Raw genomic sequence first — 57,671 nt, 5'->3', positions numbered from 1 at the left:
GAAGGTAAAATAAGAGAAGAAGGAAAAGTTGTGAACCACTATAAATACGGCGAATGGAAATATTATAATGAAAATGGAAAAATAGATAGCATTAAAGCATACCAATTAAGCGATTCCATAGATGTTCGATTTCCTCATTGTTTATTTAATAAAAATGAACCTTGCTATTGAGAGAATATGGTTATCCAGTTCAAAGTCAAGCGGATAGCCTTTTTTGTTTATTCTCCCTCCTTCTCCACCAAATGCCTTAGCTCAGGGTCGTTGGTGATGCGTTCTTTTTCGCGTTCAATAATTTCAATGATATCTAACTTTATTTGGCGGTAATTGGCTTCTACCTGTTCTTTGGTGGTGTCGTTGCCGTTGGCATCGGTGAAGGAGAGGATTTGAGGTATATATTCTTGGGTTTCAGAGTTTAATATAGACCGCTATTTAGCTAAGTATAGTTTTAGAATTAATCGCTCACAGAGCAAAGAGACTATCTTTAACAATCTAATAAAAAGAATTGTAGAGCGTTCTCCCGTTTCCCAAAGTCAATTAGTATGTAGCTAAATAGATACCTCAAAAAATAAAAATTCTAACATAAAAAATTTTTTTCTAAGAATTATTTGTTTTTTTAATAAATAGTTGTACATTTGCACACGGAATTGGTAATTAAAGAGGTAGAGGGCAGTTAAGTCCTCTTTTTTTATAATAATATGAACTTAAAAGAAAAAGTAAAAGAGCTGATTGATAAGCACTTAGAAGAAAATCCTTCCTTATTTCTTATCGAATATAGCATTGGAAAAGACAACCTTATTAAAGTGATTGTGGATGGAGATCATGGGGTAAATATTGACGATTGTGTCGCTCTAAGTCGCGCTATTGAGCATAATTTAGACCGAGAAGAGGAGGATTTTTCCCTTGAAGTAAGTTCCTCTGGCATATTCGCTCCACTGACCCAAGAGAGACAATATACCAAAAATATAGGTCGCGAAGTAGAGGTAAAGACAGCTACAGCTACCCATATAGGTGTGATCCAAGAGGTAAGTGATGGAAAGGTCACCCTACAGGTCACCTCTCGCCAACCCAAACCTCAAGGAAAAGGAAAAATAACTGTAACCGAACAATTTTCTCTCCCTATAGAAGAGATAAAAGAAGCAACATTAAAAATAAAATTTTAGATACTCTATGGAAAATAATCTTGACTTAATTGAATCCTTTTCAGAATTTAGAGACGACAAGCTCATAGACCGTGAAGCCCTTATGTCTATTTTGGACGAGGTGTTCAAAACAGCCTTAAAGAAAAAATATGGTTCTGATGAGAATTTTGATATCATCATCAACCCTGACAAGGGAGATATAGAAATATGGCGCAACCGTATCATCGTGGACGATGGAATGGTAGAGAACCCCAATGCTGAAATCCCCCTAAGTGAAGCCCTCAAGATAGAATCCGATTTCGAGGTTGGAGAAGAAGTCTCTGAAGAAGTAAAGATAAGTCAGCTCGGCCGCCGTGCTATATTAGCCCTGCGCCAAAACCTTATTTCCAAAGTACATGAGTATGACAACAATACTGTTTACAAAAAGTTCAAAGAACTTATAGGAACTATATACACCGCTGAGATACACCATATCAAAGGAAAAACTGTAATTCTTTTGGACGACGAAGGCAATGAGATTCTCCTTCCCAGAGACAAACAGATTCCTTCTGACTTTTTCAAAAAAGGAGAAACAACCAAGGGTATCATAGAATCGGTTGATTTCAAAGGAAATAAACCCTCTATCATTCTCTCAAGAACCTCTCCTGTATTCTTGGAACGCCTTTTCGAACAAGAGATACCCGAGATTGCCGATGGACTTATCACCATCCAGAAAGTGGCTCGTATCCCTGGAGAAAAAGCCAAAATAGCTGTAGATACTTATGATGACCGTATAGACCCTGTAGGGGCTTGCGTGGGAGTCAATGGAGCGCGTATCCGAAGCATCGTTCGCGAATTGGGCAATGAAAATATCGATGTTATCAGCTATTCAAGCAATACCAACCTCTTTATCAGCAAAGCTCTTGCCCCTGCCAAAATTACCTCTATCACTGTCAATGAGGAAACCAAGCGTGCCGAGGTATTATTAGCTTCTGAAGAGGTATCCAAAGCTATTGGTAAGGGCGGAAGCAATATACGCTTAGCTAGCCTCCTTACTGGTTATGAGATAGATGTATTCAGGGAAGGGGCTGAAGAGGATGTAGAACTCTCCGAATTCGAGGACGATATAGAACCTTGGGTTATCGAAGAATTCCGCCGTATAGGACTTGATACTGCCAAGAGTGTATTAGAATACAGCGCGGAAGAACTCGAAAAACGTATAGACTTAGAGCGAGAAACTATCGAAGAAGTATTGCGTGTTCTTAGAGAAGAATTCGAAAACTAATATATTTACCATAGAACAATATATACAAATATACACAAACCAACACACATTTTAAAAACAAAACGAGCTTAGAAAAATTTATGGCCGAGGATAAAAGATTAAATAAAGCAGCAAAAGAATACAACATCTCTACCGACAGAGTGGTTGAATTTCTCAAATCGAAAGGACACACCATAGAAGATGTCAATCCAAATACAAAAATCCCAGCAGACCTGATTGTGCTGTTGGACAAAGAATTTGGCTCTGACAAGAAAAGTCGAGAAACCTCCAAAGAGATTACTGAGGAACAACGCAAAGAAAAAGAAGCTATCAAACAGGAACTCTTAGAAAAAGAGCGCAAGGAAAAAGAAAGACTTCAGAAGGAACAGGAGATTATTCGTGCAAAAGCAAGTGTACCAGGAGCTAAAATCGTAGGTAAGATCGACTTAGACCAACCTAAGAAAGAAGCCCCTGAGGAAACTCTTGCCCCATCTGCAGAGGAACCAGCTCCTATAGCCTCTACCAAAGAGAAAAACTCCCAGGTGAAGGTAGAGCAATCTGCACATGAGGAACATCCTGACAAGCACGAAAAAAACAAAGACAAACACAACCATAAGGATAAGAAGGACTCTAAAGAACCTATCTCAAAACAAGAAAAGGATTTCAAGAAAAAAAGTCAAGAACTCCTCTCTGGTAAGCCCGTCCCCTCTTCCAAAGATGCTGCTAAAAAAGAAGAGAAAAAGCCCCAGACTGAGCCTGAACCAGGTGTTATAGAAACTAAGTACACCAAGCTGACAGGCCCTAAGCTCGTAGGTGAAAAAATAGACTTGTCTCAGTTCGAACGGCCTAAAAAGAAAAAGAACGGCAAGGATAAAAACAAGGATGGCGCCGCCTTGGACAAACAAGCTAAGCGCAAGCGCAAACGTATTTCTTCTGAAAAAGAAAATCCGGCCAATCCTAATGCTCAAAAGAATGGCAATAACAACGCCGTCAATAACAACAAGGATAAAAACAAAAAGAAAAAAGAAAATAAGATTTTCGTAAAAGCTGAACCTACTGAGGAAGAAGTACAAAAACAAGTACGTGAAACCTTAGAAAAGCTACAAGGGAAATCTATCAAATCCAAAGGGGCTAAGTATCGTAAGGAAAAACGCGATAGCCACCGCCATAAGACTGAGGAGGAACAAGCTCTACAAGAGAAAGAAAGCACTATCCTAAGAGTAACTGAATTTGTTACGGTAAATGAGCTTTCTACAATGATGGATGTCCCTGTGAACAAAGTCATCGGAGCTTGTATGTCCTTGGGTATCTTTGTAACCATGAACCAACGCTTGGATGCAGAGACGCTTTCCATCGTAGCCGATGAGTTCGGCTATCAAATAGAGTTCTCCACTGCCGATATAGATGAGGCTATTCCTGTAGAGGAAGATCGCCCTGAGGACTTGGTACCACGTGCTCCTATTGTAACTGTAATGGGTCACGTAGACCATGGTAAAACCTCTCTACTTGACCATATCCGCAATGAAAATGTTATTGCCGGAGAGAGTGGGGGTATCACCCAGCACATAGGCGCCTACTCTGTAACTCTTAAACGAAGTAAACAGCGTATTACCTTCCTGGATACCCCTGGACACGAAGCCTTTACCGCGATGCGTGCCCGTGGGGCTCAGGTTACCGATATTGCTATTATCGTAATCGCTGCCGATGACGATATCATGCCTCAAACCAAGGAAGCCATTAGCCACGCTCAGGCTGCTAATGTACCTATTATATTTGCTATCAATAAGATAGACAAACCCACCGCTAACCCTGAAAAAATAAAAGAACACTTAGCCAATATGAACCTTTTGGTAGAAGATTGGGGAGGTAAGATCCAGTCTCAAGACATTTCTGCCAAACAAGGAATAGGAGTCAGTGACCTATTGGACAAAGTCCTTTTGGAAGCTGAAATTTTGGAACTAAAAGCCAATCCTAAAAAACATGCCTTGGGTACCGTCGTGGAAGCTGCGCTGGACAAAGGACGCGGATATGTCTCCACTGTACTGGTACAGGAGGGAACTCTTCGAGTAGGTGATTACCTATTGGCGGGTACTCATTCTGGTAAGATTCGTGCTATGCATGACGAACGTGGAAGGAGTGTCAAAGAAGCCATCCCTTCGACCCCTGTAACCATCTTAGGATTAGACGGAGCACCACAGGCAGGAGATAAGTTCTATGTATTCGAGGACGAAAAAGAAGCTAAACAAATTGCTGCCAAGCGTACCCAACTCCTCAGAGAGCAGTCCGTACGTACTCAGCGACATATCACTTTGGACGAAATTGGTCGCCGTATAGCCCTTGGAGACTTCAAGGAACTCAATATTATCCTCAAAGGGGACGTGGATGGATCCGTAGAAGCTCTTACCGATTCCTTCCAAAAACTCTCCACTGAAGAGATCCAAGTATCTATTATTCACAAGGGAGTGGGTGCCATCACCGAGTCCGATGTACTCTTGGCTTCAGCGTCCAATGCAATCATCGTTGGGTTCAATGTTCGACCTATGTCCAATGCTCGTGCCTTGGCCGAGAAGGAGGAAATCGATATCCGTACCTACTCTATCATCTATGATGCTATCAATGACCTAAAATCTGCTATGGAGGGTATGCTTTCTCCTGAAATGAGAGAAGAAGTTACCGGTACAGTAGAGATTCGTGAACTTTTCAAGATTTCTAAGGTAGGTACTATCGCTGGTTGTATGGTTACTGATGGAAAAATATACCGTAACTCCAAGATACGCCTCTTGCGTGAGAATGTAGTAATCTACACCGGAGAACTCTCCTCGCTCAAGCGATTCAAAGATGATGTAAAAGAGGTCAGCAAAGGGTATGATTGTGGTCTCCAGATCAAGAACTATAACGATATCAAGGAAGGCGATGTCATAGAAGCCTTCCAAGAGGTAGCTGTCAAGAAAAAATTATAATTGTTATGAAAATATCCGCTACTATAGCCAAGGATATAGCAGGAACGCTGCTTGATATTCATGCCATTAAGCTCAGCCCTAAGGCTCCCTTTACGTGGGCTTCAGGGTGGAAGTCTCCCATCTATTGTGACAATCGCATGCTCCTATCCTATCCTGAGGCTCGAAACAAAGTAGCTCTTGCTATGAGCGAATTTATCAAGGAGAAATACCCTCAGGTACAGCTCATTGCCGGAGTAGCCACAGGAGCTATAGGTATAGGAATGCTCGTAGCCGATAGGCTTGGATTGCCCTTTGTATATGTACGCCCAGAACCTAAAAAGCATGGGCGCGGCAACCAAATAGAAGGCAGCTTCAACCCTGAGGATAAAGTAGTAGTCATAGAAGATCTCATCAGTACTGGTATGAGTAGTATAGGAGCAGTAAGAGCTCTAAAAGCTCACCAAGTGGAAGTATTGGGGATGGTAGCTATTTTCTCCTACCTATTCGATATCGCTCAAGAGAATTTCTCTCAAGAGAATATAACCTTAGATACCCTCAGCCAATACGATGCCCTCTTGGAAGAGGCCAAAGACAGAGATTATATATCCCAACAAGAGATAGAAACCCTGGCTAAGTGGCGCTTAGCCCCTGATAAATGGAATTAGTATGAAAATCACCTCCCCTACTGTATCGGTAGCCCTTCCTATAGCGACTGTCTATGAGAAATTAGAGAATGTATCCCTCTTCCAGAGGCTCATGCCTGAGAACTTGGCTCAATTCTCGTCCTCCGAGGACAACACCTCTTTTTCCTTTAGCCTGAAGGGGATGCCCGAGATTTTCTTGGAGAAAAAGAAACTTACTCCTACCTCTGAACTCGTATATGGAGCGCCTGAGGGAAAGCTCCCCTTTACTCTTAGTATAGCCCTAACTTCTACTTCTGCACAACACTCTGAAGTAGTCTATACCTTCGAAGGTGAGTTCAATCCTATGCTGGCTTTGGTGGTAAAAAGCCCTATCACCAAGCTGCTACAAACCATGGCCGAGAAAACAAAAACACTATGAAGAAACACCGAAACCTCATGCTCAAGTATGGAAGTATGATGGGTGGTGTATCCATAGCCCTCACCCTACTTCAGCATCAACTACAAGCCTACAATGGAGCCTCTTTGACTATATTTGCTTTCGGCATCTTACCTATTTTATTCCTTACCTTTTTTATTTTTTTAGGTATTTACCTAAGCAAAGAACGTAGTTTCCGCCAAATGATAAAAATAGGACTGGGTATCTCTATTCTCTTTGCTATTATTGCTGGAGTATTTTGGGTTATTTTTATCCAATACATAGACCCTAACCACTTGGATATGGTCAATCACTTACAATTGGAAGCCTACCAAAAACAATTCCCCTCAGCCGACCCTCAGTCTATAGCTCAGATGCAACAAGATATGGAGCGAAACAAATTACCTTGGATACAATTCAACCTATCGGTAGTCTCCAATATGTTTTTTGGCTTAGTTATTTCCCTATTGGGAAGTTCATTTTTCAAAATTTTAAATAGAACTTAAAAACAAATCCATGCAGATATCGGTTGTCATTCCGCTATTCAACGAAGAAGAATCCTTACCCGAGCTACACCAGTGGATACAGAAGGTGATGGCCAAGGAGCAATTCTCCTATGAAATCATTTTTGTAGATGATGGCTCTACCGATCATTCGTGGGAAGTGATCCAGAATATATGTGCTTCTGATAGGCATGTGAAAGCCCTACGCTTTTTAAGGAACTATGGGAAGTCCCAAGCTCTCAATGCGGGTTTTGCAAGAGCCGAAGGAAAGGTAGTCATCACCATGGATGCCGACCTGCAGGATAGCCCCGATGAGATACCCGCCCTCTATCAGATGATTGAAAAGGAACACTATGACCTGGTCTCTGGCTGGAAAAAGAAGCGCTATGACCACAAGCTCACCAAGAATCTCCCGTCCAAGCTCTTCAATTGGGCTGCTCGCAAGGTCTCTGGCCTTACCCTACACGACTTCAACTGTGGGCTGAAAGCCTACCGCAAGGAGGTCATCAAGACAGTCGATGTCCGTGGGGAGATGCACCGATACATCCCTGTACTGGCCAAATCAGCAGGATTCGATCGCATTACCGAAAAAGTAGTTCAGCACCAAGCTCGCAAATATGGTAGTACCAAATTCGGAATAGAACGGTTTATCAACGGCTTTTTAGACCTATTGACTATCGGATTCCTTTCTAAGTTTGGCAAGCGACCTATGCACCTCTTTGGTGCCTTAGGGGTACTGATGTTCTTCATTGGTTTTTGCTTGGCCTTTTACTTGGGGGTTGACAAACTTTTTATAGACCCTACAGGAAGGCTCATCACTAACAGGCCTCAATTTTTCCTTTCTCTTACAGCCATGATTATAGGAACTCAGTTCTTTTTGGCTGGCTTCTTAGCCGAATTGGTACTAAGAAGTAGAGAGAGCGAACCAAGATATCATATCAAAGAAACTATTAACTAAAAAAACAATCACTTTATGTACAGAATTTGTATTCTTTCCCTGCTATTGTTCGCCTGCAAGGGCAATAATACCCCAGAGAACACTCCTACAGAAGAACCAGTTACAGAACAGAGAGAACAAACCGCACAAGCTCCAAAGGAGCAAGACAGCCGCCAAGGTATCCTATACAATGGCATTCTCCCCACCTCCAATGGAAAAAATGTAGATACCACAGTTATCTTGGGGGAAAATAATACCTATACCAAGACCGAACGTTATATAGAAGATGGGCATAGCCAAAGTGAGAAAGGGCGTTTTCAATGGAATGGAGAAGACAAAACCATTGTCCTTATAGGTGAGAATGGTTCTAAAGCTACCTACAGAGTAGATGCTCAAGTGCTCATCCTTCTTCCTGACCCCAACAAAAAGATGAGCCCAGCGGAAGAAGAGCGCTACACCCTACACCAAAAATAAGAAAAAATGGCTATCCCTGTCTATTGTATGCCTGGTATGGCCGCCAGTTCGCGTATTTTCGAACACCTTGAGTGGCCTGAAGGGTATCAAGTACATCTGTTGGAATGGGACGAACCCCGTCCTAAGGAAGGTCTCTTGGACTATGCCGCCCGTATAGCCCAACAAATCACTGCTCATAACCCTATCCTTATAGGAGTATCCTTAGGTGGGGTACTGATGCAAGAAGTCGCCAGACTGCTGCCAAGCTATCGGTGTGTCGTTTTAATCTCCTCTGTCGCCTCCCCCAAGGAACTCCCCTCATGGATGCGCCGTTGTAAAAAACTAAAACTACACCATATTCTTCCCTTAGCCCGAATGATACGTTTTGACTTTTGGAAACACACCAAGCGCTACAAAAAACTATATATTCACTATATAGGCCTCTCAAGTCCTACCTACTTGGCATGGTGCGCGCGTGAGTTGCTCGATTGGGAAGGAAAACCCCTTGATAAGGATAAAATCATTCATATACATGGCGATAAGGATTTGGTATTCCCTATCCGATACATCGGCGATTGTATCCGAGTGAAGGGGGGTACCCATATCATGATCGTCAATCGTTTTCGTTGGTTTAGAGAACATTTTCTTCCAATAATTAATTCAAAAATCTCCCCTACAGAAGAGCCCACCCATACTCCTATGTAGAGGGTGCCAAAGCACAATACTATCATAAAACAATTTAAGAGAAAAACCTCTGAAAAATCAAAAAAAGAAAGTTATTGCCAAACGTGAAAAAAAAGTAAAATATATTTTTGTGATCTAACAAAAAAAACTTATTTTTGCACCAAATTTTATATATAAAATGAGTGTTATCTACATGCTCATATCCATTAGTACTATAGTAGTCGGTCTATTCTTATTCTTATACCTTCGTGCCATCCATAAGGGGCAGTATGATGATGTAGAGAGTCCTGCTATACGTATGCTCTTTGAAGATGAATTAGTAGAGTCCTCACCTAAAGAAAACACTTTAGAAAAAACACATACCTCTTACCACAAGAAGGATACAGAAAAGCAAACAACAACTTAAAATTTGCTAAATCATTTTTTATGGAAATGGAACAATTTTATTACGACAACAAAATTGTTAAGAACTTCCTTTATGCAACCCTCTTTTGGGGTGTTATAGGAATGAGTGTGGGGCTACTATTGGCCTACTATTTTCTATTTCCTACACTTACCGAAGGAATCTCTTGGCTAAGTTTTGGTCGATTGCGACCACTACACACCAATGCAGTGATCTTTGCTTTTGTAGGAAATGCTATTTTTGCGGGGAGCTACTACTCCATGCAGCGCCTACTGAAGGCTCGTATGTATAGTGACTTCCTAAGCAAGCTCAACTTCTGGGGATGGCAGTTGATCATCTTGGGAGCAGCTATTACTTTCCCTATGGGGATAAGCACCTCCAAGGAGTATGCTGAGCTTGAATGGCCTTTTGATATTGCCATAGCTATTGTATGGGTGGCTTGGGGGGCCAATATGATTGGAACCCTTATCAAGAGAAGACAGCGCCACATCTATGTAGCGATTTGGTTCTACTTGGCTACCTTTGTAGCTGTAGCTTTGCTACACATTTTTAACAACTTAGAGTTCCCTATTGCCCTTACCTCTATGAAGAGCTACTCCGTATATGCTGGAGTACAAGATGCTCTGGTACAATGGTGGTATGGACACAATGCGGTAGCCTTCTTCCTGACAACTCCTTTCTTAGGACTTATGTACTACTTTGTTCCTAAAGCGGCTAACAGACCGGTATATTCCTACCGCCTGTCTATTATCCACTTCTGGAGCTTGATATTCATCTATATGTGGGCGGGGCCTCACCACTTGCTCTACACCGCTCTTCCTGAATGGGCTCAGAACCTTGGGGTAGTATTCTCTGTAATGCTCATAGCACCTTCTTGGGGAGGTATGATCAATGGGCTACTTACCCTACGTGGTGCTTGGGATAAGGTGCGTACCGAACCGGTACTTAAGTTCTTGGTTGTAGCCATTACCGGATATGGGATGGCAACCTTTGAGGGGCCTACCTTGGCGCTAAAGAATGTAAATGCCATAGCCCACTTTACTGACTGGATTATTGCTCACGTACACGTAGGGGCCTTGGCTTGGAACGGGTTCCTTACCTTTGGTATGATCTACTATCTTGTTCCTAAGATGTGGAAAACCAACCTATACTCTATCCGCCTTGCCAATGCACACTTCTGGATAGGTACCTTAGGAATTGTATTCTATACCATTCCTCTCTATATAGCAGGATTTACACAAGCCTCCATGTGGAAACAGTTCTACCCAGATGGAAACTTGGTATATGGTAACTTCCTTGATACTGTCAATGCCATTATGCCTATGTATGCTATGCGTGCCATTGGAGGATCGCTTTATATCACTGGGGCTATCATGGCTATTATCAACGTAATTCAGACCATCCGCCAAGGACAGAAAGTAACGGACGAACTTGCCGAAGCTCCCGCCTTAGCTCCTATTAGTAAAAAACGTGTGGCTGGTGAAACCCTTCACCACTGGCTCGAAAGAAAACCTGTACAAATGACCATCTGGGCTACTATTGCCGTAGCTATAGGAGGGGCTGTACAGATCATCCCTACTCTCTTAGTAAAAGAAAATATTCCTACCATAGCTGAAGTAAAACCTTATACGCCTCTCGAATTGGAAGGCCGTGACCTCTATATCCGTGAAGGTTGTGTGGGTTGCCATACTCAGATGGTTCGTCCGTTCCGTAGTGAGGTAGAGCGTTATGGGGAATACTCCAAGGCTGGAGAATTTGTATACGATCGTCCATTCTTATGGGGAAGTAAGCGTACAGGCCCTGATTTGCATCGCTTAGGGGGCAAATACAACAACAACTGGCACTTCAACCATATGTTAGACCCAAGAGAAACCTCCCCAGGTAGTATCATGCCTTCTTATCCATGGCTTATCAAAAATGAATTGAACACCGATAGGCTCTTACAGAAGATGCGTACCTTATCTAAATTGGGGGTTCCTTACAACGAAGATGATTTCAAGTTTGCCCAAGAAAACTTAGCCGTACAAGCCAGAGCTATTGCCAATAGCCTACTGAACGACCCTAACTTCGTGGCCAATTATGAAGCCTCTAAGAAAAACGCCGAAGTTCGTGGGGAGAAATTTATCCCTATCGAAAAACGTGAAATCGTGGCTATGATAGCCTATTTACAACGATTGGGGGTAGATATCAAAGCAAAGAAAGAAAACGCTGAAAAATAATTCGTTATGATGAAGTTTATCAAACACCACATGGCTTCCATCGAAGGTGTTTCACTTTACCCGATTATTTCTTTAATTATTTGCTTTACTTTTTTCATCGTCCTATTCTGGTGGGTACTCTCCTACAAGAAAAAGGATCTGAATGAGATTAGTAACCTCCCTTTTAACGACGACGATCAAAACAACAACATTTTATGAGAAATTTATTAGCATTAATACGTATTCTTATCATTGTAGGTTTTGCTGCCTTATTGTTAGAATATATATATGGAACAGAAGAAGCATCTGCTATTGTTTCTATGGTTCCTATCCAAGCATTTTTAGGGTTCCTTACCTTGATACTCATTGCTATTGAGATGATCCGCTACCGCTCTGAGGATATTCTTGACCGCCTGCTCACCGACTCTCAAAAACAACAAAGAGAGCTTGCGGAGCAAAACAGCTGGTGGGGGCGCTTTGTAGCCAAGATGCTTGACCAAAAACCTTTAGAAAAAGAATCTGAAATTATCCTCGATCATAACTATGACGGGATCCAAGAGCTGGATAACAACCTCCCTCCTTGGTGGACATATCTTTTCTATGCTTGTATCATCTTTGCTGTAGTATACCTATTCAAGTATGAAGTATTTGGAGGGCTTAGTCAGAAAGCTGAATATGAGCAAGAGATTACCGATGCCCAACATGCGATTGAGGCTTTCAAAAAGGCTAACCCTGGTATGATTGATGCCGATAGCGTTACAGAACTTACCGATGCAGCCAGCCTACAGGAAGGAAAAAGTATCTTCCAAGCCAACTGTATCATGTGCCACGCTCCTGACGGCGGTGGAGGTATAGGTCCTAACCTTACCGATGATCACTGGATCCTTGGGGGAGATATCAAGAATGTATTCCACACCATCTCCGAAGGAGGACGTGAAGGTAAAGGTATGGTTGCCTGGAAGGCTACCCTCACTGCCAAACAACGCCAACAGGTAGCCAGCTATGTACTCTCCCTACAGGGAAGTAGCCCTGCCAGCCCTAAGGCTCCTGAAGGAGACATTATTTGGAAAAAATAACAATCAGTGATTTTATAGAAAAGTGCTTGTAGAACCTTAGAACTACAAGCACTTTTTTTGTAACATATTAAGTCTCTATTGTGCAATCTGTGACAAAGCAAACAGCGGACATACCCTCACTGTGCGCTCTGCTCCTTCTTCAGTATCGGTATAGGTGAACGTTCCAAAGTTCTCTAATGAGGCTCTTATGGCGTTCTTTAGCTTCTTTTCGCGCATAAACTGCCACAAACTCTTCATTCCTCCTTGTGTGCCTGCTTTTACTTCTATAGGCAATACTGCCGACTCGTAGGGTATGAGATAATCTACCTCTGCCTGTGCATTTTTGGCTCTGCGCACCCAGTAAAATAACTCGTGTCGCATATTGGGGGTGCGGTATCGCAATAGTTCAAGCCCCGCAATCATCTCAGTAAGCGCCCCTTTGTTTACTAAGTCGGTAGGGTTTTGGGTGAGTATTTGGGTTGTAAGCTCTGTGATGTCGCCTGTCATATCAAGCCAACGGAGTAGCAACCCACTGTCGAGCAGTAGCATTTTCCTATAAGTAGGGTTGGCTTCACTTCCTAACGGAAGCCCGTTAGCATCGGTGTGCGTTACAGGTGTGATTATACCCGCTAAAATAAGCAATTCCAACGCTTTTTTCACCTCATTACTATGGTATCCCCCTCCTCCTACTTGCGAGTATACAAACTTACTGCCTATTTGTAAGGCGACGCTTTGCAGGGTAAATCTAAGCAAGGTAGGGTCTACTCTCTTTCGGTATTTAGGAAAATCGTCCTGATAGGTGAGTACAATATCGTCTTGCACCTCTTGGCAAGCCAAATAATCGCGTGTGGCTACCCATTTGGCTACTACCTCTGGCATCCCTCCTACCAACATATAAGAGCGAAATAACCCTACTAACTTCTCGTATAAAGGTAATGGTAAAGGCGCTTCGGCAGTAGCACTATTGCGCGCTTCCAATAGCAAAGTTTCGCCACAAGCCCTTAAAAACTCATCAAAAGTCATTGGGTAGACAAACATAGAGTGGATACGCCCTACTCCAAAGGTTGGCAATGTTTCGAGGGCAAACTCTAAGAGAGAACCTGCGGCTATCACGTGCAAATCGGGCATATCTTCTTTAAAAAAACGCAATGCCATAATTGCCTCGCCTGCCGCTTGTATCTCGTCTATAAAAAGCAGTGTTTGTCCAGCAACAATAGGCTTACCTACCATAGCCGAAAGCTGAGGTACTATACGCTTTACATCGAGGTCTCCCTGAAAGAGTTGTATAAATGAAGGTTGCTTTTCTAAGTTTATTTCTACGAAATTCTCAAATTGTTTGCCCAACTCTCTTACTGCTGTCGATTTACCCACCTGACGGGCACCCCTTAACAATAAAGGTTTGCGAGCAGGGCGTAAAGCCCATTCTTTTAGATAGCTATCTATTAATCTTGGGTAATACATCTTATAAAATATAAAGAGTTATATATCAGGCGACAAAGATACAAAATTAAAATTATCCAAAGAAATAAATTGCTGTTTTTTGCAAAAATCCAAAGAAATAATGATTTTGCAAGTTATTTTTTACTCAACACGGGGAGGTCTTCAAATATTCATATTCTTCTTCCCTCTTCCTATTTCCAGCAATCGCTCAAGAGTAGTTTGTAGCACCTTATTTAGCTTGAGGTGCCACTGATATTGATAATCTACAACAGGGTCATTTTCATCTTTCAAATTCTTCCCTATAGTTTATATATAGATAATACCATTCTCTACATAATAATCTCCCATTGTATAACGTTTTGTTGGTTCTGGAAAACGTTCTGTAAATTGATTCCTATATTTATTATAGTCTATCAATATCATTCTATTGAAATCACCAATACTAAAACTAAGGTTTTTTTCTTCTAAAGTAATTTCGAAATATTCATCAATAGAATTTTCTATTATTTTGGTTTCATTTTTTAGCTTTTCCACCAGCAGAGCCAAATCTATAGCTCCTTCCATAGTGGAGCAGTCCATTTTATATAAGGTTTTCCCTACTTGATAGGAGAAAATATCACCTTCTATGGTTGGATTTTCAATAGGTACTAAAGTTTCATCGCTATAAGGGGTTTTGTCGAGCATTACCTCCCCTTTTAGCAAACGAAAAATTTCTTCACCAAAATTGATGTTTAACCAAATTTTGGGGTATATTCTAATTCTATGACACTTGTTTTTTTTTCTTATGGTTCTCATTGTAGTTTTATTTAAAAGGGGAATACAGCTTTAAGTTTATCTAATAGATTCATAGCATATCCCTCTTGAGGCAAAGTTTTTATTCCATTTATCTTTTTTGGGTTCTCGTGTAGCATTCTTTTAACAACACATCTGAAACATTAACCAAGTGCTTTATTAATCCCATTCATCATCAATTGAAAGTCGCTCCCAAAAATTTTCAAAGTTAGAACCTATAAGCCAAAATTTTTGATATTTAACTTCTTCAGGCATTATCTTGCCTGTTTCTTCTAAATAATCTTCACTATCCCATTCGGCATCCCTATACCAAAAATATACTTTTCCATAGTCTTTTAAATTTAATGAGATAACAATTAGGTTCCACTCCGCTATCAGCTATTGGTAGGAATTTAGCAGGCATTCTATTCTTAAATTCTTTCAATGTTTTAACAAGGTCATAGTCAGTTCCTTTTCCGAAGAAAACATTAATACTTGTTTCTAAAAAAGTATAATTAGGAATACCTACACTTTCTGGGTGTTGGTATTCAGCTTCTTCTGTAAAGGGCACTGCTTTTAATAAGTTATTAGGTGTTGATACTCCGTATTTAGTAGCAAAATTCTTATAAACAATAGGTATTTGCTCTCCAACTAATTTTTCTACTTTTGCCCAATAATCTTCGTTAGGACAAGTTTGTTTTTTAGGGTAAAGAGGAACTATTCCTCCTAATTTTTCAATTATTTTATCTATATTCATTTTTAATGATGTTTTGTTTTTCTAATTTCATTTGCAGCTCCAGAGTGTTTAAAGGCATTGTGCAAACTTGTTAATGGAAATTGCATAACATTATATCAAATAAATTATAAAGAGTTATATATCAGGTGGTAAAAGTACAAAATTAAAATTATCCAAAGAAATAAATCGCTGTTTTTTGAAAAAATCCAAAGAAATAATGATTATAGGTTAAGTTCTTAATTATAATTGCAATATAGCTTTAAGTTTGTCTAATAGATTCATAGCATATCCTCCTTGGGGCAAAACTTCTCTTATTTTAGAATGGCATAAAGCCCTTTTAAACTCCCAATCGAAAATAATAAGTGGGTGTGAAAACAAGAGTATAGAGAATTTTATATATTGCTGAAAATTATGTGTTTTTAAAAAGCCCAAAAAAGCTATGAACTCATTAGGAGTTTTAGCATACTTAAAAAGATAACTATCTATCAAGCATTCACTTTTATATTTAGTTTTAGCACTCCTGCTAACTTTGTTTTCTATAGTAGGAATTTCCTCTCCCATATAATCTCTCATATAATAATGAGAGGCGCTATTATCTTCATTATCAAAGCTAACTAACTTGTATAAATCAATAGCTTTTGAAAGAGATAAGTATAGCTTTTCTCTATCCTCATCTATCTCAAAAAACGTTTTTACAGCCTGCGAAAGCGTAAGTGTTTGCGCTCCAAAAATAGTGTATACCATTTCTTTTAACAGAGAATACAAGCATTCTATATCCTTTTTAGCTATTTGGTGATAACATTCTTTCTTGTTTTTTAACTCAAAGACAGCAGAAAACAGCTTTTCAAAAACCTCTTTTATATCAGTAGCTATGTTATCCATAAAATATCCCTGCTTTGTGAGTTGGTTTCTTTCTATAAAAGTTTCCCCACAAGGGTTAAAGAACAATAAATACTTAAAGGCGTGTTCAGTATTCTCTTTTTTTAGTAACTGAATCAATGAAAAGAACTGTAATCTATCATTGATATAATAGTTGTCGTAGTAATAAAAGGCTCTTAAACAGACTTCTAAAAGAGAAAAAATGTCCTCAAAACAAGAATGAGAAATCTCTGTTTGGAGTTTATCATACAAAGCGTCATTTTTCAGTGCATATAGCAGTTCATCGAGTTCTCTCTTTTTAGGCAGTGTAGCCAACAGAAAATCACCTTCCTCATTTTGGTAGTTTGTAATTTTCAAAAGTTCCTCTTTTTCTTCCTGCTGCTCCCCGCAAAACCTCAACAGGGAGAAATACAACATCTTATTTAAGTCCATTTTTCTGAAAATTAGTGATGTTTTTTTTTCCCCATTTACTTTTTTAGATCCTTGGTGTAGTTCGAGTAGCGTTCTTTTAACAACACTGCTGAAACATTAGGCACCCCTTTACACTATTTAGAGCGTATTATAAGATTAAAAAACACTTATCTCTATGGTGTATAAAGGAAAATAGCGGGGTAGATCTTTTGTATTATGTTGGTGTAAGTCGTTGAAATTTTGACAACACTTTTGAAACACTACCCAATCTAATAATTATCGACATACAAAAAAACTCCCCTCTCCTCAAAAGGGGAGTTTAAATTCGTTTAAAAGGCTAAATTTGTTAGTCAATATGAAAAATATTTACTTCCATAACTTATTGAATTTCCAACAGTTACTAATTTCCCCTTTGGAGGAAGTCGCGAGAGCGAGTATGTGAAGAGGGGGAGGTTTTGAAAATCAGCAACTTATAGAACTTACAAAACTTGAGTCATTAATCATTAATCATTGCTCATTAATCATTGTTCATTGCTCATTGTGTATCACTGGATAGTTATGAGTAGTATACTCCTTATAGGAGGCGCCTTTGAGCATACAGTCCATAATTCTATGCATATAGTCCGCTATGGAGGGGTTAGTCGTATTGAACAAGAAGGTAAAGACCACTTCTTCCTCAGGATATACATAGAACCAAGCATATCCCCCTATACCATTGCCTATATGCCCGTAATAGGTACGCCCTTGCCAGTCGGTGGTTGTCTGCCAGCCAATGCCATAGCCCGTATCTTTTCCGGTATTGAGCTGTTGGGAGGTGAGCATTTGCTCTTGGTATTCTGGTTTTAGGAAAGCCTTGCCCAATATCGCTTGTCCCATTAGGTTTACATCATAGGCAGTAGAGAGGAATCCTCCTCCTCCGAGCTTAAAGAAGTTGTTCACCTCGGTAGATCTTTTGAATTGTTTCTTCTTATCAGGAGAATACGGAATGGACTGGTTCGGGGACAGCCCTCCCATATCGGGAAAGGTATGCTTCATCCCTATAGGCTCCAATACATTGTGGGTTACATACCATTCGAAAGGTTCCTTACGTGCCTCCTGCATAGCCAAAGAAACAAGGTTGATATCATAACTATTGTAATAATATTGTGTCCCAGGTTCGAAAAGCAAAGGGTCTTCTGCGAATACGCTTATTCCTTCCTTGATGCTCATAAAGCGGTTAAGAAAGACTTCTTTCCCTTTGTAGGCACGTATCCCTGCCAAGTGCCCCGCCAATTGTTTTACAGTAAAGTCATATTGTTTTTTAGGAAAATAAGGGACATAGTCATAGAGCGAACAGTTCCAGTCTATCCAGCCCTGTTCCTGCATCTTGGTTAGTGCCATTCCTGTCAAGGGCTTGGAAACACTGGCGATACGGTACAGGGTCTCGCGGGGGTTCACCCCTACTTTGTTCTCTATATCGGCATAGCCATACCCCTGTTCCCAGATCGGAAAACCGCGCTTGGTCACACATATGGACATACTCGGAGTATAGTGTTCTTGTAGAAGGTAATTGACTACCAGCTCCGATTGTTGGATTGCTTTTTCCAGAGAGTTTATCTTGGAAATATCTTCTGCAAAAATTTGTTTTTGAGTAATGGGTTGCGCAAATAATTGCTGAAAAAATGTAAAAATAGACATTAGTGCTACTATTTTTGTTCTCATATTGCTCTATTAGGTGCTTTATTTTCTTGAAAAAACGCTCTAAAGATAGGATCTTCAAAGCGTTAAAATATTTTTTAATATGTTCTTATTTTACTAAATCATTGAGTACCTCTACAGCCTCTTCTACATAGATATCCTTTTGAAGATTTTCATGCCAACGATCACGACGTATCTTTACATCTTCATTCTCTTTAGCTTTCTCTTCTTCGGAAGGCAGAGAGGAGAATTGTAAGGATGATTTGTATTCGGTCAGTTGCTTGAACTTCTTGATCATGGCCTCACTTTCATCTATTTGTTTCTTATAGGCATTGTACTCAAGCGAATAGGTATTCTCATCTCGTTGTTTCTGTACCCAGCGGGCATTCTCATCTATGAGCTTGAAGAGGGCTCCCTCTTCTATACGCTTCTTGCTATTGGCAATAGCGGTAGCAAAGTTCTGGTTTTCGCTCCAGCGGGTATAGTTGGCCTTAGGTATCTCATCCCATGGCATAGGGTTTTCCATTTCTCTCTCTCCTACTTTTATGTATTGGTAACGATCTGGAATCACCACATCGCTATTGACTCCCTTCAGTTGGGTAGATCCTCCATTGATACGGTAGAACTTCTGGCGAGTGAGCTTGATAGCTCCCAAATCTCCCAAGGAGCTATTGCGTATCTCGCGGTTTAGGTCTATCAGCTCCTGTACTGTGCCTTTGCCGTAGGATTGTTTGCTGCCTATGATGATTGCTCGTCCGTAGTCTTGCATAGCAGCTGCCAAGATTTCTGATGCTGAAGCGGACAATTCATTGATAAGAATTACCAAGGGTTTATCCCATTGGGTACTACTGTCGGTATCGCTGAGTACTTGTATATTTCTCTCGGCATCTCTCACTTGTACTACCGGACCTTCTTTGATAAAGAGACCTGCTATTTCGACTACTTTGGATAGGGAGCCCCCACCATTGTTGCGCAAGTCTACGATAAGTCCATCTACATTCTGCTTCTTGAGCTTGGCTATCTCCAAGGCCATATCCGAAGCGGAGTTACGCTCACGGGTATTGTTGAAATTCACATAGAAGGAGGGTAGGTTAATGATTCCATAAGTATGGTTTCCTTGCTTGATTATAGCCGATTTGGCAAAGGTTTCTTCTATCTCTACCACATCACGCTTTATGGAGACTACTTGTATACTTCCATCTAAACGCTTTACGGTAAGGCGAACTTCAGTACCTTTTTTCCCTTTGATAAGCTTCACTGCATCTTCCAAGCGCATGCCTATCACATCCACAGGATCTTTACTTCCTTGTCCTACCTTGAGGATCATATCTCCTACTTCTAAGAGCTTGCCTTTCCACACAGGACCTCCCATGATAATATCGGAAATACGGATTCCATCGGATTTCTTCTGTAGTACAGCACCTATCCCTTCGAACTTTCCGGATATATCTCGATCGAATCGCTCTTTGATATCTGGTGCCATATAGCTCGAATGCGGGTCTGTAGCCTCTACATAGCTATTGAGGTAGATGCCAAACCAATCATCTGAAGTTAGGTCTTTGTAGGAAACAAACATCTCTTCAAAGGCTTTCTGAGTAGCCTCTACAGCTTCTGTTGTAAGTTCCTTGTCTCCCTTAGGGGTATAGTTGGCATCTTTCTCTTTCTTATCTTGCTCTTCTTTTTGCTTGATAATCAAGTTCGAAAGTATAGAATATTTGATAAGCTTTCTCCAGCGCTCCCTCAGCTGCTTTTTGTTCTTAGTATAGGGAATCTTCTCATAATCCAAGTCGATAGTTTCATTTTTGGTAAACTCGTACTTTTCTTTGAGAAGTTCCTGTGATAGTTTGTTTGCCTCTTCTATACGTTGGCGCAAGCGGTTATAGGTCAGGGTAAAGAAAGAAATATCCATCTTCTTGAGATCATCATCAAGCTTTGTTTCACTCTTCTTGAACTCATCTATATCCTCTTGGATAAAATAACGCTTCTGAGGGTCTAAGTATTGGATATAGCCCTTGAATACACGCTTGGAGTAAGCATCATCCAAAGGTTGTGGATCATAGTGGCCTCGAGAGACCATATACTGAATGATCTCCATCAGGAGCTTTTCCTTATCTCCTGTATACTCAAATTTTTTATCTGTAAAACTACAAGATGCAAAGGAAATTATTCCTAAGAAAAATAGAATAAAGATATTTTTTTTCATGGATTTGTTTAATAATCGGCAAAGATACTACTTTATTATGAGAATAGAATGTATTTTTATAGTTTTATTTTTTTTAACACCTTAGGCCCCAACACTGCCCACTGCTCACACCAGCATAGGACGATTTGCTAATCGCCCCTACCACAGAACACAACAACCCTCATGCCAATATGGACAATCTCTACTCACTCTTCACTTTTCACTTTTCACTCTTCTCTCTTCACTCTTCTCTCTTCACTCTTCTCTCTTCACTCTACAAACGGGTATCGGTATCATTTTGTGTTGGTTTGCCCTATTCAGCCGCTTAAAAATAGCCAATACTTGGCTTTGCCTTGGGGTAAGGTGAGTCTCCTCTGCCCCACTCTCTACCAATCGCATTGCCCATTCCAATTCGTCATAGGTAGCACCAAGCTGGTCTTCGTCGGTACGATCATCTCCGAAAAGCCCATCGGTAGGGGCTGCCTGAAGAATCTCTGGCAATACACCCAAGTAGCGCCCTACTTCATATACTTCGCTCTTATATAGGTCGCCTATAGGGCTTACATCTACCCCACCATCACCATATTTGGTGAAAAAGCCAACCCCAAAATCCTCTATCTTGTTGCCTGTCCCTACTACCATATAGCCTTGTAGACCCGCAAAGTAGTACAGAGTGGTCATCCTAAGGCGGGCTCGGGTATTGGCAAGCGCCAAAGCATTGTTCTCTGCGGGAGGAACTTGAGCGACAAAGGTATCAAATACAGGGGTCAAATCCATCTCCAGACTACTGACATTCGGATATTTATTCTTTAGAAAGGCTATGTGATTGCGTCCTCTACTTACTTGATTCGCAGCCTGATGGATCGGCATTTCCAAGCACAGTACGGGCTTACCTGTCTCAGCACATAGGGTGGAGACTACAGCTGAGTCTATCCCTCCTGAGATTCCTACAACCATCCCTTTTATCCCTGTCTGGAGAAGGTAATCCTTAAGCCATTCTACAATCTGTTGCGTTACTTTTGGGGTATTCATTCTCGTTCGTTTAGGGCACAAAAGTAGCGATTATTCTCCAACATTCCAAGAAGATTTTTCTTTATTTCCGAGTGATAACAACCGCTTGGGTTGGGGTCTCTCCATTGATACGATCTCCTATCCCACAGTAAGTTACCTCAAGGGAAGTATCACCTACACAGTGGCGGATAAAGTCTTGAAACTCTTGGGGTGTCCATTCGAAATGGTGATCTTCATGCCTTAGGCTTTCTGGATCTTCGTCAAAGTAATATTTGTTGAACAAGCTATTGGGGGTGGTGATAATCATCTTGTGGAAATTCAAGCTCAGACAATGCTTTACCAAGGCCTCGGCTGCCTCGGGGGTGTTGTGCTCTATCACTTCGGTAAGGATGATGTTCACTGGGTTTTTATACTCATAATCAGTCCAATCGGAAAAGAAATAGAGGTTATCGGCTTCCATTCGTTCTTTCAATAGTGCAGCATAATCACCTACTGACTTGTCCGTATCGGTAGCAAAATAGGGGTGACTATAGTTGTAGTTTCTCCTCATAAAGCGGCGATAGTACTTGAGCTCTCCACACCCTATGTCCAAGATCGGATACTCCATCCCCAGCTCTTTGACTATGAAGTCCATACGACTACCATGGGTATCGGTAAACTGAAAATCTATATCCAAGCCTTCCTCCTTGAAATACGCCTCGAACATAGGCTTGATTTCAGCAAATTGGCGTTCGCTCTTGATGGCTCGCTTGATAAATAGGTAGAAAACAAAGTAAGGAACCTGTGGGATATTGGTCAGAATTCGGGCATACTTTTGGGCGAAATGGTCATCTATATAGGTGTATTCTCCATAGGTATTGGTAATATGGGTGGTTACAGCTATGAAGCTCAAAAGGTTCATGGCTTCAAAGACACTCTTCCCCTCTACTCTTAGGCTCAGATTGTTACCCACTATCGGGGTTATGTGTATGTTTTTGAAATAGCGCTCCATCATAAAGTGCCCCTTGCTATACCAAGTGGAATTGGCATATAGGTTCTTTACTTCTATGGTACAGGGATAGGTGTCTACCTCAGCTCGGGTGCGCTCTAACCATTTGATCTGTTGTGACCAATAGGTTTGTTTCTCCTGCAAAAGTTCTTTGAAAAACTCATTGCAGATATGTAAAATCACCAAGGGGGAACAATAGCTTTGGAAGTCTATCTGATTGCTTTCCTCTGGAAGATAGCTATAGCGTGTATCCTGAAAGACTACATCATACTGATACGCACTGACCGCATTGCCTATAAGCTGCCCATTGCGTAAGCTCTTCGCGTAGATTCCCAAGTCGGTATGTGGATTCTTATTGAGCAAATCCAACAAATGTGGGTTCTGGGAGTGTATTTGTAAAATCATAAGTATATATATTCTTGTTTGACAGGGCAAAGGTAATTATTAATTGCGCAATGTTCTTACGTAGAAGAATTTTTTTCTTCAAAGAAAAGAAAAAATATATTTGCCAGAACAAAAAATAGTTGTATCTTTGCGCCCGTAAATGAAAGGAGGTGTTATACTATGCTAATCATACCAGTAAAAGAAGGAGAAAACATTGATAGAGCTCTAAAGCGCTACAAGAGAAAGTTCGACCGAGTAGGAATCGTTCGTGAACTTCGTGCACGTCAGCACTTTACTAAGCCCTCCGTACTTCGCCGTAGCGTAATCCAAAGAGCGGAGTTCATCCAACAACTAAGAGATGCTGAAGAAATATAAATTTCTTTATAATAGAAAATCCCTGTCTCACAGGGATTTTTTTGTATAAAACAAAAATGAATCCATGAAAAAATTTGCTTTGCTATGCTCCTTTTTGGCGCTTGCCAGTTGTGAAAATGATGATATCTGTGATGACTCTGTAGTAACTCCTCGCCTTATTGTACGTGTGTATGATAAGGATACCCCTACCCGTACCAAAACGGTCAATAGTCTCCTTGTCGTGGGGAATAATCAAAATACCCCTACTCAACCCATCGCCACCACGGATTCCTTAGTCCTCCCTCTAAAACTCTCCTCTGGTGAGTCTTCTTTTATCTTGGTAAAGGATGCCGCTGTGGATAGCTTAGGACGCATCACTCGTGGAAGTCAAGTAGCACTGAAAATACAGGCCAATGCTTCCCAGTTGTTTGCTAATAAGGGCTGTGGATACAAGGTGGTATATGACCAAGTCTCGGCCTCTATCGACTCTATTGCAGGAAATACACGCTGGATTGATCGGGTACAAGTAATGTTTAGAAAAGTTGAAGATGAAAAAAAAGCTACTATTCGTATTTATTATTAGCCTCTTATCTGTATCTTATGGATTTGCTCAGGAGAACAAACTAAAACCGGTGGATTCTCTTACTAAAAAGGATAAAATCAAAGAAATTCCTTCTGAAAAGCTCGAAGGCATAAGCCCTGACAAGATATACTATCAGCATTATGGCTTGCGTATAGGCGCGGATATTTCCCGACCTATCCGCTCTCTCTTGGACAAAAGTTACCAAGGGCTGGAACTCGTAGGCGATTACCGCCTGAACTATCGCTATTACTTGGCTGGAGAAATAGGCAAAGAACGCAAGGTCAGCGAAAACAACTATTTCGACTTCACTACCAATGGACAATATATCAAGTTTGGTATCGATTATAATTCGTATACCAACTGGTATGGTATGGAGAATATGATCTATTTCGGGGCGCGCTATGGCTTTTCTATCTTCAATCAGGAAGTGACCCGCTACAGCGTACATACCCTTCGCAATTATTGGAATGAATCACTCATAGGTACCCAATCGGATATACTAACCTCTTACCAAGGGCGCACCGCTCATTGGCTGGAAGGTATCTTAGGTATCAAAGTAGAACTCTTCAAGCACTTCTATGCAGGAGCCTCCCTAAGATTCAGCTTCTTGCTCTACCAGAATAAGGACAACTTCCCCAACTTTTGGATCCCTGGGGTACAGCGTGTATGGGAAGGAAGCAATATTGGTATCAACTACAACTATACCCTATCCTATATGATTCCTCTCTACAAAAAAGCTAAGGAAAAAACCTACAAAAATGACAAATGATTAATCAGCAATGATTAGTGGGACATTCTCTGCTCCTATTACCTATTTTTACACTTTATTTTTCATTCTTCATTTATCCAAACAACCGCTCCCAAAAGTCCTTCTTATCCTTGATTTAGCTTGGTACTTTTCCCATGGGTCTTGCTCTAATTAATAATCCCTTTGTCTTGTCTACCCCTTCCTTCTCGTTCTACTCATTTGCCCCCATCCATCTAACCTCCCCTCCCCCAAGCGATCTCTTCTACTCTCATATTTTACATCTCTAGTAAGTTGGTGCGGGTCTTCTATACTTAATTTCCTTTTATAGTCAATCAAAAATAGTTTGCGAAAAATAGGCATAAGCAGGCGTAGGGGCACTATCCACAAACGAGCAGAGTATATGATGCAAGTCCTATTTTACCTTTCAAACTTTTGAGATAAAAAATCTTTACTTTTTCAAATTCAGTTAATAATTGCTTGTTATTGCGTGTGTAAATAAAGTCTCGTTGATTTTTATTATTGAGGTGTCAAAATATTTTTATATATTTGCATTCTGAAAATTAATGTATTATGGAATTATTTAAGGGACAAAGCCTCTTAGAGTTTACTGAACGCTTTAAAACTGACTTAGATTGCGAAGAATATCTAGCTTCTTTAAAAGTGGGAAGATGGATATTGCTGTCGCAAATGTGGTCATAAAAAATACCAAGTCAGAAAAGATTTTTCACGTACTTGTAATATCTTCAGACTGCACATTATTTTATGCAAAAAGTCCGAGAAGCTATGAAATCCAGTGAATCGCACAAAATGAATGATCTTGGGTATCAGAATTTAATATAGACCGCTATTTAGCTGAGTATAGTTTTAGAATCAATCGCTCACAAAATAAAGATACTATCTTTAACAAATTAATGAAAAGAATTGTAGAGCGTTCTCCCGTTTCCCAAAGTCAATTAGTATGTAGCTAAATAGACACCTCAAATTTTTTAATTTAGAAATATGATTTTAATTGAAGGACAAAAAATATACTGCAAAGGTTGTGGTAAGATAATCGAAAATATTTATGATTCTTGTATACTTTTAAATATTGAAGCAAATGAAAAATCACCTCTTTATTGTCTTAATGAAGCCATTTTTCACCGAGATTGCTACAATAACTATCCATTAAGAAATATGTATGAAAAAAGAGTTGCTGAATTAGAAAAACTTTCTTCTTTAAATAATTTTGATTATATTTCTAAAGAAGAACTCTCTTTGGAGAAAATAGGGCATCCCGATAATTTAATAAGAGTTCCTTTTTTAACAGAAGATTATAACTCACCTTTATATGAGTATAATTGTATATTTTTAAATAAAAAGAATTTAGATAAATGGAGGAATTACAAAATATTTCTAAAACTCATAGATAATTTAAATAAAAGTGATGAATGGAGGGGAAAAGCATTGTCTTTTTTAATGTCTCAGTTAAACTCTCCTGTTAAACCTGATATTTTAAGATAGTTTTTTATCACCGACCACTTAGGCACGCCCATAGAAGCCTACAACCAAGAAGGCGAACTGATATGGGAACGCGAACAAGACCTCTATGGCAACTCCCGACAGGGCTTTGCTAAAGAGAATTTTAGGTGTCCATTCAAGTACCAAGGACAGTACTATGATAGCGAGGTCGAACTCTGCTACAATAGGTTTAGGTATTATCACCCTGAGACGGGGAGGTATATAAGTGAAGACCCAATAGGATTCTTATCTGGTGAGCCTAACTTTTTTGCGTATGTGAGTGATACGAATGCTTGGGTGGATTTGTTGGGGTTGAGTTATGATAAACCTATTCATCATATTGCAAGCAATAAACATAAAACCTATTCAAGTTTATTTAGGTTCCTCTTTAAAAGATATGGTTTGGGTAGATTTAAAAATGGAAGAGAAAGAAAAGATGTTTTAAATGATCCAAAAAACAAAGTAGCAGTAGAAGGGCATAAGGGACCTCATGGGGAAGATTATCATAAAGAAATATATAATCGATTAGAAGCGGCAGGAGCAAGAGGTGAAGAAAAAGCCAGAAAGGAAGGCATAACAGAAGAAAGTAAGATCATAGAACAAGGAGCAAAAGAATTTATTAAAGAATTACAGAAATTATCTAAAGAATGTAGTACGGAAGGAAAAAGACTTAACAAAATTATAACTAAAAAAATATGAAATATTTTAGAGTAAGGGTATCAATTAATAATAGATTATGGAAGAATTTCTTCACTTATATGTATCATTTTTTTTGCAAAGAGAGTACGACTACTTTTGTTAAAAACTATGCAAATAGACAAACTATTTTAGAACTTATTGCTCTCAACGATAAGAGAGAGTTTATACTTTCGGAGAAGTCTTTTGAGAAAGAAGAAATGCCATTTTATCTTACAAAAGAATCAATCTTATTAATTAGAGATGATTTTTTTCATGAAGAATTATTTACAGATTTGATAGGTATTGATTTTAGAAATGTAATCGTACAAGGTGAGTTTTCTCATTTTTATGTGATGCTTTCCTTTATAAATATTTTAGATTGTATACATAAAGAAAAAAATAAAAAAAATGAAGTTGACCCATTTAATGGCTTAGTTCTTGATAAAAAAAAAATCCCATTAAATATTGATGGTTTTTTCTTAGATAAATGGGATAGATGGGGAGAATACACCCCTTTTGTAAGTGAAATATTAAAAAATAGGCTGCTAATGCTTGATAAAGCTCAAAAATATTTGCTTTTTGATGAAGTAATCATAATCTAATTTTAAAAATTGAAACTCAAGACAAACTTCTATCTCGCCTGTTTGGCTTGCACCAAAAGAGAACTTTAGATGTCCTTTTAAATACCAAGGACAGTATTATGATCCTGAAATAGAACTCTGCTACAATAGGTTTAGGTATTACCACCCCGAGACAGGAAGGTATATCTCAGAAGACCCTATTAAACTCTTAGGCGGATTTAATGTGTTTGCTTATGTTAGTGATACCAATGCGTGGGTGGATTTATTGGGGTTGAATACAAATCCCGAAACTGCCGCAGAATGGGAAGCTCGTCTTGCAAAAATAGCTCCTAACGAAAAATATGTGGCAGCATCAGGAAAATTAAAGAAAGTGGCAGAGAAAAATGGCTGGGAAAAAGACAATAAACTAACTAAAAAGAATAATAGAACAGTTTATAGAGATCCAGAGACAGGAAAAATTTATGCCTTTGATACCCAACATGGACGATTTGAAGTACTTGATAAAAATGGAAATCATATTGACGAAGTAGATATTGATGGAAAAGCAATGGGAAAAAAGACAAAAGTGGAGGACATAATATTTACACTAAATAATAAGAGTAATAAAATTCAAGATAAAATGGTAAAATTAATTGATTTTAAAGAAAATAATATTTGTAGAGGTATGGTATTACGTTGTAAAGGGAAATATCCTTATGAAGCAATTGTTGATTTTTTAGTTTGTGAAACGCCAGATTCGGGAGCTAAAACGTTTCAACTAATAGTTATTTCTGGTTTTAAAGCAGGAGCTAAATATTATCAATTTCCTGAAGAATCACTTCCTAAAGATAGGAGTCGATATGGATTAAGTACTCATTGGCTTAGAGATAATTGGTATAAATATGGATATATTGATTGCCCATTAGAAGATGTATACATTTATGAAAGTCAAGTGCCTACTAAATTTGAACTATAAAATTAATACCATACCTAACATCCTCGTATAGAATGTTATTAATTAGATAACAGCACCACTTAGGTACGCCCATAGAAGCCTACAACCAAGAAGGCGAGCTGATATGGGAACGCGAACAAGACCTCTATGGCAACTCCCGTCAGGGCTTTGCTAAAGAGAATTTTAGGTGTCCATTCAAGTATCAAGGACAGTATTACGATCCTGAGATAGAACTTTGCTACAACCGATTTAGGTATTATCACCCCGAGACAGGATGCTATATAAGTGAAGACCCTATTAAACTCTTGGGTGGGTTTAATATATTTGCTTATGTTAGTGATACGAATTGGTGGTTGGATGTATTGGGACTTGTTTCTTTATCTTATAGTCCTGCTAAATATAAGCAAGAATGGGATAAAGCAAGGAAATCATATTGGTTAGAACAACTAGAAAGAAATCCTAATAGATTTTCTTAGAAAAAATCTTTACTTTTTCAAATTCAGTTAATAATTGCTTGTTATTGCGTGTGTAAATAAAGTCTCGTTGATTTTTATTATTTACTTCAATAATAAGTTTTCTACTTCTTAGTTTAACATATCCAAAAGTACATAGAACCAATATAGGAAAATATAAACGAATAACTATACCCCAGAACTTCTGAAGTTCAGATGTATAGAACATCGGTATAAGGAACAAAATAATAAATACTATAAAAACAATAATCCCCTCCCATAAGGATATTGACCAAAACTCGAATGTTTTTGATTTGGCAGATACACTCATAATAAGGATTTTAAAAAGTCAAACCAATGAGTATTATCTGTAAAGATAGCAATTAAATAAAGAATTGCTAATGGTATGATAATAAATGGTACGACATCAATTAATAAATTGATACTCAGAGGCACTAAATCAATTTTTTCTTTTTTAGTATTACTGCCAATAACATCTTGCAACTCTTCTATTTTTGATTTATACTGTTTTGCGACCTCTTTGCTAAAAGGATTTTTCGAGTAAATAAAATATAATGTACCTTCAATACGCAATATGCGCCCTATTTTACCTTTGGAACTTTTGAGATAAAAAATCTTTACTTTTTCAAATTCAGTTAATAATTGCTTGTTATTGCGTGTGTAAATAAACTCTCGTTGATTTTTATTATTTACTTCAATAATAAGTTTTCTACTTCTTAGTTTAACATATCCTAAAGTACATAAAACCACCATAGGAAGATATAAACGAATAACTATACCCCACCATTTCTGAAGTTCAGATGTATAGAACATCGGTAGAAGGAACAAAATAATAAATACTATAAAAACTATAATCCCCTCCCATAAGGATATTGACCAAAACTCGAATGTTTTTGATTTGGCAGATACACTCATAATAAGGATTTTTAAAAGTCAAACCAATGCAAATTATCTGTAAAAAGAGCTATAAAGAAAATAAGTGCAAAAGGAAGGCATATAAGTAGTGTGCCATAAATAGTCCAGAGCATTAGAAATGGTATCCAATCGATAGGTTTGCGGTTAGGATTATTACCTATTACACTTTGTAACTCTTTAATATTCAAATCGTATTCCTTTATCTTTTCTTTACCAAAATCTTCCGTATAAATATAAAACAGTTCGTTTTTAATTCGTATCATAGACGCTGTTCTACGCTTATACAACCTTATATAAAAAATTTTGTTTTCGTTACAAGGAACTACCAATGATTTATTATTGATTCTGCAATTAAGTTTTTCATTATCAATTACTTCAATAGAAAGTTTTTTAGACCTTATACGACAATATCCCAAAGCACAAAAGCACAGCAAAGGAACATATATACGGATAATGATGCCTGCCCATTTTTGAAAATAAAGAGAGGGGAAAATAAACAAAAAAGCAAATGCCCCAAAAATTATAAAACTCTCCCACAAAGGCAGCACAGAAAACTCGAATGTTTTTGATTTGGCAGATACACTCATAATAAAGATTTTAGAAAGTCAAACCAATGTGTATTGAAGCCGTCTCGACTTTTAAATGATTTGTAAAAAACATAGGGATTCCTTATCTTTGTATTTACAAACCCAAAAGACAAGTCATCCCTATATTAGAAATTTTAGACAAAGATACGATAATAAATGAAATAATACCTCATCTTCCTATAGGAAAAAGAGTGTTGATGGAAGTCATACACCTGCTATTTGTGAAGGAGAACAAACAGCAAAGTAATGCTTGGTGTGATTCTTATCGCTCTATATTGAATCATTTTGATACAGCTATTAGTAGCTGGAAAGGATTTAATTACTTATCCTTTATAATTATGGACTCAAAAGTTTAATACAAAAAAGTCAAGATGAACTTCATAGTCAAGTAGAAATAATCCCAAAAATTGACTTAAGAAAAGACAATATCCCCCCATTCACTCTTCACTTTTCATTCTTCACTCTTCACTCTTCATTCTTCACTCTTCACTCTTCACTCTTCATTCTTCACTCTTCACTGTGGTAAATAGTCTAAAGCATGGTTACCTTCATGAAAGAGCAAGTCCAAGATACTAAGGTTAGGGATAAAACCATGTTTGTCAGAGAAAATCTGGTAATAAGGTGTCTGTGTACCTTCATAAGGACGCTTGGCATCAGTAAGATAGCGAAAATCCTCATACTCTGGGTAGCTTTCCTTATAGGAAGTTGTCTTCTCCCACTCCACAGAAGCATGTAAGCAATCCAAGAGCACCTCTATCGTCTTGAGATTCAAGTCCAATAGAAAAGTATGCTTTTGAGTAAATATAGGTACAATCTTATCCTCGTAGTACTCAAAATAAGGAGAAGTACGATAAGCTGTCTGTAGTGTTTTCCAATGTTGTTTCTGCCAAGCTACATTGTTATCTACCCGCACCTCTTTATAAAGCTGTCGCCCTGTCTCCCCTCCAGTGTGTAGGATAGGTACTGTGAGGATTTGCCTACCATTCGCCCCATAGATATATGTACGATTGCGATAGGTCTGCTTTTGGTAATTATCCGATACTTCCAAAACACAAGGGGTTGTTACCAATAGTGAAAAAGAGGCTATCGTAGGGAAATAAGTAGGGTGTAATAATGCCTTCATGTGCTGTTATTTCTTTACTTTTCCTTTTTTGTATTTCTTCTTATATACCTCATAACCAATATAGCTAAGCACTCCTAAGCCCAATACCCAATAGAGGTAAGAGACAGGTTCTCCCTCGCCATTGACAGTGGTAAAAAGGCGGTTCCAGCGAATTTTATTCAAGCCTGAGGCATTGCTATCCCAGCTCATCCAGATAAGTACTGGCTTACCTACCACATGGTCAAAGGGCACAAATCCCCAATAGCGGCTATCTTCGGAGTTATGACGGTTGTCCCCCATCATCCAATAGTAATCCTGTCGGAAGGTATAAGAGGTCACCTTCTGCCCATTGAGCAGAATATCCTCTCCTTGTACCTGTAGGGTATTCCCTTCATACTCAGTGATAATACGCTTATACAGTGGCAGATTCTCTGTGGTGAGCTGTATGGTTTTGCCTTCAGCAGGAATCTCCACAGGACCAAAGTTATCTTCACTCCAAGCATAGTGCTTACTATGAGGGAATATAGCAGGATTGTACTCCTTAGGACTTATCATCTTGGTCACACTCTCTACATGAGGGGTTTTCTGCAATTTCTGGGCTACTTCTTCGGTGGCGGATTGTACGACAAACTCGGTATTGCTCCTAAATCCAGAAGCATCCGTTACTCCAAAGTTCTGGAACAGATAAGCAGGAAGCAACTGCTCAGCTGTATACTGCCCTCCATAGAGGCTTACAAGATAATTCTGAAACTCAGGAGATACACGTACTATATAGGATGTCTGCAACTTAGCTCTCACTGGATAGATTTCTTTCTGCCCATTGATATACACATTCCCCTCACGTATCTCGAAGGTATCTCCCGCTATGGCCACGGCTCTTTTTACATAGTGAGATTTTTTATCTACCGGCTTATATGCGTGATAACCAGAAGGATCGCGGAAGAAACGCACCGTATCAGTAGGCCAGTTGAATACTACTATATCATTACGCTTGATCTTCTGTAAAGCAGGCAAGCGCAAGTAAGGCAACTGAGGCTTAGGCAGATACGACTTCACCCCTACCAAAGGTAAGGTATCATGTACCATAGGGGTAGCAAGAGGGGTCATAGGCAGGCGTGCCCCGTAATGGAACTTACTGACAAAGAGAAAGTCCCCTACCAAAAGGGTCTTTTCCAAAGAAGAGGTAGGAATTGTATAAGGCTGGATAAAATAGGTATGTATAGTAGAAGCTGCCACTACAGCATAGAGAATCCCATTGAGCCAAGAGGGTACATTCTCAGCGATTACTGCCTCACTTTTCCCTATATATTGAGTCTTAGGCTGATACATCACATAAGCAATAAAAAGCCCTAAGGTCACTACTGCCAAGAGAGTATAGCGCTTCTGGCGGTAGCCAAATACATGCAACCACTCATAGGCCAATACCACAGCCATAATATTGCCTATTACAGGCAAATATACCAAAAATACCCACCACCAAGGGCGCTCAATAATCTTCAGAAGAATAAGCATATTCCATACAGGTACAAAGGCTTGCCACCCTTTGTAGCCTGCCTTCTGGTAGCCTTTCCACAAGAAAAGCCCTTGTAGGAGCTGAACTCCTAAAAAAATAGTTAGATAGGTCAACATGAATATTTCTTTTAGCGCACAAAGATAGCATTATTTATGCTTTTACGCAAAAAAACTACTTAGAAAATTTCCAAGTAGTTTCCTCTTAAATTAAATTGCTATGAGTTATGAAGCTGTTTGTATCTTTTTTTCCAATTCAATAGCCTTAGGAAATAGGATATTATTCTCCAAGTGGATATGACGATGTAGGTCATTTTCGAATTCTTCCAACATTGCATAAGTAACTTTATAGGTGTTACAAGCATCGGCAGGAGGAGTATATCCTTGGGTAATTTCAGCTATTTTAGCAAAACGATCCCCCTCAATAGTATGATCGTGCTTCATCATTTCGATAGGGTTTTCCACTGTACCAAAGTGAGAAGGCTCCAAAGGGGTGCCACTCTGGGCTGCTTGAGCCAATTTCTCAATAAAAGGGAAAAGTACACGCTCTTCTTTTTGGAAGTGTTCCCCTAAGTCATGAGCACTTTCGGTAAAGAGTGCATTTACCTCAAAGAGTTCTGGGTGTCTGTCTCCATGCACTTTGCAAAGCTTATCCAAGAATTGCAATAACATAGGAGTTTTTTCCCTTACATATTCGTGGTGTATCTTTACAATATAGTTAGCCAATAGATCTAAAGGCCAGCTACTTACATCTACATTATCTCCTTTTCCAGAAGGCAAAGCAGAGAGCTCATCTATGAGTTGTTGTTCCATAACTTTTTTCTTCTCACAAGCCTCTTCTATAGTTCTTCCTCCACGACAGCAGAAATCTATTCCGTGTTTTTTGAAAATAGCAGCTGTACGAAAATCTTCCGCTACTATCTCCCCAATTGTTTTATTTGTAAAATCCATTATTTTTTATTTTTTTGCAAAGGTATAAATTATTTTCCAATTACCTATTATAAAAATATCTTAAAGTCCTTTTTTAACTTTTTATATAATGAAAAAATATTCTCAACCATTTTACAATCAATGAATTTAAATAGAATTTTAAACAATAATTAACGTTCTTATTTTTCGCTAAAAACAAAATAAATCAAAAATAAAAACTATAGTGATATAGATAAAAACTATAGTTGATTACTTCTCTATCAAATTGTAAAAAAACAGATAGAGGTTATCTGAAGAATAACCTCTATCGAACTATTGTAAAAAGCTAATTACTATATAGCTAAAAACACCTTATCTATAGCTTCCTGATGGCGTGCTTTGTGGCGCATAGGGCTTCCTGGAGCTGGCGCAGAATATGCATTGGCCGCGGCCAATCTCCATTTTACTATATCAAAATTCATCAGCATATAGCCATAAGCCCCCATGTTCTTAGGTTCTTCCTGAGCCCATACATAATCGGTCACATTTGGATAACGTGCAATTATAAGCTTAAGCTCTTCTATAGGGAGAGGGAAAAGCTGTTCTATACGTACCAAGGCTACATCCTTACGTCCCAATTTTTCTCTTTCAGCCAAGAGGTCATAGTAAAACCTTCCTGAACAGAAAGTAAGAGTACGTACTTCTTCTGGATTCACCTGAGAATCATCCAATACTTCTTGGAAATATCCTTGAGTAAGTTCTTCAACAGAAGAAATCACCAATGGATGTCTCAGTAAGCTCTTAGGAGACATCGCTACAAGCGGCTTTCTGAAAGGAGCCTTGAGCTGACGGCGAAGCAAGTGGAATAGGTTGGCTGGAGTGGTACAGTTGGTCACATACATATTCTGGGTAGCACATAGCTGTAAGTAACGCTCCAAGCGAGCCGAAGAGTGCTCTGCTCCTTGTCCTTCATAACCGTGAGGCAAGAGCATTACCAAACCACTTTGGTTTTTCCATTTGTCCTCACCACAACATATGTATTGGTCTATCATAATCTGAGCACCATTGGCAAAATCACCAAACTGAGCTTCCCAAATAGTCAAGGTCTGTGGAGCAGTAAGGGCATACCCATACTCGAATCCTAACACCCCATATTCGGAGAGCAAAGAGTTATATACATGGAAAGTTCCTCCGCCTTGTTCTTTTATACGGGATAGAGGAATGATACTTTCTTCCGACTCTTCCTCTTTGACTACAGCATGACGGTGAGAGAAGGTACCACGACCTACATCCTCACCAGAGAGGCGTACATCATGCCCTTCGGATAAGAGAGTCGCAAAAGCCAAGTGCTCAGCCATCCCCCAGTCTACCTTATTTTGTTCAAAATAAAGATTATGACGCTCTTTGATAATCTTAGTTATCTTATTGATAAACTTCTTATCCTCAGGAAGTGTAGTGATAAGCTGGGCTAAAGCATCCAATTTTTCTCTCTCATAGGCAGTACTTATCTTAAGTAGCATATCCTGCTGAGAAGCAATATGCTCCAATCCCTTCCACTCATTCTGCATGATAGGTGTGATGATCGTAAATTCCTTCAGGCGAGAAGCCTCCAATTCTGTATCCAGATGATTGCGAAAAGTCTCCTGATAGGCTTGTATCTCCTGAGGAGTGATCACTCCTTGTCTTACCAAAGATTCTGTATAGATCACTGTCGGATTGTTGTGTCCACCTATAATCTTATACAAGGCAGGTTGTGTGAATCGAGGTTCGTCCCCCTCATTATGTCCATATTTTCTATAACCAATTACATCGATAAAGACATCATGCCCAAAAGCCATACGATACTCCATAGCCAAAAGCATAGCACGTACTACCGCTTCGGTATCATCGGAATTGACATGCAGCACAGGAGCTTGGAATCCTTTAGCTACATCTGTACAATAGGTAGTAGAGCGAGAATCCGAAGGATTCGTAGTAAACCCTATTTGGTTATTAATCACTATATGAACTGTTCCTGAAGTAGTATAACCACGAAGGCGCTCCATCTGCATTACCTCATATACGATTCCCTGTCCAGATACAGCCGCATCGCCGTGCATAACGATGGGCAATACCTGAGAAGGATTATCGGCATAGTGAAGATCTTGTTTAGCACGTGTAATTCCTTGTAGGACAGCACTTACTGTTTCTAAGTGAGAAGGGTTGGGCGCAAGGTTCAACAACACTTCGTTACCCTTGGCTGTAGTACGATGAGTAGTAAGCCCCAAGTGGTATTTTACATCCCCATCAAATTCAGGATCTAAATAATCCTTACCATCGAATTCAGAGAACACATCTTGAAGGTTTTTCCCTAAGATATTGATAAGAACATTCAGACGACCACGGTGCGCCATTCCTATGACTACCTCTTTTACCCCTCTTTGGTCAGCAGCTGCCTCAATAAGAGCATCCAAGGCAGGGATTACAGCCTCATTTCCTTCCAAAGAAAAGCGCTTTTGACCTACATATTTGTTATGAAAAAAGTTTTCTAAAGTAGTAGATTCGGCTAATTTCTCCAAGATACGTTTCTTTTGCTCTTTGGAGAACTCAGTAGTATAATCTCCTGAATATATTTTTTCTTGGAACCATTTCTTTTCTTCCTCATTATCCAAGTGCTCAAACTCTATGGCGATACTCTTAGTGAAAGTATCTTCTAACTTTTTCAAGATTACAGAAAGAGGAGACGGTGCCAAATGGATTTCCTTAGCGGCATCGAACACTGTAGAGAGATCAGCCTGAGAAAGGCCAAATTTTTCTAAGGATAGGGATACCTGTGGCGCTTTACGCTCCTTGAGTGGATCTATCTGAGCAAGCAGATGTCCTTGGCGCTGGTAAGCCTTGATCAAATTAAGTACTTGCAATTCTTTCTCTACCTTGCCAAAGACTGGCACGGGGGCGGCTTGAGGGGTAGAAGCTACTGAGGAAGCTGCAGGAGCAGTTACAGTAGAAACTTCTTGAGGAACTGATTCCTGAAAGAAATCATATCCATAGCTCTCGCGAGCAAAATCAAACCCCTGGAAGAATGCTCTCCAACTGGCCTCCACCGAGTCGGGATTCTCCAAATATTGGTCGTACAAATCTGCAAAGAACTGTGTATTTGCAGCATTAAGAAAAGAATATTTGTCCATAAGGAATCAAGATTTTATAATAAAAATTCTATATGTGATATTTATGGGCAAATATACGAAAAAATAATGATAAAAAGCCTTTTACTTTTAGTTTTTTTTCGCTGAAGATTTTCTCACCAAATCAAGGGTTCTACTATCCTTTTCAGAGGGCATATCATCAGAAGACTTCTCACCACTCCGCCTTAAAATGCAAGACTTCTTCTTTAGGTTTCAGTACCTTTATTTCTATAGAGTCATAACTTTTTAGAAAACATTCTGTTATCACAGGATACTCCTTTTTCAGCTTATCATAATCAATCTCTACCTTTTTAATATTCTCAACTTTGATTACACTATCTTTTGGCACATATTTTTCCAAGAGAGGGACTAATTCTTGTCGTCTATCATTCACAAAATCAGTAGGAATAGACAAAAGGAGATACACTTCCTTTTCTTGATAAGGGTATAGTTTTATAATATGCTTTTTAAAAGGAATATATTTTTTTTCTTTTTCATCCAACTGCATAGCCTTATTGGACAGATGGATGTCCGCTCCTTTTATATATTTTGCCCTCAATGACACAAAATAAAAAGAATCATTTTTAATGGTTATCTTTTTATAAAAAGAGAAACTTCCATCTTTTGAGGTATAAGAGATTAATCCAGTAGGTAAATTTTTTTGTTGGGTGATCCTTATATGATTTTCTGAAGAACAACTCACAAACAACACGAATAAAAAAATCACATACTTACTCATAAAACTATTTTATTTATGTAACAAAAGAGATTGAAAGTTTTCTCTCTATCTTTTCTCACTCTCCATATACTACTGCCATAACTAATTATTTTTTTATATTATAAACTTTTATCAAAACTACAGAGGAAGCCTACTTGGCATGTTTGAAGCGATTGTGTGTCCATAGGTAGTACTGAGGTGCTTTTCGTATCTGACACTCAAGCATTTGGGTGAAAATATCAGTAATCTGGTGCTCAGGAGTCTGCTGCGGTTCTTCACTGATAAGAGTAAAAGTAGCCTCATAGTAGCCTCTTTTGACCTTCTGTATATCACAGAAGACCACAGGGATATTGAACTGACGAGCGATACGCTCTGCCCCTGTGAAGACTGGCACAGTAACCCCCATAAAAGGGCGCCAATAGTTCTTAGGAGAACTCGATGGTGATTGGTCAGAAGCCAAGCCGTAGGCACAGAGCATTCCCTGGTGCTGCTGGCGACGTATCTCCTCTATCGCCTTGTAGCGAGAGATGAGGTAGCTATGGAATCGCTCCCTGAGACGGCGTATATATCGGTCAAAATACTTATTGGTAATAGGTGTATACAGTGCATAAGAAGTGTGGGGTATCTGCGAAGCCAAAGAAAGCAACCACTCATAACTATTGTAGTGCCCACACATGATGATAAAGCTTTTCCCCTTCTGGTGAAATTCCTCCAAAATTTCCTTGTTGGTATAGGTCATTCTTCTGTGCATTTCCTTTTGAGAAAAAGACATCGTTCTGACCATTTCCAAGAAAATATCACAGAAATGATGATAGAATTTCTTCTCTATTTCTTTGATTTCCTCCAAAGATTTTTCTGGGAAAACACGTACAAGATTCCCCCTTACTACTCTCTTGCGATAGCCAATAACTCTATAGATAAGAAAGCAAAGCCCATCCGATAGGCCATAGAGAAGCCTATCGGGCAGGCGAGAGATTATCCAAAGAAAAGGATAAGCAAGGTAAAAAGTCAGCCATTGCATAGGGGGAGGAGTATGGTTATACTTCGCGGGTGATATCCCACTGTTCGAGATACTTGGCCACTCTTTGGACAAACATACCTCCGAGTGCTCCATTGACCACTCTATGATCAAAACTGTGAGAGAGCATCAGTTTGTAACGGATAGCGATGACATCCCCTTCAGGTGTTTCCACCACCGCAGGTACCTTTTGAATGGCGCCGATGGCTAAGATTCCCACTTCAGGCTGGTTAAGGATAGGCGTACCGAAGAGGTTTCCAAAAGCCCCTATATTGGTCACTGTATAAGTACCTCCCTTGACCTCTTCCGGCTTGAGCTTGTTCTCACGGGCACGCTTAGCCAAGTCATTAACCGATTTAGCCAATCCTACCAAGCTTAATTGATCCGCATTCTTAATTACTGGCACGATAAGATCGCCATTGGGCAAGGCTGTAGCCATCCCTATATTGATATTCTTTTTCCTAAAAATACGTTCGCCATCGGTAGAGATATTCATCAAAGGAAAATCCTTCAATGCTTTAGCTACTGCTTCTATAAAGATAGGAGTAAAGGTAAGTTTTTCTCCTTCGCGGCTTTCGAATTGTTTTTTGTATTTATTGCGCCAGTTCCAGATACGAGTCACATCTACCTCGATAAAGCTGGTTGCATGAGCCGATATATGCTTGCTCTCGCTCATATAGTTGGCAATAAGCTTGCCCATACGAGTCATCTCGATCACCTCCACATTGTCATCGACAGGAGAAGGTGTATAGGAAGTTGTCGCCAGCGGTGCTTGCTCAGGAGCACTTACAGGTATCTGTAAAGAGGCGGCAGGAGTAGCCTGAGCCGCCGGAGTAGGAGTAGCCTGAGCCGCTGGGGCAGGAGTAGCCTGGGCTGCAGGAGCCTCTTTTTGAGACTGGGTAGCGGCTAAGTTCTTTATAAAATCTTCAATATCAGGATATTTTACTTCATGACTTTCTGCTACTTTCTGCTCTGTGGCTGCCTCTTTTTCCTCTTGAGCAACCGGTAAAACTTCTGGTGTAGAAGAAGCAGGAGTAATTGTCGCTGGCTCAGAAGTAACCGCCACTTGCGCTTGTTCTCCCTCTTGTCTTGTTCTATTTTCTAAATAGCGAAGAATATCATACTTAGTGATGCGTCCCTGAGCCCCTGTTCCCTCAATAGAGGCCAATTCCTCCTCTGATATATTTTCTTCTTTGGCAATGGTTCTTACCAAGGGAGAGTAGAAATCCTTTTGAGTATCTTCCTGTGAAGTAGCATCCGCAGAGGTATCCACTTGAGTAGGCACATAAGGTACAGCAGGCACTACCTCTTGTAGTTCTTCTTCTGAAGTAGCTGCGGGCAGGGCTATCTCCTGAGGCTCCTCAAAAGAAGAAATGTTCTCTTGCTCAGGTTCCTCTATAGGCAATAGTTCCTCAGAAGAAGGTGTAGCCTCAGGCAGGGCAATAGTAGGCTCCGATGCGGCATTTTGCTCTATTGTTTCGATCACCGCCATGAGCTGTCCTACCTTTACCACGGTTCTTTCCGGAGTAAGGATTTCGGTGAGGATTCCCTCTACATCACTGGGAATTTCAGAATCAACTTTGTCAGTGGCTACCTCCACCAAGATATCATCCAAGTGTATGGTATCCCCTACTTTTTTAAGCCAAGAAGAGACAGTAGCCTCCTCAACGCTTTCTCCCATTTGTGGTAATTTTAATTCGTACCTTGCCATTTTTTTTAATTGTTAATTGTTAATTGTCAATGATTAAAGCAATAGACTAAAGATTCATTTGATCTATTTTTTATTGTTTTACTTCTATTTGTTTAACCATTGCTTTTACAACTTTATAAATAGTTTTTAAGTTCTGACTTAGTAAAACCCAACGACCTCCTCCTACATCACCTGAAAGGGGATGCGGTGTAGGATACTCCTGCCGAGGGTTACCTCATCGGTATATTCGAGTTCGTCCCCTACGGATATGCCTCGGGCAATGGTAGAGGTGGTAATATCCAAGCCTTCTAACTGTCTGTAAATGTAAAAATTGGTTGTATCGCCTTCCATGGTATTGCTCAGGGCAAAGATAATTTCCTTGACAGAACCTTCTTTTACCTTTTTGACCAAGGAGGCGATGGTCAGCTCATTAGGCCCTACTCCGTCGATAGGAGAGATTTTTCCCCCGAGCACGTGGTAGAGCCCGTTGTACTGTCCGGTATTCTCTATAGCCATGACATCTCGCACATCCTCCACCACACAGAGCAAGGAGCTATCCCTATGGATATTGGCACAGATGTCACATATTTCCGTATCGGATATGTTATGGCACTGCTTACAATAAGTAATCTCATTGACCAAACTGACCAACGATGCTGCCAAGCGCTCGGTTTGTGCAGGAGGTTGCTTGAGCAGGTGTAAGGCCAATCGCAGGGCGGTGCGCTTTCCTATTCCTGGCAGTTGTGAGATCTCATAGACTGCATTTTCCAATAATTTGGAAGAAAAATCCATCATGGTACATTACAATTAAGAGCGCAACTGGGCACCCACTTCCTGCTGGAAGGCAGCCAGTAAGGACTCCATTGTCTTATCTATCTGCTTATCCGTAAGGGTTTTATTGCTATCCTGTAGGAGGAACCCTACGGCATAGCTCTTCTTGCCCTTAGGGAGTTTGTCCCCTTGATATACATCGAAGAGGAATACTTTCTTGAGTAATTCTTTTTCTGTCTTATGGGCGATATTATAGATCGCTCTGAAGGAAACATCCTCATCCAAGAGCAGTGCCAGATCGCGGCGTACTTCTGGGTACTTAGGGATTTCCCTATAAACGACCTTCTTAGCCAAATGTTCAAGAGCTACCTCCCAGCGAACATCGGCATAGTATACCGCTTGCTTGATTCCGAAATGATTCAAGATACTTGTCCTGACTATCCCTAAGGAAGCCAAAGTCTGTTGTCCTATTTTTAGAGTTATTCCTTCTTGGAATATTCCTTCTGTGGTAGGCTCTTCCTGATAATCTACGATTCCCAAACGGGAGAAGATAGCTAAGAGGTAGCCCTTGAGCTGGTAGAAGTTGGTCTTCTCAGTAGGGGTATTCCATGTCTCGGGATAGGTATTTCCAGAGAGGAAAAGCGCCAAGTGCTTAGGCTCGGTGTAGCTCTGCTCTACCTTGTGATAAGTTTTACCAAACTCAAACAGCGCCAAGTCAGTGCGCTTACGGTTGTTATTGTAAGCGATGGTCTCCAGACCTGAGAAGAGCATGCTCTGTCGCATCACAGCCAGATCCTGGCTAAGTGGATTGAGCAATGTCACCCTCTGGGCTGGCTGAATATCCTCAGAAAGTGTCTCGTACTGAGCTGTAGTAAGGCTATTGTTCATTATCTCAAAAAATCCCTGCCCTACGAGCTGGTCAGCAATAATATTTTGTACATTGAAATCTTCATATCGGTTGGCATGTGCCATAGAAGCACTCACCTTGGAAGGAGCTTCAACATTGTTATATCCATATACACGAAGTATCTCTTCTATCACATCCACATCGCGCTGTACATCGACTCTATAAGAAGGCACTGTAAGCCCCATACCTATCTCGGTAATGCTATTAATCTGGATACCCAGAGAGTGTAGAATACTCTTGATAACATCGCGAGGGATCACCTGGCCGACAAGTGCATCCACTTTTTCATAGGTGAGGAACACTTGGAAATCCTCTATTTTTCTGGGATATAAATCAATCACATCGGAAGAAATCTCACCTCCGGCCAATTTTTTGATCATAATAGCGGCTCTGAGCAGCGCATACTTACAATCATCGGCATTGACTCCCCTTTCGAAGCGGAAAGAAGCATCGGTAGAGATTCCATGTCTTTTGGCAGTTTTGCGAATCGCCACAGGGTTAAAGTAAGCACTTTCCAAGAAAATATGAGTAGTATCCTGACTTACCCCTGAGTTGTTACCTCCTAATACCCCCGCCAAGCACAGTGGTTTGTCTACATCGCAGATCACCAGATCCTCGGCTGAAAGGGTTCTATCCACCCCATCCAAAGTTTGGAATTTTTCACCTTCAGAGGCATTGCGAACAATGATCTTCTTACCTGAGATACGTAAAGCATCGAAGGCATGTAGGGGCTGCCCCAAGTCGTGGAGGACATAGTTGGTCACATCCACTATATTATTCTTAGGAGTGACCCCTATCGCCCTAAGCCTGTGTTGTAGCCAAGCAGGCGAAGGAGCTACCTTGACATTGGAGATACTCACTCCACAATAGCGAGGTGCCAGTTCCTTGTTGTCCACCAAGACATCGATTTTGAGCAATCGGTTTTCTACAAAGAAATCGGTCACCGAGGGGGTTATAATCTCCTTATTGGTACCCCTCTGTAGGAGCCCTGCTCTTAGATCACGAGCTACGCCTAAGTGACTCATCGCATCTGCACGATTTGGAGTCAGGCCTATCTCAAAAATAGTATCGGAGACAATATGAAAAACCTCACTACAAGGCTTGCCATTGGGCAAAGAGCTATCCAATACCATAATACCCTCGTGACTCTCTCCCAGACCCAATTCGTCCTCCGCACAGATCATTCCATGACTCTCTTCTCCACGGATTTTGCCTTTCTTAATCTTGAAAGGTTCCCCTTGCTTGTCATAGAGAGTAGTCCCAATGGTAGCTACAGCAACCTTCTGTCCTTGAGCTACATTGGGAGCCCCACAGACAATAGGTACTACGCCTCCCTCACCTAAATCCACCTTGGTAAGGCTTAGCTTATCGGCATTGGGGTGCTTGGTACACTCAAGTACCTCACCTACCACCACGCCAGCGAGCCCTCCCTTTACACTCTCGTAAGAGTAGATACCTTCTACTTCCAAGCCTAAATCGGTAAGAATCTCGCCTACCTCTTGGGCTGGTAAATCAATCTTGAGGAAATCTTTTATCCAGTTATATGAGATTTTCATAAAATGATACTATATTTTTTGGAATGGCAAAGTTAGTATATTTTATTGTAATGAGAAAATTTTTTTGATTGAAGTTGCTAACTGATAATACAAAAGACTGATTATTAATAATTAATGATTAATGGTTAATGATCAATGGTTAATACTCCAACACTGGCGAGGGGGCTTGCAGGTCTTGTTAGTAACAAAGAATTGCTTCATAATACTTGGAAGGAGATTTGTCATGTGGTGGGAAAGGCGAATTGACTCTCTTGTTGGAGGGCGAATTGCAATTCGCCCCTACATATGTGACACAACGCTGGTATTAGGTATTTGTTGGTTACATTTTTCACTTTTCACTTTTCACCACATACCCAAGCTTATTCGCTTGGCTACACTCTTCATTCTTCACTCTTCACTCTTCACTCTTCACCACATACCCAAGCTCATTCGCTTGGCTACACTCTTCACTCTTCATTCTTCACTCTCTTTACCATTGTAGCAGTTCTGAGAGGGGAATCTTGCGGGGAGGTTGGCGGCACTCTACCGAGCCAGTGAGAGCATCGGGGGCATCGTCATGAGGGTTGGTTCCCTCCTTGAGGTAGCCCATGAGGTCTCGGGCAAAAGTCGGAAAGCGTTTCTTCCAATCCAGGGGCATGTGTACTAACTGCTGCACTAAGGACGAGGCAGAGAAAATACGCGCTATCTTGTTCTGTGATTGATGGAAGGGATAGAAGCGGGTAAAGTTGTTCCCCATCTGCTGAGCACGTTCCTCCAGATTATGAGCAAAGAGTCCTCCGCCGTTGTTACTCTCTATATGGCAGCGCTCCACCTGATGCTCCAAGAGCTTATGGGCAATCTCCTGCTCGGTTACCTTCATTGGATCCTTGGTATAGAGTACATCTACAATAAAATTCCCTTCTTGCGCTTCTTTGTAAAAGAGCATACAGAGGTAGTCGGCACCGCTATCAGCAGCGTCGATATAAGCCACAGAGTAAGTGTGTGAGGGAATCTCGGTATAGCACTGAAACTCCTCATACATAAGCCCTTGTGAAGGTTGCGGGTTCTGCTGGTAAAGACTCTCGAAGACAGCCCCATTGCGCTGCTTGATCTGCAGGAGCTTTTCCAGATTGTGCCTTTCTGGCCAGAGCACCTCTCCCTCTGCTCTGGGGTCAAGAGGGGTGGGCGGACTGTCCTTGACAGCAGGGAAACTCAGCAGTACCCACCCGTGCGGGTTGTCTGTAGGGTGGTAGAGACCTTCCTTCTGCAAGAGGCGTCCGGCGAGGTCATCCTCATGCCAGCGGGTGAAAACCAAGAGCTGTTGGCTGGAGTTGTGCAGTCGGGTAGAGGCTACCGTATCGTACCAGTCGGCTATATTCTGCCGTATCAGGGGCGACCATGCCGCAGCAGCATCCTTGTAGAGGTCATCCATGATAAGTATATCCACTGGTTCTCCAGTGAGAGAGCCGCCGACTCCTATAGTCTTGAAACACCCCTGATAGCCCACTATCTCGCACTCGTCGGCATTGCGAGCGTAGTTGCGGCTCTTCCTTGCTGCTTGGGAAGAGGGAGAACGTGCAAGAGTCGCTTGTGGGAACAACTCATGGTAGGTATCCTCGTCCATGATACGCTGGAGTTCACGGTTGAACTTGCGTGCCTTGGTAGCATTGTAGGAGACGGCCATTGACGATTTTCCATAGGAGGTCTGTTGCTAAGGAGTGCATTTCTTTAGGGAATATGAAAAGTGAAGAATGAAGAACGAAGAGTTGGCTCATTCTTCACTTTTCACTTAATTTGCAGCAAAGATACCACATGGAGAAGACAAAGTCAAGGAAGGAGATCATAAGAAATAAGACGAGAAGTGAGAGGGGTTAGGGAGGGGTTAGGGGAATTTTTGAATTGCTAAAATAATAATAATTTATTCTTGAGTATTTATCTTTTTTGTAACTTTGCACTCTTAAAAAAATAATTTATAGAAAAATGAAACGATTAGGAATTTTCTTGCTTTTAGCAAGTACCCTTGCTTTTGGCCAAAACCAGAACAAAAAGACAGGTTGGGATGCTGCCAAGCTCAAAGGAAAAGTAAAGACTTACATCATAGAGGACTATCGTATAGATGAAAAGGGGAAACCCTTCAGAGGGAATACAGAGCTACTCACCGAGTTCGACCCTAAGGGACGTACTACTAAGATGCAAGTGAAGAATAATGGAATGATCATGTCCTACCACGATACCTACAATGACCAAGGATATCTCATAGAATCCATATCCAAGGATGAGGACAACAAGAAACTTTCCTCCAACCTATATGAGTATGATCAAAAAGGAAACCGTACCCGCCACGACCTACTCACTGCCGAAGGAAACCTTTTTATGAGTACCTTCTCGAAATACAATGACAAAAACCAACTTATAGAGAAATCCAGCTGTGTAGGAGGGGTATGTGACGAAAAGAGCATTTTCACCTATGATGACAAAGGCTACCTTATCCAAGAGGATAAATATAAAAAAGATGAACTCTCGACCAAGACCCTCTATAAGAACGATGCCCAAGGGAATCCGATAGAACGCCTCACTTATGATGCTGAAGGTAAACTCCTAAAAAAGATAACCTCTACCTATGATAAGGAAGGTAATGAAACTGAGAACATTGTCTACAAAGGAGATGGTACCATAGCCCAGAAGAAAAACTATGTATACCAGTATGATAAGAAGAGAAACTGGATCAAAAAGACTGAAAGCGAAAACGGAGAACTCTCTCTGATCATTCAACAAAAATTTGAATACTACAAATAAAAAAAGCTGCCTGTGGGCAGCTTTTTTATTTGTATAATATATGAATTACCATCCTGGATTTTGTTTCCATTTTCCTTTTTCATAAGTAATATCGGTAGCAGGAATAGGCCATGTCATTTTGTAATATCCTGCAGAGATATTCAGCTGATGATATTCGTTGGCAGGAGAAGTGAAGATAGCATCAGTATTCTGTGGTGTACCACGTACCACCCCTAATCCCCAACGCTTGATATCGTGAAGGCGGAACCCTTCGAAAGCTAACTCACGATTACGTTCGTTCTGTATTTCAGTCAGAAGCGCATCCCCAGTGGCTGTTAGCGCAGTGGTCAGTCCACGAGAAGCGCGGAGACGATTGAGGTATACAAGAGCGTTAGCCTCATCCCCATTGCGGTAAGCAGCCTCGGCTGCGATAAGATATTGCTCTGCTATACGGAACAATTTCGGTTTGTGCATATAGGTAGGAAGCCCTGAGGGATTGCTCTTTAGGTTGCTATTATCCGGATACTTGGTTACCAAATAGATATTGCTATATACAGTATTTCCATAATCCACAAAGAGTTTTTGGAAATAAATACTTTTTCTATAATCCGCTGTATCGAACAGATCTACAAAAGACTGTGTAGGGATATAGCTTGGGTTATAGAGGAAGCGGCGCAAGCGACGGTCAAAGTTATTAGCCCCTATATAGATATCATTGGCCTTAGGTAGCTCATTGACAATGCTAACATTCCCTGTAGAGCCAGCCGCTGCATAAATCTGGACAATGCTCTCCGTTGCAGCATCCTCAGCCCAGATATTTTTAAGGGTAGCGGATGAAGTAGCCAAAGGATAAGTACCTGTATCAATAAGTGCCTTAGCTGTCTGATAAGCTGTTGCCCACTCACCCTGATAGAGCAAGACACGTGCCTTGAGCGCTTTAGCTGCATCTACAGTAAAAGTAGTGGAACCTACCTCTCCTGCTGTATTGGCAAGATACTCCTCGGCCAAAGCAATATCACTAAGGATAAACTCATAGGTTTCCTTCAAAGAGCTCGGTGCAGGGAAGTCTGCTACTTTAGGCTCTCTTAGGATAGGGAGTCCATAAACAGAAGAAGCATCATACGCGCCACAGAAGTGAGTAACCAAGTAGGTGTAGAAATAAGCACGCCCTAAATAAAGTTCGCCCATATTACGCTTTATTTGTGCTTTTTGAGTAGTCTCTCTATCCTTTTCTATTGGAATAGAAGGGATTCTCTGGAGAGAAAGATTGATGTCCTGTATTGCCTTGAAATGAGCCAACCAGATAGCCGCAGTTGTCTCATCGGAAGAAGTGAAAGTATTCCCCCAACGGTGAAGCGCAGGAAGTTTTTCATTATCACGGCGTACTGCATTGAGAAAATCAGCCTGTATGTCGGTGCTTATCATGGCATTACCATAGGTATTGTCGCGCAAGGCTCTGTACATACCATTGACCCAATACTGAGCATCTTCGACATTGAGGTAAGCCTTTTCGTCACTCAGATCTACATAAGGCTCTTGATCTAACTTAGCACAACCTTGCAGAGAGAGTGCTAAGAGAATAAATAATGGTAATTTGTTATATATTTTCTTCATATTTTTTTAGAATTTAAGTTCAACACCAAAAGTAAACTGACGAGAAGGAGGGTATCCTCCTATAGATATAGGTTGTGTAAATTCTGGATCTGCTCCTTCGTACTTGGTTATGGTAAAAACATTACGGGCAGTACCATAGAGACGTACCCCTTGGAAGAAGCCCACTTGTTCTATCACTTCCTTAGGCAAACGATAACTTAAGGTAATTCCCTTTAGACGAACGAAATCAGCATTCTGTATCAGGCGTGAGTCACTTCCTTGCACAAAAGTAGCCTCAGTAATTTTAGGATGGCGAGTAACATCCCCCGGTTGTTTCCAATAATCAAATACATTACGGCTTAGGTTTCCATTAGCAAAAGTGTTAGGGTTTTCTGTATAGATCATATCTCTATTCTCTACCCAACGACCTATGGAGAAGGAAAAATTCATATCCAAACTAAAGCCACCATAAGTAATATCCCATCCGAAACCACCATTGACTGGAGCATGCATCTTCTTACCTGTGGTCTGTCCCAAATTCAAGTTATATTCTGTAGTTACTTGAGAGTCATCGGTTTGTTTTTCCATTTTATCCTCTCCTGGTTTATACCACTCGATAAGTCCTGTATCGGGATTAACCCCCTTGTGTAACACTGCTGTATACTCAAGAGCTTTTCCTACCTTGAATCCAATTTTGTCACGAGCATTAACCAAAGACTGTCTTCCATCGAAAATTTCAACGATCTTTTGTTGATTATAGTTGAAGTTAAAATAAGGGCGTACACTAAGGTTATTTGCCTCATTGTAATATACTCGTGATGATATAGAGAGGTCTATCCCTTGGTTTTGCATTCCGCCGGTATTGCCATAGAGTTGTGTATATCCACTGGCACTATTGTTATCACGGTAAGAAAGCGCATCATAGGTACGACGGTTATAGTACTCTACATTAAGCGAGGTATTGTAAAGGAATACCACATTGAGTCCTACACTGGTTTTTGTCTGTTCCTCCCAACGAATGTCAGGATTTCCCAACCTACTAAGGGTATATCCTGTTTGCCCTTGATATACTGCCAAAGGACTTACGACATTGAGGTTGCTATAGTTAAGCCCTCCTGCATTTCCAGAGAGTCCTGTACTGAAGCGCAAGTTAAGATCGGTAAGCCATTTGACCTCTTTGAGGAAATTCTCCTTCTTAAGCTTCCACATAGCCCCTACTGCCCAGAAGTTGGCATAGCGATTGTTGCGTCCAAAATTAGAAGAGCCATCTCGACGGCCTGAAAGATCTAAGAAAAAGCGCCCCTGATAGTCGTACTCCAAGCGAGAGAAAAACGAATTGAAAGTACTGACAGACTTGTTATCCCCTATAGCAAAATTCTTATTACCATGTACCAACATAGAAAGTCCATCAGAAGGCTGCCCTGCGGTATAGTTAGTCAAAGTCTTAGCAATATTCTCAATCGATTCCTGTCCAAGCAAAGCTGTAAAAGAATGAGAATCTCCTAAAAGGAATTTATATTCTAAAGTGTTGGTAAAAGTCTTTTTATAAGCCTTACTCTGACTAAGTTGAGTAAATGCTGTAGTTTCATAACCAAACTTATAATCAGTGAAAGAGTGTAACTGTTTTGATTCAGATTCTCCAGCACTGTATTGTACCCCTGCTTGAGTCTTGAATACTAAGTTCTTAATAGGTTCCACCGTCAAGTACGCTATAGGCATGACATCCACCCCATAAGAGCCATAGGGATGCTTTTCGGCATCGTACTCAGGGTGATAGAAGCCCGTAGAACGCCCTGTAAGTCCACGGATAAAATTCTTTCTTGACCCATCAGGATTATAAGGGGTATAAAGTGGTAAAGCCAAGACCCTACCTCCTACTACAGAAGAGCGTCCTCCTTCGCTTTCGGTATAGCTCATAGAAAGAGATAGTCCCGCTTTAAGCCATTTATTAATACGTGTATCAATATTGGAATTGACATTATAACGATGATAATCCAGTGCAGGAGCAGTAGAGCCCTCTTGCTTAAAATATCCCAAAGAGAAATAGTAAGCAGTATTGGCCGTTCCCCCAGATATAGAAACATCGGTACGTGAAGTGGGTACAAAATCACGGAAGAAGATCTTGTCCCAGCGTGTGTTATAAGGATTTTCTTTCAATATCTTTTCGATAGCAGCATCGGTATCGCCTGACACCCCTGCTGCAGAGCGAATTGCACCAGGGTCACGCTGAGCCCAGAAGTCCATATACTCACGAGGAGACATCATGTTGTCAAAGAATTTACGACTGGCACTGGTGATGGCATTGAACCCTACTTGATGACTGATCGTAATATTTGTTGGCTGGTTGTACTTACCACGCTTGGTTGTAATGAGAATCACCCCATTGGCCGCACGAGAACCATAGATAGAGGTAGAAGCGGCATCCTTGAGAACAGTAATATTCTCAATATCATTAGGATTGATACTGGACATGATATCACCGTCCACCTGAGCTCCATCGACTATATAGAGAGGATCCTGTCCTGAGGCACTCCCCTTGAGAGCTGATTGAAAATTGTTAAATCCATGGATAAGCACATTGGAAGAGGCGCCTGGTCTTCCTGAACTTGTAGTAACTACCATCCCTGCTACACGACCAGCAAGTGCATCCATCACATTGGCATTGGGAGTTTCAGCCAGAGCTTTTCCCTGTACAACTGAGACAGAAGGTACTGTCTTACTGGCTACCTTAGGTGCTCCATAACCGGTGAAGACAAGCCCTGTATCAATCTCCTGAACATCGTCCTGTAGGACAACATTGATCACCGAAGATTTTTGAGTTACCTTCTTCTCCACCTGCTTCATTCCTAAAAAGGAATAATAAAGTACATCCCCTACGTTGGCCTCGATGGTATAAGCACCCTTATCATTGGTAGTAGCACCCTTACTTGTCCCTTTGATAAGAATATAGGTGCCCATAATAGGATCTCCTTGTCCATCTTTTACCGTTCCTGTAACGGTTACTTTTTGCGCTAAAGCCCCTTGTATAGCTATAAAGAGAAGCGCAACTGCATAGAAAATTCTTAGTTTCATTTTATTTTTTTAAAGGGTGCAAATTTCCATAAAAAAAATGAAACTAACAAATATTTCTTTATTTTCTTTTATTAATAAAAAAAATCTCTTTGTTTTTTAAGAAAAATAGATAACAGGTAATAAGTAACAAGTTCCTCCTTTACGCTGATACGTTTCTTGTAGTAAGCACCTATTATAGATAAGGCTAAAGGCTTCCCTATGATACACTCTCACCAGTATGAGAGCGAATTGTGACAATATAAGGATGAATTATATCAATGAAAGGGCGAATTATAGCAAATATGTAGAATTAACCCAATTCAAATACGAATTGCAATAATATAAGGAAAAATTTCGACAATATAAGGGCGAATTGCAATTCGCCCCTACAGTGTGCAACTTTATCATATACTCGGCGTGAGCACTCACTGACTTTACCTATTACCTGTTAATATAAGGGCGAATTGCAATTCGCCCCTACAGTGTGCGACTTTATCATATACCCAGCACGAACACTCGCTAACTTTACCTATTACTTGCTAATATAAAGGCGAATTGCAATTCGCCCCTACAGTGTGCGACTTTATCATATACTCGGCGTGAGCACTCGCTAACTTTACCTATTACCTGCTAATATAAGGGCGAATTGCAATTCGCCCCTACAGTGTGCGACTTTATCATATACCCAGCACGAACACTCGCTAACTTTACCTATTACCTGTTAAGGTTTATTCCCTAATACTTGTAAGTAAGATTTAGGTTGAAGTAGCGGCCATTGCCATGAGCATATTCGGCATCACGGGCAACAAGCATAGAGGCAGGGGTATAATACACCTTATCGGCGAGGTTCTCCACTCCTAAGCCTATAGATAGATTCTTATTGAAGGTATAACCTGCACTGAGGGAGAAGAGGTCTATAGGAAAGACTACCCCTTCGCCTTCTTCGTAGATACCACGATTGTTGGGTGTAAAGCGGTCACGGCTGCCTGTGTGTAGATAATTGACCTGAAGGTAGCTCTTAGCAGTTGGGGTAACTCTTACATAAGCACTTGCCTTAGGCGCAGGAATAGAAGTACCACTCATATAACCGTCCCAAGGGCCATCCTCGGTGGATTTCTTTTCCCCTTCGAAAGAGATAAAACTACCGCCAAGGGTAAGCCAATCGGTAGGGAAGAAATCTGCATTCACCTCAAAGCCATATACCTTCTGAGGGCTTCTATCCACTACCCAGAAACCACTTACTGACTTGAGGTCGCTACCGAGCTTAGAATAGGTATAGAAGTAAGAGCCGCTCAGGTGCACATATTTACCTATTTCGGAATAAGCCCCTATCTCATGATTATCCGTTTTGACAGGTTCTGTGTTGATCTTAGAGAGTACATCGGCCTTCGCAGCACGAAGGGTACGGCCTAAGTCAAAGATAGAAAATCCTTGTGAATAAGAAGCAAAAGGCTGGAAGTACTTGATCTGGTTGTAAGCAATCCCTACATTGGGAGAGAGGTTGTTATAGGAGAGTTCCCCACCTTTTACATAGACACGCGGATCGGTATTTTTGAGCCTAAGCACCTGATAGTCTGGCACAGCCACGTCTATATAATCATAGCGTAGTCCTGCCTTGAGTACATAGTGGTTGAAGAAAGTGGTTTTGGTTTGCAAGAAAGGAGCTGAGTTGTAGGAAGTCAGTTCAGGCATCCAGTAACGCCCATCTACAAGGGGCTGACTGGTCTTATCAATCAAGGCATCTATTCCATAGAGGAGTTGGGTAAAGATGTTCTCCCCAAGGAGTAATTTGGTGGTAAGCTGGGTACGGATTCCGTATTTCTCCCCTTTTACAGTTGCTTGTCCGCTGGAACTTTCCCAACGTGGACTCTTGGCATTATGCTTGCGATAGTCGAAGATTGCGTACTGATGTTGGGTAAAGGCAGAGAGTTCCAAGTCGGTATGGGCGAAGATATTATTGGAATTGAACTTCACATAAGCATTGTGATTGTAGCGCATCCCCTCATCCTGAGCAGCTGGATCCTTGCTACCATAGACTCCAATACGAGGGCTCTGCAAATACTTTCCTCCAGAGGCGACCAAAGGGGTATGCTGCAGGCTCTGGTAAAAGTTATACATGACCTCTACTGTGTTATCCTCATCGAACTGGTAGCCAAGCTTTACCAAACCATTATAGGTACGTACATCGCCCAAGCCATAGCGAGGAGAGATGTACTCCCCAGCCCCATCCACAGCTGAACCCGTTTGTGTAAGAGCACCGTCAAGTAGGTAAGAAAAGCCCTTATAGTTACCCGAGAACTGCTGATTGAAGCGGTAACCAAAGCCTCTGTTTTCCATGAAAGAATCTCTGCCCGAAGCCCCTAAAGAAGTTTGCCCGCTGAAAGCTACCCCTTTAGGTGCTTTCTTGGTTACGATATTCATAATCCCCCCGATAGCACCATTCCCATAAATAGCCGTAGAACCTTTCACAATCTCAATACGCTCTACTGCTGCAGGATCTATAGAGCGTATATCACGGTCGGTGGAGCGTAAGGGCGTAGATTGAGGAATCCCATCGATAAGCACTAAGAGTGCACGCCCGCGTAAGTTCTGATAGCGATTGTTGGTTGTATTGGTAGAGAGCGCCATAGCTGGCTCAATCATTCCAATAAGGTGCGACATATCGGGCGCAATCTTAATAAACTGTTGGAGTTTCTTTTGGTCAATAATCGTCACATTGGCCACCGCATCGGTTTTCTTTTCCTCTATACGATTGGCAGTGATTACGACTTCCTCTAAGCCTAAGGTATCTTTTTCTATACCATGCGTTTTGGGTTGTTGCGCATAACTAATTGCAGAAAAAGACATGGCAAAAATCGCTATTTTCTTCATAAAAACAATTTATATATTTGGGTGCAAATATATAAAATTATTTAGAAATAAAATAAATAAATTTAATTTACCAATTAGCTCATTGTCTCATTGCTTAATGGGTGAGTAGAAATAACGATGTTCGTAGATAAATTTGTAGTCTCCAGAATTTTGGGTTCGGTACACTTTTTCAGAGAGAATGGCTTTCTTAGGCTTCCGGTTTTCATAGTTTTGCTTCCATTTGTCTAAAACTTCCTCATAGAGAATATCGGGGGCATAGGTATACACTCTTTTTTCTTCCTTTGTAAATCCTACTTTGGGATCCCTTAGCTCATACAGTTCTATTTCACTGATATTCCCTGAGTTATCATAAGAAAATTTTTGCTTATCTTTGTAGTTATCCATTTCTATATACAGCTTTTCTATGACTTCACCTTTCTTATTATACTTCTCTTGAGGAGCTACCTTTTTCTTGGGATTTAGCTCCTGCATAGAGAAATAATGCCACAGTTTAGGAGGGTCATAGGTAATAACTTCCCAACCTTTTTGCGTTTTCTCTCCATTCTCTTCCTTTTTGAGATATAGCTTCCCATCTATATTCTCAATATAAGAAGTTCTAAGGATTTTCCAGTCTCCTATTTCATTTTTATGATACATTTTCTCTTGGATTTCTGCTCCTCTATATACATAATGAATCATTTCCTGCTTCTCCCATTTCTTAATGTCTTCGTCGTACGTATAAACCGTCTGACTTAGCAGGCTATCCAGTGGGCTATACTCACAGATATATTTAGTCCTATCCCCCCATTCTCCTTTTGTCTCGTCTATCATAGTAACCGTTCTTGTCTTGGGATCATAGGACTGATGAAAGGTCTTATATACATATTCTTTTTTGTCAGAATAGAACTGGATTTGCTGAATACTATCCAATTGCCAGCGCTTCTGCTGTGCTTGCAGGGAGAAACAAAGCAATAGAGAGATTATTGATACTATCTTAATAAAAGTTTTGAGTTTTGAATTTTGAGTTTTGAGTTTTGAGTTTTGAGTTTTAATTAATTATTGGCAAGTTATATTCAGTTCCTAAGAACTCAACAAAGACCCCGCCTCCTATCTTGACCAACCAATAACCTTCAGCGTTTTTGAAGAGATAGAAATCAGAGGCAGGCATAGAAGGATGACTACAATAATGACGATGCCCTTGGTAAGAAGCTAAAAGTTCTGCTTTGTCACTCTTTATAAGCCGTATAGAAAGATAATATACATAATCCTTATCCTTTAGGAAGAATCTATCAAAAGCAGCCTTCAAAGAAGCTATATCATATCCCTCTATAAAAGTTATTTTTTGTTGGGCAGAAAAATACACTCTATTTTTATCTGTTCCTAATGAATTATATTGTCCTGTATATAGATATTTGAAAGTAGCTTCGTCTGCACTCTGGGGATAGGATTTTTTTGAGGTTTTCTCCCATAACTGATGTGGATAAATATTTCTTCTTTTGACTTCTTCTATCTGCTCTTGAGTGAGGGTATACACTTTGTCCTCCCAATTATCATACACTTGATTATTATAAAAAATATTTCCATTGAGATAAGATAGATTCTTTCCTAACCTAACAGGCGCTTTATAATCAAAAGGAATTTTCTCTGACACATCATGACTTTTGTAGACCCCTTTTTTATCATATAGATAATCGTCACCTAATATTCCAAATGTCTTGGCATCAAGATTTATTTTTTGATTTCGCCCTCTGAAAATATCCACTCCATCAGTGATATATTTATTAAAAACCCGTATCTTCCTTTTGTTTTTGATAGGAACAAGTAAGGTATCTGCCTTATAAGTTTGAGCATAATAGACATTTTTCTTATCCATCGCATAAGTTTCGGATAATCCCTTAAGAGAATGTACATCCACATAGGCAGGAAGCTCTACAAATTCATCCTTATGAGTATCCCTATTATTTTTGAATATAAGCGCATAGTGAGGTGTTTTAAAGATATTACTTGTGAGCTGTGTTAGGCTCTCCCCTTTGTAGGTGAAGACTTTCCCCTTGTAATAAGTATTATTCTTATCAGCGACAACCTCTGAAAGAGAATATGAGGGACGAATACTCTGAACATCGGCTCCTTCTAGTCTTTTGCCACGATAGTATAGATAATTCTTATCCTTATGATACAAATCATTAAAATATTTCATACTTTTGAAAGTATGAGGGTCTGCCTCTGGGATTTCTTCTGCATTGAAATATACTTTATGATGGGTTCTCCAAATACAATCTTTGCCTGAGGGGAAGTACTCCCCCTGAGCAATAGGCTTATCCATAATGGCAATCAAATGACACCCAGAATCAGAGGGAAAAAACTTTCCTTCAAAATAGACACCATTTTTGTCCTTGGCAATAATATTTTTATCCCTCATAAAATTGTTCCAATCATCTAATTGAAAAGTCTTCATATCTGGATGGATTATTTCTCTTGACTTTCCTTCTTGATAGATTACATAATTATCATTGATAAGATACCTTTGGTTATAGATAAGCTGTACCTCTGCTTTGAGCCCTTCTTGTATCTGAGCAGGTTTTATATAAGCTGTATCCGTATCCTCTTGAGCCACTGTTGGATATATCCCTATACAAAAGAGGATAATATAGACTACCTTTATCATAGTTTTGAGTTTTGAGTTTTGAGTTTTGAGTTGCTATTGTCGGTTTAATAATTTACTGACTTGCTCATTGGTTAATGGACTCATTACCCCTTCGCGACCTAATTCGGCCAGCCAATAGCCCTCAGCATTCTTAAAGAGATAGAGATTAGTACCTGGAGCGGAATCCACACGACAACCTCCTCGACGGCCCACAATGATAGCCAGAAGTTCTACGTCCTTGTTTTGGAACAGCCTTGTAGTGCCATCATACCAATAATTTTTATCGGCTAAGAAACCTTCGGGAACTGCTTTTAGCGAGGCATTGTCATAGCCTTTTACTACTACATATCGGCGTTCGCTCCTCCTCCATTTATGTTGGTCATTATCATACCACCCCTCGATCAAATGATAAATCTGTCCGTTATGCCTCCAAAAAGGATTATGCCTCGAAGAAGAATAGGAAAGCTGCTCAAAACCAGTGGTATCTATTTCTTTATTCTTTTGCTTATCGTCTTGGGAAGGGAATAATTCTCTTAGGCGTGTGTTTCCTTCTTTGAGCAACGCCAACTGCCGAGGGGTGAGGTGAGGTACATAGAGGCTATCGTAAAAAGTCTTATAATAAGCCTGATCCTCATAGATAAATAAGCTCTGATTACCCATATAGAAAAAGTTTTTCCCATACTCAGGGCGGTTTGTATAGCGAAAAGGTAGTTTATAGTCCCAATTATACACCCCATTCTTGTCATACTGATAGTAATAATGCCCTGGAACAACCCCAAAAGTAGCCGCATCATAGCCAGAGAGTGGCTCTTTCCCTCTGTAGAGCTTGTCCCTATCAGTTACAAAAACTTTAAACAACTTTATTTTACTCAAATTCTCCTTGGGAATAGGCACTCTAAGGTCTTTGTCCTCTAACGGATAGCTACTTTCATCATAATAGAGGTGGTTTTTATCTATCAAATAGCGATCATTCAGCCTTCGTAAGGTAGGAAT

General features: G+C 40.3%; 48 protein-coding genes and 7 pseudogenes (2 of these 55 cut by a window edge). 28 read left to right on the top strand and 27 right to left on the bottom strand.

What is annotated here, in order from left to right; translation table 11 throughout:
* A protein-coding gene (locus CAPGI0001_RS10200; RefSeq protein ID WP_002669556.1) for a toxin-antitoxin system YwqK family antitoxin crosses the window boundary here: on the top strand, positions 1-171 show its 3' end. The gene continues 378 nt to the left of window position 1, outside the view; only the last 171 of its 549 coding nucleotides appear in the window; the start codon falls outside the window, past its left edge; it ends in the stop codon at positions 169-171.
* Between the two features lie 47 nt (positions 172-218).
* Here CAPGI0001_RS10200 and CAPGI0001_RS13570 read toward each other — a convergent pair.
* Positions 219-410, bottom strand: a pseudogene (locus tag CAPGI0001_RS13570) (hypothetical protein); the annotation flags it as partial.
* Here CAPGI0001_RS13570 and CAPGI0001_RS12815 point away from each other — a divergent pair.
* The 14 genes and pseudogenes from CAPGI0001_RS12815 to CAPGI0001_RS10135 form a co-directional block, all read left to right on the top strand.
* Positions 388-549, top strand: a pseudogene (locus CAPGI0001_RS12815) (IS1595 family transposase); the annotation flags it as partial. The pseudogenes CAPGI0001_RS13570 and CAPGI0001_RS12815 overlap by 23 nt on opposite strands.
* A 146-nt stretch (positions 550-695) precedes the next feature.
* Positions 696-1,160 carry a ribosome assembly cofactor RimP gene (rimP, locus tag CAPGI0001_RS10195; protein WP_002669555.1) on the top strand — a complete coding sequence of 155 codons (465 nt, stop codon included), beginning with the start codon at positions 696-698 and terminating at the stop codon, positions 1,158-1,160.
* A 7-nt stretch (positions 1,161-1,167) separates the two neighbouring features.
* Positions 1,168-2,403: a transcription termination factor NusA gene (gene nusA / locus CAPGI0001_RS10190; protein ID WP_002669396.1), complete on the top strand. Its 1,236-nt coding sequence runs from the start codon at positions 1,168-1,170 to the stop codon at positions 2,401-2,403.
* An 80-nt stretch (positions 2,404-2,483) separates the two neighbouring features.
* Positions 2,484-5,342, top strand: coding sequence for a translation initiation factor IF-2 (infB, locus tag CAPGI0001_RS10185; protein ID WP_002669436.1), 2,859 nt, complete (start codon positions 2,484-2,486; stop codon positions 5,340-5,342).
* 5 nt (positions 5,343-5,347) lie between these two features.
* A complete protein-coding gene (pyrE, locus tag CAPGI0001_RS10180) occupies positions 5,348-5,986 on the top strand; it encodes an orotate phosphoribosyltransferase (RefSeq protein WP_002669599.1) in 639 nt (212 codons plus the stop codon).
* A gap of 1 nt (position 5,987) precedes the next feature.
* The gene (locus tag CAPGI0001_RS10175; protein ID WP_002669574.1) at positions 5,988-6,383 is read left to right on the top strand and encodes a hypothetical protein; all 396 of its coding nucleotides are present in this window, start codon (positions 5,988-5,990) and stop codon (positions 6,381-6,383) included.
* Complete coding sequence (locus tag CAPGI0001_RS10170; RefSeq protein WP_002669477.1) at positions 6,380-6,886, top strand: DUF4199 domain-containing protein; 507 nt, start codon at positions 6,380-6,382, stop codon at positions 6,884-6,886. Before CAPGI0001_RS10175 ends, CAPGI0001_RS10170 begins: the two co-directional genes overlap by 4 nt.
* Before the next feature lie 10 nt (positions 6,887-6,896).
* Complete coding sequence (locus tag CAPGI0001_RS10165; RefSeq protein WP_002669416.1) at positions 6,897-7,841, top strand: glycosyltransferase family 2 protein; 945 nt, start codon at positions 6,897-6,899, stop codon at positions 7,839-7,841.
* Between the two features lie 15 nt (positions 7,842-7,856).
* Positions 7,857-8,294 (top strand): copper resistance protein NlpE N-terminal domain-containing protein, encoded by a 438-nt coding sequence (locus CAPGI0001_RS10160; protein WP_002669530.1) that lies wholly within the window; start codon positions 7,857-7,859, stop codon positions 8,292-8,294.
* 6 nt (positions 8,295-8,300) lie between these two features.
* Positions 8,301-8,978, top strand: coding sequence for an alpha/beta fold hydrolase (locus CAPGI0001_RS10155; RefSeq protein ID WP_002669564.1), 678 nt, complete (start codon positions 8,301-8,303; stop codon positions 8,976-8,978).
* A 157-nt stretch (positions 8,979-9,135) separates the two neighbouring features.
* Positions 9,136-9,363 (top strand): cbb3-type cytochrome oxidase assembly protein CcoS, encoded by a 228-nt coding sequence (ccoS, locus tag CAPGI0001_RS10150; RefSeq protein ID WP_040360229.1) that lies wholly within the window; start codon positions 9,136-9,138, stop codon positions 9,361-9,363.
* 20 nt (positions 9,364-9,383) lie between these two features.
* Positions 9,384-11,579, top strand: a complete 2,196-nt coding sequence (gene ccoN, locus CAPGI0001_RS10145; RefSeq protein ID WP_002669474.1) for a cytochrome-c oxidase, cbb3-type subunit I — start codon at positions 9,384-9,386, stop codon at positions 11,577-11,579.
* Between the two features lie 6 nt (positions 11,580-11,585).
* Positions 11,586-11,777, top strand: a complete 192-nt coding sequence (locus CAPGI0001_RS10140) for a cbb3-type cytochrome oxidase subunit 3 (protein WP_081451933.1) — start codon at positions 11,586-11,588, stop codon at positions 11,775-11,777.
* Positions 11,774-12,634: a cbb3-type cytochrome c oxidase N-terminal domain-containing protein gene (locus CAPGI0001_RS10135; protein ID WP_002669568.1), complete on the top strand. Its 861-nt coding sequence runs from the start codon at positions 11,774-11,776 to the stop codon at positions 12,632-12,634. The genes CAPGI0001_RS10140 and CAPGI0001_RS10135 overlap by 4 nt, the downstream gene beginning before the upstream one ends.
* A 75-nt stretch (positions 12,635-12,709) precedes the next feature.
* Here CAPGI0001_RS10135 and CAPGI0001_RS10130 read toward each other — a convergent pair whose 3' ends face one another.
* The 8 genes from CAPGI0001_RS10130 to CAPGI0001_RS10095 all read right to left on the bottom strand — a co-directional run bounded on the left by CAPGI0001_RS10130 (position 12,710) and on the right by CAPGI0001_RS10095 (position 23,113).
* Entirely contained in the window at positions 12,710-14,074 is a 1,365-nt protein-coding gene (locus CAPGI0001_RS10130) for an ATP-binding protein (protein ID WP_002669431.1), read from the bottom strand.
* A gap of 285 nt (positions 14,075-14,359) precedes the next feature.
* Positions 14,360-14,848, bottom strand: a complete 489-nt coding sequence (locus tag CAPGI0001_RS10125) for a hypothetical protein (protein WP_155813472.1) — start codon at positions 14,846-14,848, stop codon at positions 14,360-14,362.
* A gap of 301 nt (positions 14,849-15,149) precedes the next feature.
* Positions 15,150-15,581, bottom strand: coding sequence for a hypothetical protein (locus tag CAPGI0001_RS10120; protein WP_002669572.1), 432 nt, complete (start codon positions 15,579-15,581; stop codon positions 15,150-15,152).
* A 219-nt stretch (positions 15,582-15,800) separates the two neighbouring features.
* Complete coding sequence (locus tag CAPGI0001_RS10115) at positions 15,801-16,871, bottom strand: hypothetical protein (RefSeq protein ID WP_040360225.1); 1,071 nt, start codon at positions 16,869-16,871, stop codon at positions 15,801-15,803.
* Between the two features lie 507 nt (positions 16,872-17,378).
* Entirely contained in the window at positions 17,379-18,527 is a 1,149-nt protein-coding gene (locus tag CAPGI0001_RS10110; protein WP_002669590.1) for a serine hydrolase domain-containing protein, read from the bottom strand.
* A gap of 109 nt (positions 18,528-18,636) precedes the next feature.
* Positions 18,637-20,730 carry a carboxy terminal-processing peptidase gene (locus CAPGI0001_RS10105; RefSeq protein WP_002669508.1) on the bottom strand — a complete coding sequence of 698 codons (2,094 nt, stop codon included), beginning with the start codon at positions 20,728-20,730 and terminating at the stop codon, positions 18,637-18,639.
* Between the two features lie 234 nt (positions 20,731-20,964).
* Entirely contained in the window at positions 20,965-21,741 is a 777-nt protein-coding gene (gene nadE, locus CAPGI0001_RS10100; protein ID WP_002669558.1) for an NAD(+) synthase, read from the bottom strand.
* Positions 21,742-21,802: 61 nt separating this feature from the next.
* Complete coding sequence (locus CAPGI0001_RS10095; protein ID WP_002669490.1) at positions 21,803-23,113, bottom strand: hypothetical protein; 1,311 nt, start codon at positions 23,111-23,113, stop codon at positions 21,803-21,805.
* Between the two features lie 159 nt (positions 23,114-23,272).
* Between CAPGI0001_RS10095 and rpsU the strand changes: the two genes are divergently transcribed.
* The 12 genes and pseudogenes from rpsU to CAPGI0001_RS13385 all read left to right on the top strand — a co-directional run bounded on the left by rpsU (position 23,273) and on the right by CAPGI0001_RS13385 (position 28,943).
* A complete protein-coding gene (rpsU, locus tag CAPGI0001_RS10090) occupies positions 23,273-23,467 on the top strand; it encodes a 30S ribosomal protein S21 (protein ID WP_002669569.1) in 195 nt (64 codons plus the stop codon).
* A gap of 64 nt (positions 23,468-23,531) precedes the next feature.
* Positions 23,532-24,029 (top strand): DUF6452 family protein, encoded by a 498-nt coding sequence (locus tag CAPGI0001_RS10085; protein ID WP_002669597.1) that lies wholly within the window; start codon positions 23,532-23,534, stop codon positions 24,027-24,029.
* Entirely contained in the window at positions 23,995-24,798 is an 804-nt protein-coding gene (locus CAPGI0001_RS10080) for a DUF6048 family protein (RefSeq protein ID WP_002669393.1), read from the top strand. Before CAPGI0001_RS10085 ends, CAPGI0001_RS10080 begins: the two co-directional genes overlap by 35 nt.
* Positions 24,799-25,347: 549 nt before the next feature.
* A pseudogene (locus CAPGI0001_RS13535) lies at positions 25,348-25,516 on the top strand (IS1595 family transposase); the annotation flags it as partial.
* 76 nt (positions 25,517-25,592) lie between these two features.
* Positions 25,593-25,745 (top strand): annotated as a pseudogene (locus tag CAPGI0001_RS13530) (IS1595 family transposase); the annotation flags it as partial.
* 31 nt (positions 25,746-25,776) lie between these two features.
* A complete protein-coding gene (locus CAPGI0001_RS10070; RefSeq protein ID WP_040360223.1) occupies positions 25,777-26,277 on the top strand; it encodes a hypothetical protein in 501 nt (166 codons plus the stop codon).
* 6 nt (positions 26,278-26,283) lie between these two features.
* Positions 26,284-26,529 (top strand): annotated as a pseudogene (locus tag CAPGI0001_RS12805) (RHS repeat domain-containing protein); the annotation flags it as partial.
* A gap of 21 nt (positions 26,530-26,550) precedes the next feature.
* On the top strand, positions 26,551-26,973 hold the full coding sequence (locus tag CAPGI0001_RS13395) for an AHH domain-containing protein (RefSeq protein WP_040360219.1): 423 nt from the start codon (positions 26,551-26,553) through the stop codon (positions 26,971-26,973).
* Complete coding sequence (locus CAPGI0001_RS10055; protein ID WP_002669406.1) at positions 26,970-27,554, top strand: hypothetical protein; 585 nt, start codon at positions 26,970-26,972, stop codon at positions 27,552-27,554. Before CAPGI0001_RS13395 ends, CAPGI0001_RS10055 begins: the two co-directional genes overlap by 4 nt.
* A gap of 31 nt (positions 27,555-27,585) precedes the next feature.
* Positions 27,586-27,747: pseudogene (locus CAPGI0001_RS13525) on the top strand (RHS repeat domain-containing protein); the annotation flags it as partial.
* Positions 27,748-27,789: 42 nt separating this feature from the next.
* Complete coding sequence (gene imm45, locus CAPGI0001_RS12625; protein ID WP_050769246.1) at positions 27,790-28,488, top strand: Imm45 family immunity protein; 699 nt, start codon at positions 27,790-27,792, stop codon at positions 28,486-28,488.
* 71 nt (positions 28,489-28,559) lie between these two features.
* Positions 28,560-28,943, top strand: coding sequence for an RHS repeat-associated core domain-containing protein (locus tag CAPGI0001_RS13385; protein ID WP_081451932.1), 384 nt, complete (start codon positions 28,560-28,562; stop codon positions 28,941-28,943).
* 303 nt (positions 28,944-29,246) lie between these two features.
* On the opposite strand, the gene CAPGI0001_RS10040 is transcribed toward CAPGI0001_RS13385, so the two are convergent.
* From CAPGI0001_RS10040 to terL, 12 genes and pseudogenes are all read right to left on the bottom strand, one after another.
* Entirely contained in the window at positions 29,247-29,855 is a 609-nt protein-coding gene (locus CAPGI0001_RS10040; protein WP_002669521.1) for a hypothetical protein, read from the bottom strand.
* Positions 29,856-29,866: 11 nt separating this feature from the next.
* Positions 29,867-30,442 carry a hypothetical protein gene (locus CAPGI0001_RS10035; protein ID WP_002669462.1) on the bottom strand — a complete coding sequence of 192 codons (576 nt, stop codon included), beginning with the start codon at positions 30,440-30,442 and terminating at the stop codon, positions 29,867-29,869.
* A gap of 514 nt (positions 30,443-30,956) precedes the next feature.
* Complete coding sequence (locus CAPGI0001_RS10030) at positions 30,957-31,565, bottom strand: WbqC family protein (RefSeq protein WP_002669513.1); 609 nt, start codon at positions 31,563-31,565, stop codon at positions 30,957-30,959.
* A gap of 6 nt (positions 31,566-31,571) precedes the next feature.
* Positions 31,572-33,173 carry a signal peptidase I gene (gene lepB, locus CAPGI0001_RS10025; RefSeq protein WP_002669533.1) on the bottom strand — a complete coding sequence of 534 codons (1,602 nt, stop codon included), beginning with the start codon at positions 33,171-33,173 and terminating at the stop codon, positions 31,572-31,574.
* Between the two features lie 105 nt (positions 33,174-33,278).
* A complete protein-coding gene (ric, locus tag CAPGI0001_RS10020) occupies positions 33,279-34,004 on the bottom strand; it encodes an iron-sulfur cluster repair di-iron protein (protein WP_002669464.1) in 726 nt (241 codons plus the stop codon).
* A 311-nt stretch (positions 34,005-34,315) separates the two neighbouring features.
* Entirely contained in the window at positions 34,316-37,129 is a 2,814-nt protein-coding gene (locus CAPGI0001_RS10015) for a 2-oxoglutarate dehydrogenase E1 component (RefSeq protein WP_002669421.1), read from the bottom strand.
* Positions 37,130-37,298: 169 nt separating this feature from the next.
* On the bottom strand, positions 37,299-37,865 hold the full coding sequence (locus tag CAPGI0001_RS10010; RefSeq protein WP_002669389.1) for a hypothetical protein: 567 nt from the start codon (positions 37,863-37,865) through the stop codon (positions 37,299-37,301).
* Positions 37,866-37,995: 130 nt separating this feature from the next.
* Entirely contained in the window at positions 37,996-38,865 is an 870-nt protein-coding gene (locus CAPGI0001_RS10005) for a lysophospholipid acyltransferase family protein (protein ID WP_002669588.1), read from the bottom strand.
* Between the two features lie 16 nt (positions 38,866-38,881).
* A complete protein-coding gene (locus CAPGI0001_RS10000; RefSeq protein WP_002669527.1) occupies positions 38,882-40,573 on the bottom strand; it encodes a dihydrolipoamide acetyltransferase family protein in 1,692 nt (563 codons plus the stop codon).
* A gap of 162 nt (positions 40,574-40,735) precedes the next feature.
* On the bottom strand, positions 40,736-41,344 hold the full coding sequence (recR, locus tag CAPGI0001_RS09995) for a recombination mediator RecR (protein ID WP_002669543.1): 609 nt from the start codon (positions 41,342-41,344) through the stop codon (positions 40,736-40,738).
* A gap of 15 nt (positions 41,345-41,359) precedes the next feature.
* Positions 41,360-43,786: a phenylalanine--tRNA ligase subunit beta gene (pheT, locus tag CAPGI0001_RS09990; protein ID WP_002669472.1), complete on the bottom strand. Its 2,427-nt coding sequence runs from the start codon at positions 43,784-43,786 to the stop codon at positions 41,360-41,362.
* A 469-nt stretch (positions 43,787-44,255) separates the two neighbouring features.
* Positions 44,256-45,443, bottom strand: a pseudogene (gene terL / locus CAPGI0001_RS09985) (phage terminase large subunit); the annotation flags it as partial.
* A gap of 302 nt (positions 45,444-45,745) precedes the next feature.
* On the opposite strand from terL, the gene CAPGI0001_RS09980 reads away from it, so the two are divergent.
* A complete protein-coding gene (locus CAPGI0001_RS09980) occupies positions 45,746-46,561 on the top strand; it encodes a hypothetical protein (RefSeq protein WP_002669433.1) in 816 nt (271 codons plus the stop codon).
* 45 nt (positions 46,562-46,606) lie between these two features.
* Here the strand turns inward: CAPGI0001_RS09980 and CAPGI0001_RS09975 are convergent, their stop codons facing one another.
* From CAPGI0001_RS09975 to CAPGI0001_RS09950, 6 genes are all read right to left on the bottom strand, one after another.
* Positions 46,607-48,154 (bottom strand): RagB/SusD family nutrient uptake outer membrane protein, encoded by a 1,548-nt coding sequence (locus CAPGI0001_RS09975; protein WP_002669423.1) that lies wholly within the window; start codon positions 48,152-48,154, stop codon positions 46,607-46,609.
* A gap of 6 nt (positions 48,155-48,160) precedes the next feature.
* Positions 48,161-51,205 (bottom strand): SusC/RagA family TonB-linked outer membrane protein, encoded by a 3,045-nt coding sequence (locus CAPGI0001_RS09970; RefSeq protein ID WP_002669453.1) that lies wholly within the window; start codon positions 51,203-51,205, stop codon positions 48,161-48,163.
* Between the two features lie 714 nt (positions 51,206-51,919).
* Positions 51,920-54,055 (bottom strand): TonB-dependent receptor, encoded by a 2,136-nt coding sequence (locus CAPGI0001_RS09965; RefSeq protein WP_002669567.1) that lies wholly within the window; start codon positions 54,053-54,055, stop codon positions 51,920-51,922.
* A gap of 87 nt (positions 54,056-54,142) precedes the next feature.
* Positions 54,143-55,006, bottom strand: coding sequence for a hypothetical protein (locus CAPGI0001_RS09960; protein ID WP_002669525.1), 864 nt, complete (start codon positions 55,004-55,006; stop codon positions 54,143-54,145).
* Between the two features lie 76 nt (positions 55,007-55,082).
* On the bottom strand, positions 55,083-56,699 hold the full coding sequence (locus CAPGI0001_RS09955) for a DKNYY domain-containing protein (protein WP_002669549.1): 1,617 nt from the start codon (positions 56,697-56,699) through the stop codon (positions 55,083-55,085).
* Between the two features lie 33 nt (positions 56,700-56,732).
* Positions 56,733-57,671 carry the 3' portion of a DKNYY domain-containing protein gene (locus tag CAPGI0001_RS09950; RefSeq protein WP_002669418.1) on the bottom strand. The gene runs 765 nt beyond the window's last position, so 939 of the gene's 1,704 nt are visible here — the last part of the coding sequence; its start codon lies off the right edge, out of view; its stop codon occupies positions 56,733-56,735.

The organism is Capnocytophaga gingivalis ATCC 33624 (genome assembly GCF_000174755.1).
Taxonomy (GTDB): Bacteria; Bacteroidota; Bacteroidia; order Flavobacteriales; family Flavobacteriaceae; genus Capnocytophaga; species Capnocytophaga gingivalis.
The sequence above is the reverse complement of the archived record's forward strand: the minus strand, read 5'-3'. Positions and strand labels throughout refer to the sequence as shown.

Excerpts from the sequence above, each read along its gene's own strand:
- rimP (WP_002669555.1), top strand. The coding sequence starts at position 696 with ATGAACTTAAAAGAAAAAGTAAAAGAGCTGATTGATAAGCACTTAGAA.
- nusA (WP_002669396.1), top strand. The coding sequence starts at position 1,168 with ATGGAAAATAATCTTGACTTAATTGAATCCTTTTCAGAATTTAGAGAC.
- infB (WP_002669436.1), top strand. The coding sequence starts at position 2,484 with ATGGCCGAGGATAAAAGATTAAATAAAGCAGCAAAAGAATACAACATC.
- pyrE (WP_002669599.1), top strand. The coding sequence starts at position 5,348 with ATGAAAATATCCGCTACTATAGCCAAGGATATAGCAGGAACGCTGCTT.
- CAPGI0001_RS10175 (WP_002669574.1), top strand. The coding sequence starts at position 5,988 with ATGAAAATCACCTCCCCTACTGTATCGGTAGCCCTTCCTATAGCGACT.
- CAPGI0001_RS10170 (WP_002669477.1), top strand. The coding sequence starts at position 6,380 with ATGAAGAAACACCGAAACCTCATGCTCAAGTATGGAAGTATGATGGGT.
- CAPGI0001_RS10165 (WP_002669416.1), top strand. The coding sequence starts at position 6,897 with ATGCAGATATCGGTTGTCATTCCGCTATTCAACGAAGAAGAATCCTTA.
- CAPGI0001_RS10160 (WP_002669530.1), top strand. The coding sequence starts at position 7,857 with ATGTACAGAATTTGTATTCTTTCCCTGCTATTGTTCGCCTGCAAGGGC.
- CAPGI0001_RS10155 (WP_002669564.1), top strand. The coding sequence starts at position 8,301 with ATGGCTATCCCTGTCTATTGTATGCCTGGTATGGCCGCCAGTTCGCGT.
- ccoS (WP_040360229.1), top strand. The coding sequence starts at position 9,136 with ATGAGTGTTATCTACATGCTCATATCCATTAGTACTATAGTAGTCGGT.
- ccoN (WP_002669474.1), top strand. The coding sequence starts at position 9,384 with ATGGAAATGGAACAATTTTATTACGACAACAAAATTGTTAAGAACTTC.
- CAPGI0001_RS10140 (WP_081451933.1), top strand. The coding sequence starts at position 11,586 with ATGATGAAGTTTATCAAACACCACATGGCTTCCATCGAAGGTGTTTCA.
- CAPGI0001_RS10135 (WP_002669568.1), top strand. The coding sequence starts at position 11,774 with ATGAGAAATTTATTAGCATTAATACGTATTCTTATCATTGTAGGTTTT.
- CAPGI0001_RS10130 (WP_002669431.1), bottom strand. The coding sequence starts at position 14,074 with ATGTATTACCCAAGATTAATAGATAGCTATCTAAAAGAATGGGCTTTA.
- CAPGI0001_RS10125 (WP_155813472.1), bottom strand. The coding sequence starts at position 14,848 with ATGAGAACCATAAGAAAAAAAAACAAGTGTCATAGAATTAGAATATAC.
- CAPGI0001_RS10120 (WP_002669572.1), bottom strand. The coding sequence starts at position 15,581 with ATGAATATAGATAAAATAATTGAAAAATTAGGAGGAATAGTTCCTCTT.
- CAPGI0001_RS10115 (WP_040360225.1), bottom strand. The coding sequence starts at position 16,871 with ATGGACTTAAATAAGATGTTGTATTTCTCCCTGTTGAGGTTTTGCGGG.
- CAPGI0001_RS10110 (WP_002669590.1), bottom strand. The coding sequence starts at position 18,527 with ATGTCTATTTTTACATTTTTTCAGCAATTATTTGCGCAACCCATTACT.
- CAPGI0001_RS10105 (WP_002669508.1), bottom strand. The coding sequence starts at position 20,730 with ATGAAAAAAAATATCTTTATTCTATTTTTCTTAGGAATAATTTCCTTT.
- nadE (WP_002669558.1), bottom strand. The coding sequence starts at position 21,741 with ATGAATACCCCAAAAGTAACGCAACAGATTGTAGAATGGCTTAAGGAT.
- CAPGI0001_RS10095 (WP_002669490.1), bottom strand. The coding sequence starts at position 23,113 with ATGATTTTACAAATACACTCCCAGAACCCACATTTGTTGGATTTGCTC.
- rpsU (WP_002669569.1), top strand. The coding sequence starts at position 23,273 with ATGCTAATCATACCAGTAAAAGAAGGAGAAAACATTGATAGAGCTCTA.
- CAPGI0001_RS10085 (WP_002669597.1), top strand. The coding sequence starts at position 23,532 with ATGAAAAAATTTGCTTTGCTATGCTCCTTTTTGGCGCTTGCCAGTTGT.
- CAPGI0001_RS10080 (WP_002669393.1), top strand. The coding sequence starts at position 23,995 with ATGAAAAAAAAGCTACTATTCGTATTTATTATTAGCCTCTTATCTGTA.
- CAPGI0001_RS10070 (WP_040360223.1), top strand. The coding sequence starts at position 25,777 with ATGATTTTAATTGAAGGACAAAAAATATACTGCAAAGGTTGTGGTAAG.
- CAPGI0001_RS10055 (WP_002669406.1), top strand. The coding sequence starts at position 26,970 with ATGAAATATTTTAGAGTAAGGGTATCAATTAATAATAGATTATGGAAG.
- CAPGI0001_RS10040 (WP_002669521.1), bottom strand. The coding sequence starts at position 29,855 with ATGAGTGTATCTGCCAAATCAAAAACATTCGAGTTTTGGTCAATATCC.
- CAPGI0001_RS10035 (WP_002669462.1), bottom strand. The coding sequence starts at position 30,442 with ATGAGTGTATCTGCCAAATCAAAAACATTCGAGTTTTCTGTGCTGCCT.
- CAPGI0001_RS10030 (WP_002669513.1), bottom strand. The coding sequence starts at position 31,565 with ATGAAGGCATTATTACACCCTACTTATTTCCCTACGATAGCCTCTTTT.
- lepB (WP_002669533.1), bottom strand. The coding sequence starts at position 33,173 with ATGTTGACCTATCTAACTATTTTTTTAGGAGTTCAGCTCCTACAAGGG.
- ric (WP_002669464.1), bottom strand. The coding sequence starts at position 34,004 with ATGGATTTTACAAATAAAACAATTGGGGAGATAGTAGCGGAAGATTTT.
- CAPGI0001_RS10015 (WP_002669421.1), bottom strand. The coding sequence starts at position 37,129 with ATGGACAAATATTCTTTTCTTAATGCTGCAAATACACAGTTCTTTGCA.
- CAPGI0001_RS10010 (WP_002669389.1), bottom strand. The coding sequence starts at position 37,865 with ATGAGTAAGTATGTGATTTTTTTATTCGTGTTGTTTGTGAGTTGTTCT.
- CAPGI0001_RS10005 (WP_002669588.1), bottom strand. The coding sequence starts at position 38,865 with ATGCAATGGCTGACTTTTTACCTTGCTTATCCTTTTCTTTGGATAATC.
- CAPGI0001_RS10000 (WP_002669527.1), bottom strand. The coding sequence starts at position 40,573 with ATGGCAAGGTACGAATTAAAATTACCACAAATGGGAGAAAGCGTTGAG.
- recR (WP_002669543.1), bottom strand. The coding sequence starts at position 41,344 with ATGGATTTTTCTTCCAAATTATTGGAAAATGCAGTCTATGAGATCTCA.
- pheT (WP_002669472.1), bottom strand. The coding sequence starts at position 43,786 with ATGAAAATCTCATATAACTGGATAAAAGATTTCCTCAAGATTGATTTA.
- CAPGI0001_RS09980 (WP_002669433.1), top strand. The coding sequence starts at position 45,746 with ATGAAACGATTAGGAATTTTCTTGCTTTTAGCAAGTACCCTTGCTTTT.
- CAPGI0001_RS09975 (WP_002669423.1), bottom strand. The coding sequence starts at position 48,154 with ATGAAGAAAATATATAACAAATTACCATTATTTATTCTCTTAGCACTC.
- CAPGI0001_RS09970 (WP_002669453.1), bottom strand. The coding sequence starts at position 51,205 with ATGAAACTAAGAATTTTCTATGCAGTTGCGCTTCTCTTTATAGCTATA.
- CAPGI0001_RS09965 (WP_002669567.1), bottom strand. The coding sequence starts at position 54,055 with ATGAAGAAAATAGCGATTTTTGCCATGTCTTTTTCTGCAATTAGTTAT.
- CAPGI0001_RS09955 (WP_002669549.1), bottom strand. The coding sequence starts at position 56,699 with ATGATAAAGGTAGTCTATATTATCCTCTTTTGTATAGGGATATATCCA.